Origin of the sequence: Streptomyces sp. GbtcB6, assembly GCF_019091475.1 — a bacterium.
In the GTDB taxonomy this organism is placed as follows: Bacteria; Actinomycetota; Actinomycetes; order Streptomycetales; family Streptomycetaceae; genus Streptomyces; species Streptomyces hyaluromycini.
The window spans coordinates 1-57,003 of the sequence record NZ_JAGXJL010000027.1; the positions used below are offsets into that span (position 1 = coordinate 1).

Consider the following 57,003-nt stretch of genomic DNA (forward strand, 5'->3'; position numbering starts at 1 on the left):
CGGGCGGGTGGTACCGAGGGTGGGCTGTCCACGGGTGAGCTGCTGCGGGTGCGGGCCGCGATGAAGCCGATCGCGACTGTGCCGCGTGCCCTGCAGACCGTCGATGTGACGACGGGTGAGGCCACCCAGGCGCATCATCAGCGCTCGGATGTCTCCGCGGTGCCGGCCGCCGGGATCGTCGCCGAGGCGATGGTGGCCCTGGTGCTGGCGGACGCGGTCGCGGAGAAGTTCGGCGGCGACTCGGTCCCCGAGACCCGCCGCAACGTCCGGTCGTACCTCGACCACCTGGCCATCCGGTGACCAGCGCACCGAGGGTGGTGCTGGTCGGGCCGATGGGCGTGGGCAAGTCCACGGTCGGGCAGCTGCTCGCGGAGCGGCTGGGGGTCGGCTACCGGGACACCGACGAGGACATCGTGGCCGCCGAGGGCCGCGCCATCGCGGACATCTTCTTGGCCGAGGGCGAGGCGGTGTTCCGGGCGGTCGAGAAGCGGGCGGTGCGGGCGGCGCTGGCCGAGCACGAGGGTGTCCTCGCGCTCGGCGGAGGCGCGATCCTGGACGCGGACACGCGTGGGCTGCTCGTGGGCCGGCGGGTGGTCTACCTCTCGATGGACGTCGAGGAGGCCGTCAAGCGCACCGGCCTGAACGCGGCCCGGCCGCTGCTCGCCATCAACCCGCGCAAGCAGTGGCGCGAGCTGATGGAAGCCAGGCGCCACCTGTACGAGGAGGTTGCCACGGTCGTCGTGGCGACCGACGGGCGTACGCCCGAAGAGGTCACCCAAGCAGCGCTGGACGCACTGGAGTTGAAGGAAGCATGAGCGAGGCAGTCACCCGGATCCAGGTCGGCGGCACGGCGGGCACCGAGCCGTACGAGGTCCTGGTGGGCCGTCAACTCCTCGGCGAACTGGGCGGATTGATCGGCGAGAAGGCCAAGCGGGTCGCCGTCGTGCACCCCGAGGCGCTCGCCGAGACCGGTGACGCGCTCCGCGCCGACCTGGCCGGGCAGGGCTACGAGGCCGTCGCCATCCAGGTGCCGAACGCGGAGGAGGCCAAGACCGCCGAGGTCGCCGCCTACTGCTGGAAGGCGCTGGGCCAGTCCGGGTTCACCCGCTCCGACGTCATCGTCGGCGTGGGCGGCGGCGCGACCACGGACCTGGCCGGTTTCGTGGCCGCGACCTGGCTGCGCGGAGTCCGCTGGATCGCCATCCCGACCACGGTGCTGGCGATGGTGGACGCGGCGGTCGGCGGCAAGACGGGCATCAACACGGCCGAGGGCAAGAACCTGGTGGGTGCCTTCCACCCGCCGGCCGGTGTCCTCTGCGACCTCGCCGCCCTGGACTCCCTCCCGGTCAACGACTACGTCTCCGGGCTCGCCGAGGTGATCAAGGCCGGTTTCATCGCCGACCCGGTGATCCTGGAGCTCATCGAGTCCGACCCTGAGGCCGCGCGCACCCCGGCGGGCCCGCACACGGCCGAGCTGATCGAGCGTTCCATCCGGGTCAAGGCGGAGGTCGTCTCCTCGGACCTGAAGGAGGCGGGTCTGCGGGAGATCCTGAACTACGGTCATACGCTCGGCCATGCCATCGAGAAGAACGAGCGCTACAAGTGGCGGCACGGCGCCGCGGTCGCCGTCGGCATGCACTTCGCCGCCGAGCTGGGCCGGCTGGCCGGCCGCCTGGACGACGCGACGGCAGACCGCCACCGTACGGTCCTGGAGTCCGTCGGCCTCCCGCTGCACTACCGCTACGACCAGTGGCCCAAGCTGGTCGAGACGATGAAGGTCGACAAGAAGTCCCGCGGCGACCTGCTCCGCTTCATCGTCCTGGACGGCCTCGCCAAGCCGACGGTCCTGGAGGGCCCCGACCCGGCCGTGCTGCTCGCCGCGTACGGCGAGGTCGGGCAGTAGGCCCGCCGCTTCCTTCCGCCCGATTCGCCTGGCGACGCGGGCACTTCGGACCGCCCCCGGCCGTTTCACCAAAGGACGACCGCGGGCGGTACCGTTCGGTAACGAGCGCAGCCGAACATGACGAGACGGAGTGGCACCGGATGCAGCACGCAGTGGGATCTCCGCTGCCTCCGCCCCATCAGCCGGGGCAGGGACCGACCGGCTGGCAGCCGGCCGCACAGCACCCGGGAGCGCCCCAGGGCTCCGTGCCCGTGCCGCCACCGCCGGCCGCGCCACCGCAGCCGTCGGCTCCTCCGATTCCCCCGCTTCCCTCGGCCCCGCCGCCGTCCGACAGCACGGGCCACGTCCCGCTGCCGCCGGGTGCTCCGGTGGGCATCCCGACCGCGCCCCCGGCCGCGACCACCGCGCCCGACCCGACCACCACCACTCTGGCCGTCCTCCTCATCGGCCCGGCCGGTGCGGGCAAGACCAGCGTGGCCAAGTACTGGGCCGACCACCGCCGAGTCCCCACCGCCCACATCAGCCTCGACGACGTCCGCGAGTGGGTCCGTTCGGGCTTCGCCGACCCCCAGTCCGGCTGGAACGACCACTCCGAGGCCCAGTACCGCCTCGCCCGCCGCACCTGCGGCTTCGCCGCGCGCAACTTCCTGGCCAACGGGATCTCGTGCATCCTCGACGACGCGGTCTTCCCGGACCGCCCGGTCGTCGGCCTCGGCGGCTGGAAGCGCCACGTCGGCCCCGGCCTGCTCCCCGTCGTCCTCCTCCCCGGCCTCGACATCGTCCTGGAGCGCAACGCGGAACGCACGGGCAACCGCCGCCTCACCGACGAGGAGGTGGCCCGCATCCACGGCCGCATGGCGGGCTGGTACGGCTCGGGCCTCCCCATCATCGACAACTCCCAACTGGACGTCCCGACCACGGCCCGAGTCCTGGACGACGTCCTGGCAAGAGCAATAGCAAGCCCCCCGAACTGGTAAAGACACGGGACTGCCACCCCCTCAGGCCCGCGGGACTGCACCGATATGCGGCTCCGCCGGGTGGCCGCGATCACCCACCGGCCCGCAGCCGTACGACGGCCTGTCTTTTCAGGGGCGCGGGGAACTGCGCGAAACACCCCCACCGGCCCGCAGCCGTACGACGGCCTGTCTTTTCAGGGCCGCGGGACTGTACCGATATGCGGCTCCGCCGGGTGGCCGCGATCACCCACCGGCCCGCAGCCGTACGACGGCCTGTCTTTTCAGGGCCGCGGGGAACTGCGCGAAACACCCCCACCGGCCCGCAGCCGTACGACGGCCTGTCTTTTCAGGGCCGCGGGGCTGTAGCGATATGCGGCTCCGCCGGGTGGCCGCGATCGTCCCCACCGGCCCGCAGCCGTACGACGGCCTGTCTTTTCAGGGGCGCGGGGAACTGCGCGAAACACCCCCACCGGCCCGCAGCCGAAGGACGACCGGTCTCTCCAGGGGCGCGGGGCTGCACCCGACAACGGCGTCCCGCCACCCCACTCGGCCCCCCTCAACCGGCACAAACCGCCCACCCCTCCTACGCTCGACTCATGTCAGACGTGTACGCGGCCCGCCGAACCAGGCTGAGGGAACGCTGCCACGCGGCCGGCAGCCAGTCCGCCGTCATCTCACACCCGGCCAACGTGAGATACCTCGCCGGCGCCGCACCCAACGGCTCCGTCCTGCTCCTCGGCAAACGCGAGGATCTCCTCGTCTGCCCCGGCCCGCTGGACGACCGCGCCACCGGGGCCCGCCCCGACGAGTCCCTGCGGCCGCACCTCCTGGAAGGCCCCGGCGGTGACCCCGCCGTGGCCGCCGCCGACCTCGCCGCCGCCCAGGACGCCGACGCCCTCGCGGTCGAGGAGCACCACCTCACCGTGGCCCGGCACCGCGCCCTCGCCTCCGTCGCCCCTCACCTCCGCCTGACGGACCTGGGCAGCGCCGTCGAGCAGCTCAGGGTCGTCAAGGACGAGGAGGAGATCTCCTGCCTCCGCATCGGCGCCGAGATCGCCGACCAGGCCCTCGGCGAGCTGCTGGAGTCGATCCTCGTCGGCCGTACCGAACGGCACCTCGCCCTGGAGCTGGAGCGGCGCCTGGTCGACCACGGCGCCGACGGCCCGGCCTTCCCCACCTCCGTGGCGACCGGCCCGAACTCAGGCCGCCGCGGCCACCGCCCCACCGACCGGCGGGTCGAGGAGGGCGACTTCCTCTCCGTCTGCCTCGGCGCGACCTACCGCGGCTACCGCTGCGAGATCGGCCGTACCTTCGTGATCGGCACCTCGCCCGCCGACTGGCAGATCGAGCTCTACGACCTCGTCTTCGCCGCCCAGCGGGCCGGCCGGGAGAGCCTCGTGCCCGGCGCCGCGTGCCGTGACGTCGACCGCGCCGCCCGCCAGGTTCTGGACTCCGCGGGCCACGCGGAGGACCTGCAGCCCCTCACCGGACACGGCGTCGGACTCGAAATCGACGAGGACCCGCAGCTCGCCCCTTCAGCCATGGGTAAACTGGACGCTTGCGTGCCGGTCACCGTCGAACCGGGGGTCCACCTCCCGGGCCGGGGCGGCGTCCGGATCGATGACACGCTCGTCGTGCGCCCCGAGGCGGACGGCGGACCCGAGCTACTCACCATCACGACCAAGGAGCTGCTCGCACTCTAGGCAAGGTGCGTGCCCCGGGGTCGTCCACGTCAGTCCAGGAGATTCCGCAACCGTGGCTTCCACGAACGACCTCAAGAACGGCCTGGTGCTCAAGCTCGAAGGCGGCCAGCTCTGGTCCGTCGTCGAGTTCCAGCACGTCAAGCCCGGCAAGGGCCCCGCTTTCGTGCGCACCAAGCTCAAGAACGTGCTGTCCGGCAAGGTGGTCGACAAGACCTTCAACGCCGGCGTCAAGGTCGAGACGGCCACTGTCGACAAGCGCGACATGCAGTTCTCGTACATGGACGGCGAGTACTTCGTCTTCATGGACATGGAGACGTACGACCAGCTGCACATCGACCCGAAGGCCGTCGGCGACGCCGCGAACTTCCTGATCGAGGGCTTCACGGCCGTCGTCGCCCAGCATGAGGGCGAGGTGCTCTTCGTCGAGCTCCCGGCCGCCGTCGAGCTGACCATCCAGGAGACCGAGCCGGGCGTCCAGGGCGACCGCTCCACCGGTGGCACCAAGCCGGCCACCCTGGAGACCGGTCACCAGATCCAGGTCCCGCTCTTCATCACCACCGGTGAGAAGATCAAGGTCGACACCCGCACGAGCGACTACCTCGGCCGGGTGAACAGCTAACCGTGGCTGCCCGCAACACGGCCCGCAAGCGTGCCTTCCAGATCCTCTTCGAGGGCGACCAGCGCGGGGCCGACGTCCTGACCGTCCTCGCGGACTGGATCCGGCTGTCCCGGGACGACACCCGGCAGCCGCCGGTGAGTGAGTACACCATGCAGCTGGTCGAGGGCTACGCCGAGCACGTCACGCGTATCGACGAGCTGATCGCCCAGTACGCGGTCGGCTGGACGCTGGACCGGATGCCGGTCGTCGACCGCAACATCCTGCGCCTGGGCGCGTACGAGCTGATCTGGGTCGACGAGACGCCGGACGCCGTCGTCCTCGACGAGATGGTGCAGCTCGCGAAGGAGTTCTCGACGGACGAGTCGCCCTCGTTCGTGAACGGGCTCCTGGGGCGTCTGAAGGAGCTGAAGCCGTCGCTGCGCCGCGAGGCGTGAGCCGACGAACGCCGGAGGGCCCGCAGCAGCTTGCTGCGGGCCCTCCGGCGTTCGTGTGCCCAATGGGGTGGGTGGTGCGGTTGTAGGGCGGCTGCGGGCCGTGTGTGGCCGTTCGCGCAGTTCCCCGCGCCCCCAGGTTGGCGCCGCCGCCGTTGCTCACTATGCGAGGGGCGATGACAGAAGACCGCCGGGGCGGCCCGGAACCGTCAAGTTCCAGCCACCCCGGCGGCACGTTTCTGCTCAGGCGCTGGGCGGCTCAGGCGTCTTCGTGGGTGGCTACCGCGCGGCGGGCGTCCGCGTCCAGGACGCCCCAGCTGATCAGCTGCTCGGTGAGGACCGAGGGGGACTGGTCGTAGATGACGGCCAGTGTGCGCAGGTCGTCCTGGCGGATGGACAGCACCTTGCCGTTGTAGTCACCGCGCTGGGACTGGATGGTCGCCGCGTAGCGCTGGAGCGGGCCCGCCTTCTCGGCCGGCACGGTGGCCAGCCGCTCCAGGTCGAGGACCAGCTTCGGCGGGGGCTCGGCGGCACCGCCCGGGGTCGTGCCCGGCAGCAGCTCCTGCACCGGAACCCCGTAGAAATCCGCCAACTCTGCAAGGCGCTGTACGGTCACGGCACGGTCGCCGCGCTCGTACGAACCGACCACCACGGCCTTCCAGCGCCCCTGGGACTTCTCCTCGACACCGTGGAGGGAAAGGCCCTGCTGGGTGCGGATGGCCCGGAGCTTGGCCCCGAGCTGTTTGGCGTATTCGCTGGACATATGGCTCCCCGGACACTGTGTCGACGCGGCCGGCCTTGGTCCTGCCGCGCGGCTGGTAACTCACTGTGAGGTTACGCAGCGTTACTCTGTTGCGTCAAGCCGAATGGTCCGCACCGACTCTTCCGTGGTAGCGATGACCGATTACGCCAGGGGGGTGATCAGGGGCCTCTTCGCCACCTGCTACCGTTGATGGCGCAAATCCGACGTCCTTTAAAGTCCGTCCCGTGAGGCGGAGAAGGGGGTCCGTTTCGTATGGACAACAAGCAGAACAAGCAGGAAAAGCCTGACACCGCGGTGCAGGCTTCCGATGCGCGGCCCGTTCTCGAGGGCCCGGACATCGCGCGGGTGCTGACCCGCATCGCCCACGAGATCGTCGAGCGCGCCAAGGGTGCCGACGACGTGGTGCTCCTCGGCATCCCGACCCGCGGCGTCTTCCTCGCCCAGCGGCTCGCCGCCAAGCTGGAGGAGATCACCGACCGCAAGATGCCCGTCGGTTCGCTCGACATCACCATGTACCGCGACGACCTGCGCATGCACCCGCCGCGTGCGCTGGCCCGCACCGAGATCCCCGGTGACGGCATCGACGGCAGGCTGGTGATCCTCGTCGACGACGTGCTCTTCTCCGGCCGCACCATCCGCGCCGCCCTCGACGCCCTGAACGACATCGGGCGCCCCCGTGCGGTCCAACTCGCGGTGCTGGTCGACCGCGGCCACCGCGAACTGCCCATCCGCGCCGACTACGTCGGCAAGAACCTCCCCACGTCGTTGCGGGAGACGGTCAAGGTCCTGCTCGCCGAGGAGGACGGTCGCGACACCGTGCTGCTCGGCGCGAAGCCGACCTCGTAGCAGGCCGAGGGGCTCGCACCGCTCCGGTGCGCCCATGCCTGCCCGCAATCTCCCGATATGTGAACTGCCTTACGGAGCCTGACAGATGCAGCGTCATCTCATCTCGGCCGCCGACCTCACCCGCGACGACGCCGTCCTGATCCTCGACACCGCCGAGGAGATGGCCCGGGTCGCCGACCGGCCGATCAAGAAGCTGCCGACCCTGCGCGGCCGCACCGTCGTCAACCTCTTCTTCGAGGACTCGACCCGGACCCGGATCTCCTTCGAGGCCGCCGAGAAGCGCCTCTCCGCCGATGTCATCAACTTCACCGCCAAGGGGTCCAGCGTCTCCAAGGGCGAGTCCCTGAAGGACACCGCCCAGACCCTGGAGGCGATGGGCGTCGACGCCGTCGTCATCCGGCACGGCGCCTCCGGAGCGCCCTACCGCCTCGCCAACTCCGGCTGGATCGACGCGGCCGTCATCAACGCCGGCGACGGCACCCACCAGCACCCCACCCAGGCCCTCCTGGACGCCTTCACCATGCGCCGCCGCCTGGTCGGCCGGGACGCCGGGATAGGGCAGGACCTGGCCGGCAAGCGCATCACCATCGTCGGCGACATCCTGCACAGCCGCGTCGCCCGCTCCAACGTCGACCTGCTGCACACCCTCGGCGCCGAGGTCACCCTGGTCGCCCCGCCCACCCTGGTGCCGGTCGGGGTCGAGCGGTGGCCCTGCGAGGTGTCGTACGACCTCGACGCCGTACTGCCCAAGTCCGACGCGGTGATGATGCTGCGCGTGCAGCGCGAGCGCATGAACGCGGCGTTCTTCCCGACCGAGCGCGAGTACTCGCGGCGCTACGGCCTCGACGGCGAGCGCATGGCCAAGATGCCCGAGCACGCCATCGTGATGCACCCCGGCCCGATGGTCCGCGGCATGGAGATCACCGCCGAGGTCGCCGACTCCGAGCGCTGCACCGTAGTCGAGCAGGTCGCAAACGGAGTCTCCATCCGGATGGCCGTTCTGTACCTCCTGCTCGGCGGCAACGAACCCGCCGTCAGCCACGCCCGCACCACCGAGGAGAAGTAACATCCATGAGCAAGATCCTGATCCGTGGTGCGAGGGTGCTCGGCGGTGAGCCGCAGGACGTACTGATCGACGGCGAGACCATCGAGGCGGTCGGCTCCGGTCTGTCCGCCGAAGGGGCTGAGGTCATCGAGGCCGGCGGCAAGGTGCTGCTGCCGGGCCTGGTCGACCTGCACACGCATCTGCGCGAGCCCGGCCGTGAGGACTCCGAGACCGTCCTCACCGGCACCCGCGCGGCCGCGAGCGGCGGCTACACGGCCGTCTTCGCCATGGCCAACACCTTCCCGGTCGCCGACACCGCCGGTGTCGTCGAGCAGGTCTACCGGCTCGGCCAGGAGCACGGCTACTGCGACGTCCAGCCCATCGGCGCGGTCACCGTCGGCCTGGAGGGCAGGAAGCTCGCCGAGCTCGGCGCCATGCACGAGTCGGCCGCCGGGGTCACCGTCTTCTCCGACGACGGCAAGTGCGTGGACGACGCCGTGATCATGCGCCGCGCGCTGGAGTACGTGAAGGCCTTCGGCGGGGTCGTCGCCCAGCACGCCCAGGAGCCCCGGCTGACCGAGGGCGCCCAGATGAACGAGGGCGTCGTCTCGGCGGAGCTGGGACTGGGCGGCTGGCCGGCGGTGGCCGAGGAATCGATCATCGCCCGGGACGTCCTGCTCGCCGAGCACGTCGGCTCCCGCGTCCACATCTGCCACCTCTCCACCGCCGGCTCCGTCGAGATCGTGCGCTGGGCCAAGTCCCGGGGCATCGACGTCACCGCCGAGGTCACCCCGCACCACCTGCTCCTCACCGACGAGCTGGTGCGGTCGTACAACCCGGTCTACAAGGTCAACCCGCCGCTGCGCACCGAGCGGGACGTGATGGCCCTGCGCGAGGCGCTGGCCGACGGCACGATCGACATCGTCGCCACCGACCACGCTCCGCACCCGCACGAGGACAAGGACTGCGAGTGGGCCGCGGCCGCCATGGGGATGGTGGGCCTGGAGACCGCGCTGTCGGTGGTCCAGGAGACCATGGTGGACACCGGCCTGCTGACCTGGGCCGGAGTCGCGGACCGGATGTCCGTCAAGCCCGCGCGGATCGGACAGGCCGCCGGTCACGGCCGTCCCGTCTCGGCAGGTGAGCCCGCCAACCTCGTCCTTGTCGACACGGAATACCGTGGCCGGGTGGACCCCGCGGGCTTCGCCTCGCGCAGCCGCAACACCCCGTACGAGGGACGCGAGCTGCCGGGCCGTGTCACCCACACGTGGCTGCGGGGCAAGGCGACGCTCGTGGACGGGAAGCTGACGTGACACCTCTGATCCTGCTGGCCGACGAGAAGAAGTCGGCCGCGGTCACCGACTGGTCCGCCCGCATCGGCTGGCTCGTCGGCCTCGCCCTGTTCGTCGCGCTCGTCTACTGGCTGATGCGCGAGGGCTGGAAGTGGCGCGGCACCCTCCAGAGCGACCTCCCCGAGCTCCCCACCGCGCCGGACGACCTCGGTGAAGCGAAACTGACGATGAGCGGCCGCTACCACGGCTCCACCACCGCCGGGCAGTGGCTGGACCGCATCGTGGCCCGCGGCCTCGGCTCCCGCAGCCGGGCCGAGCTCACCCTGACCGACGCGGGCCTGGACGTCGTACGCCCCGGCGCGACCGACTTCTTCATCCCCGCCGACGCGCTCCGGGAGGCCCTGCTCGGCAAGGGCATCGCGGGCAAGGTCCTCACCGAGGGCGGACTCCTCGTGGTGACCTGGGCGCACGGCGACAAGCTGATCGACTCCGGTTTCCGCTCCGACCACGCGGCCGAGCACACCGAGTGGGTCGACGCCATCAACTCCATGATCAAGACACCCAGCACGGAAGGCGCCGAACGATGACGACCTCCACCAGGGGAGCCGCCAGGGTTCCCGCCGTACTCGTCCTGGAGGACGGCCGGATCTTCCGCGGCCGCGCCTACGGGGCCGTGGGGGAGACCTTCGGCGAGGCCGTGTTCTCCACCGGTATGACCGGCTACCAGGAGACCCTGACCGACCCGTCGTACGACCGCCAGATCGTGGTCGCCACCGCCCCCCAGATCGGCAACACGGGGTGGAACGACGAGGACGACGAGTCCAGCCGCATCTGGGTCTCCGGCTACGTCGTGCGCGACCCCGCGCGCGTGCCCTCCAACTGGCGCGCCAAGCGTTCGCTGGACGCGGAACTGGTCGCGCAGGGCGTGGTCGGCATCTCCGGGATCGACACCCGCGCCCTCACCCGGCACCTGCGCGAACGCGGCTCGATGCGCGCCGGCGTCTTCTCCGGCGAGGCGATCACCACCGACGCCGAGCTCCTCGCGCGCGTGCAGGCCCAGCCGCACATGAAGGGCGCCTCGCTGTACGAGGAGGTCGCCACCAAGGAGGCGTACGTCGTCCCGGCGGTCGGGGAGAAGCGGTTCACCGTCGCCGCGATCGACCTCGGCATCAAGGGGATGACCCCGCAGCGCATGGCCGAGCGCGGCATCGAGGTGCACGTGCTGCCCGCGACCGCCACCGAGGACGACGTGTACGCCGTCTCCCCGGACGGCGTGTTCTTCTCCAACGGCCCCGGCGACCCGGCGACGGCCGACGGCCCGGTGGCCCTGATGACGTCCGTTCTGGCGCGGAAGACCCCGCTCTTCGGCATCTGCTTCGGCAACCAGATCCTCGGCCGCGCCCTCGGCTTCGGCACGTACAAGCTGAAGTACGGCCACCGGGGCATCAACCAGCCGGTGCAGGACCGTATGACCGGCAAGGTCGAGGTCACCGCGCACAACCACGGCTTCGCCGTGGACGCGCCGCTCGACAAGGTCAGCGAGACGAAGTTCGGCCGCGCCGAGGTCTCCCACGTCTGCCTGAACGACGACGTCGTGGAGGGGCTGCAGCTGCTCGACCAGCCCGCCTTCTCCGTCCAGTACCACCCCGAAGCGGCAGCCGGCCCGCACGACGCCGCCTACCTGTTCGACCGCTTCGTTTCCCTGATGGAGGGCCAGCGTGCCTAAGCGCACCGATATCCAGTCCGTCCTGGTCATCGGCTCCGGCCCGATCGTCATCGGCCAGGCCGCCGAGTTCGACTACTCCGGCACCCAGGCCTGCCGCGTGCTGCGCGCCGAGGGCCTCAGGGTCGTCCTGGTCAACTCCAACCCGGCGACGATCATGACCGACCCGGAGATCGCCGACGCCACGTACGTCGAGCCGATCACCCCGGAGTTCGTCGAGAAGATCATCGCCAAGGAGCGCCCCGACGCCCTGCTGCCCACCCTGGGCGGCCAGACGGCCCTGAACACCGCCATCTCGCTCGACAAGAACGGCGTCCTGGCCAAGTACGGCGTCGAGCTGATCGGCGCCAACGTCGAAGCCATCAACAAGGGCGAGGACCGCGACCTCTTCAAGGACGTCGTGGAGGAGGTCCGCCGCAAGATCGGGCACGGCGAGTCCGCGCGGTCGGTCATCTGCCACACCATGGACGAGGTCCTCGCGGGCGTCGAGGAGCTCGGCGGCGGCTACCCGGTCGTCGTCCGCCCCTCCTTCACCATGGGCGGCGCCGGCTCCGGCTTCGCCCACGACGAGGAGGAGCTGCGCCGCATCGCCGGCCAGGGCCTCACGCTCTCCCCGACCACCGAGGTGCTCCTGGAGGAGTCCATCCTCGGCTGGAAGGAGTACGAGCTGGAGCTGATGCGCGACAAGCACGACAACGTCGTGGTCGTCTGCTCCATCGAGAACTTCGACCCCATGGGCGTGCACACCGGCGACTCGATCACCGTCGCGCCCGCGATGACCCTCACCGACCGCGAGTACCAGATCCTGCGGGACATCGGCATCGCCGTGATCCGCGAGGTCGGCGTCGACACCGGCGGCTGCAACATCCAGTTCGCGGTCAACCCCGAGGACGGCCGGGTCATCGTCATCGAGATGAACCCGCGCGTGTCACGGTCCTCGGCGCTCGCCTCCAAGGCGACCGGCTTCCCGATCGCGAAGATCGCGGCGAAGCTGGCCGTCGGCTACACGCTGGACGAGATCCCCAACGACATCACGCAGGAGACCCCGGCCTCCTTCGAGCCCACGCTCGACTATGTCGTCGTCAAGGCCCCGCGCTTCGCGTTCGAGAAGTTCCCGCAGGCCGACTCCACGCTGACCACCACCATGAAGTCGGTCGGCGAGGCGATGGCCATCGGCCGCAACTTCCCCGAGGCCTTCCAGAAGGCGCTGCGCTCGCTGGAGAAGAAGGGCAGCCAGTTCACCTTCGTCGGCGAGCCCGGCGACAAGGAAGCGCTGCTGCGCGAGGCGGTACGGCCCACCGACGGCCGGATCAACACCGTCATGCAGGCCATCCGCGCGGGCGCCACGCCGGAGGAGGTCTTCGAGTACACGAAGATCGACCCGTGGTTCGTCGACCAGCTCTTCCTGATCAAGGAGATCGCCGACGAGCTTGCCGAGGCGCCGGAGCTGAGCGCCGAGCTGATCGCCGACGCCAAGCGGCACGGCTTCTCCGACCAGCAGATCGGCGAGATCCGCGGGCTGCGTGAGGACGTCGTCCGCGAGGTCCGGCACGCGCTGGGCGTGCGCCCGATCTACAAGACGGTCGACACCTGCGCCGCCGAGTTCGCCGCGAAGACGCCGTACTTCTACTCCTCCTACGACGAGGAGACCGAGGTCGCGCCGCGCGAGAAGCCGGCCGTCATCATCCTGGGCTCCGGTCCCAACCGCATCGGCCAGGGCATCGAGTTCGACTACTCGTGCGTGCACGCGTCCTTCGCGCTGAGCGACGCGGGCTACGAGACCGTGATGGTCAACTGCAACCCCGAGACCGTCTCCACCGACTACGACACCTCCGACCGCCTCTACTTCGAGCCGTTGACGCTGGAGGACGTGCTGGAGATCGTGCACGCCGAGCAGCAGGCCGGTCCGGTCGCCGGTGTGATAGTGCAGCTGGGCGGCCAGACCCCGCTGGGCCTGTCGCAGGCGCTGAAGGACAACGGCGTGCCGATCGTGGGCACCTCGCCCGAGGCGATCCACGCGGCCGAGGACCGGGGCGCCTTCGGGCGGGTCCTCGCCGAGGCGGGCCTGCCGGCCCCCAAGCACGGCACGGCGACCACCTTCGCCGAGGCCAAGGCCATCGCCGACGAGATCGGCTACCCGGTGCTGGTCCGGCCGTCGTACGTGCTCGGCGGCCGCGGCATGGAGATCGTCTACGACGAGACCCGCCTCGCCACCTACATCGCCGAGTCGACCGAGATCAGCCCCTCCCGGCCGGTGCTCGTCGACCGGTTCCTGGACGACGCGATCGAGATCGACGTCGACGCGCTGTACGACGGCGAGGAGCTTTACCTCGGCGGGGTCATGGAGCACATCGAGGAGGCCGGCATCCACTCCGGCGACTCTGCCTGCGCCCTGCCGCCGATCACGCTGGGCGGCTTCGACATCAAGCGGCTGCGGGCCTCGACCGAGGCCATCGCCAAGGGCGTCGGCGTCCGCGGCCTCATCAACATCCAGTTCGCGATGGCCGGCGACATCCTCTACGTGCTGGAGGCCAACCCGCGCGCGTCCCGAACGGTGCCCTTCACCTCGAAGGCGACCGCGGTGCCGCTGGCCAAGGCGGCCGCCCGGATCTCGCTGGGCGCGACCGTCGCCGAACTCCGTGCCGAGGGGCTGCTGCCCGCCCACGGCGACGGCGGCGAACTGCCCTTCGACGCGCCGATCTCCGTCAAGGAGGCGGTCATGCCGTGGTCGCGGTTCCGGGACATCCAGGGACGCGGTGTGGACACCGTCCTCGGCCCGGAGATGCGCTCCACGGGCGAGGTCATGGGCATCGACTCGGTCTTCGGCACGGCGTACGCCAAGTCGCAGGCCGGGGCGTACGGTCCGCTGCCCACCAAGGGCCGCGCGTTCATCTCCGTCGCCAACCGCGACAAGCGCTCCATGATCTTCCCGGCGCGCGAGCTGGTCGCCCACGGCTTCGAGCTGCTGGCCACCTCCGGCACGGCCGAGGTGCTCAAGCGCAACGGCATCAACGCGACCGTCGTGCGCAAGCAGTCGGAGGGGGTCGGCCCCAACGGCGAGAAGACGATCGTGCAGCTCGTCCACGACGGCGAGGTGGACCTCATCGTCAACACGCCGTACGGCACCGGGGGTCGCCTGGACGGGTACGAGATCCGGACGGCCGCGGTGGCGCGGTCGGTGCCGTGTCTGACGACCGTGCAGGCGCTGGCGGCGGCTGTGCAGGGCATCGATGCGCTGAACCATGGGGACGTGGGGGTGCGGTCGCTCCAGGAGCACGCGGAGAGGTTGACGGCCGCGAGGGACTGATAGGCCGTGGTTCGGCTGCGGGCCGGTTGTGGCTGGTCGCGCCCACGCGGCGGAGCCGCATATTGAGCACTGCCCCGCGCCCCTGACGGGGCGCGTTGCCCAGCTGTCTATGAAGGGGGGCACCGGTGACGGTGTCCCCCTCCGCATGAGGACTCCATGTACAAGATCTTCTTCAACCTCGTTTTCAAGCGGATGGACCCGGAACAGGCCCACCACCTGGCCTTCCGGTGGATCCGGCTCGCCGTTCGCATCCCCGTGCTGCGCACTTTCGTCGCCGCTGTCCTCGCTCCCCGCTACAAGGAGCTGCGCACCGAGGCCTTCGGGTTGCGGATGCACGGGCCGTTCGGGCTTGCCGCCGGGTTCGACAAGAACGCCGTCGCGATCGACGGGATGTCGATGCTCGGGTTCGACCATGTCGAGATCGGGACTGTGACGGGTGAGGCGCAGCCCGGCAATCCCAGGAAGCGGCTGTTCCGGCTCGTCGCGGACCGGGCGCTCATCAACCGCATGGGCTTCAACAACGACGGTTCGCTCGCCGTCGCCGCGCGGCTGGCGACCCGTGAGGCCGTCTTCAGGACCGTCGTGGGCGTGAACATCGGCAAGACCAAGGTCGTACCGGAGGCCGAGGCCGTCGGCGACTACGTGAAGTCGGCCGAGCGGCTCGCGCCGTACGCGGACTACCTGGTCGTGAACGTGTCGTCGCCGAACACGCCGGGCCTGCGCAGCCTCCAGGCGGTCGATCAGCTGCGGCCGCTCCTGACGGCCGTGCGCGAGGCCGCCGACCGCGTGGCGGCCAACCGGCGGGTGCCGCTGCTGGTGAAGATCGCGCCGGACCTCGCCGACGAGGACGTCGACGCCGTCGCCGACCTGGCCGTGGAGCTGGGTCTGGACGGGATCATCGCGACCAACACCACCATCGCGCGGGACGAGTTGGGGCTGCGCTCCGATCCCGGCCTGGTGAAGGAGACCGGTGGGCTCTCCGGGGCGCCGCTCAAGGCGCGCTCCCTGGAGGTGCTGCGGCGGCTGTACGCGCGCGTGGGCGACCGGATCACCCTGGTGGGCGTCGGCGGCGTCGAGAACGCCGAGGACGCCTGGCAGCGCATCCTGGCCGGTGCCACGCTGGTCCAGGGCTACAGCGCCTTCATCTACGAGGGGCCGTTCTACGCTCGCGACCTCCACAAGGGCCTCGCGGCGCGCCTGCGCACCAGCCCGTACGCCACCCTCGCCGACGCGGTCGGCGCCGATGTGAGGAAGACCGTATGAGCCCGTTGGAGCCCTTCGGCGCGCGGCTGCGCAGTGTGATGGACGAGCGCGGTCCGCTGTGCGTCGGTATCGATCCGCACGCCTCGCTGCTCGCCGAGTGGGGTCTGAACGACGACGTCGCGGGCCTGGAGCGGTTCAGCCGTACCGTCGTGGCGGCGGTGGCCGACCGGGTCGCGGTCATGAAGCCGCAGAGCGCGTTCTTCGAGCGGTTCGGCTCACGGGGGATCGCCGTGCTCGAGCGGGTGGTGCAGGAGGCGCGGGCGGCCGGGACCCTGGTCGTGATGGACGCCAAGCGCGGCGACATCGGCTCGACCATGGCCGGGTACGCGGAGGCCTATCTGCACAAGGACGCCCCGCTGTTCTCGGACGCGCTGACCGTCTCGCCGTACCTCGGCTACGGCTCGCTCAGCCCGGCCGTCGCGCTGGCCCGGGAGAGCGGGGCCGGCCTGTTCGTGCTGGCGCTCACCTCCAACCCGGAGGGCCCCGAGGTGCAGCACGCGGTGCGCGCCGACGGCCGTACGGTCGGCGCCACCATGCTGGCCCACCTGGCCGCCGAGAACGCGGGGGAGAAGCCGCTGGGGTCCTTCGGCGCCGTCGTCGGTGCCACGGTCGGCGACCTGTCGTCGTACGACCTCGACATCAACGGCCCGCTCCTCGCGCCGGGCGTCGGTGCGCAGGGCGCGACGGCCGCCGACCTTCCCACGGTCTTCGGGGCCGCGGTGCGCAACGTGGTTCCAAACGTGAGCCGAGGTGTTTTGCGTCACGGTCCCGATGTCGGGGCTCTGCGGGCGGCCGCGGAGCGGTTCGCGGGTGAGATCCGGGACGTCGTCGCAGGTCGGTGAGGACTCCGAGGAGTGCCGCGGCGGGCTCTTCGGCGACTGCCCGAACGTGAATACATCCTCAAATCCGGGGCAGTATGTCTGAAATGTCTGGCCTGGCGGAGGCTGACCAGGACTTTTCCGCTGTTCTCGCTGACTCCGGCGGACTTGCCCGCTAGTCTCCGAGCAGAGTCAACGGGCAAGCGTGTTGCTCGTAGCTCCCCAGGTGTGGGGCGACTAGGTTCCTCACCGGTCCGTATCCGACAGTTCGACATCCGAGGTGACGTAGGCGTGGCTCTTCCGCCCCTTACCCCTGAACAGCGCGCAGCCGCGCTCGAAAAGGCCGCCGCGGCTCGCCGGGAGCGGGCCGAGGTCAAGAATCGACTCAAGCACTCCGGCGCCTCTCTTCACGAGGTCATCAAGCAGGGCCAGGAAAACGACGTCATCGGCAAGATGAAGGTCTCCGCCCTGCTCGAGTCCCTGCCGGGCGTGGGCAAGGTCCGCGCCAAGCAGATCATGGAGCGACTCGGGATCTCCGAGAGCCGCCGGGTGCGTGGCCTCGGGTCCAACCAGATCGCCTCCCTGGAGCGCGAGTTCGGCAGCACCGGCTCCTGATCGCCGGGCCGTCCGGGGCAGCCGTCCCGGGCGGCCCGCGATTGCTGGAATAATCGCTGCATGGCTGCAACATTCCGGGGGACGACCCCCGAGCCCCCGGACGTACGTCCGCGGCTGACCGTGCTCTCCGGCCCCTCCGGGGTCGGAAAGAGCACGGTCGTCGCCCATATGCGCAAGGAACACCCCGAGGTCTGGCTCTCGGTGTCGGCGACCACCCGCAGGCCTCGCCCGGGCGAGAAGCACGGAGTCCACTACTTCTTCGTCTCCGACGAGGAGATGGACAAGCTGATCGCCAACGGCGAGCTCCTGGAGTGGGCCGAATTCGCCGGCAACCGCTACGGCACCCCGCGCGCCGCGGTGCTGGAGCACCTCGAAGCCGGTGTACCGGTCCTCCTGGAGATCGACCTCCAGGGCGCCCGGCAGGTCCGCGAGACCATGCCGGACGGCCGGCTGGTGTTCCTGGCCCCGCCCTCCTGGGAGGAGCTGGTGCGCAGGCTCACCGGACGCGGCACCGAGGCGCCCGAGGTGATCGAGCGCCGGCTGGACGCGGCCAAGATCGAACTCGCGGCCGAGCCGGAGTTCGACGAAACCCTGGTCAACACCTCCGTCGAGGACGTGGCGCGCGAGCTGCTAGCCTTGATGGACGTTGTGTGATCGTTGCTGATCATTCAGACTGAATCTTTCCCATCCATCGGAAGGCAGAGCGTGTCCTCTTCCATCACCGCGCCCGAGGGCATCATCAACCCTCCGATCGACGAGCTCCTCGAGGCCACCGACTCGAAGTACAGCCTCGTGATCTACGCGGCCAAGCGTGCCCGCCAGATCAACGCGTACTACTCGCAGCTCGGCGAGGGCCTCCTCGAGTACGTCGGTCCGCTCGTCGACACCCACGTCCACGAGAAGCCGCTCTCCATCGCCCTGCGCGAGATCAACGCGGGTCTGCTGACCTCCGAGGCCATTGAGGGCCCGGCGCAGTAGTACTTTCATATTGCAGTTGACTTATCCACAGGCCCGGCAACCGACTGCCGGGCCTGTGGTGTGTGATGGCGTCATGGATTCGACGAGTGGAGGCCCGGTGGACAAGCCGAAGGTCGTGCTGGGGGTCAGCGGCGGCATCGCCGCCTACAAGGCCTGTGAGCTGCTGAGAAGGTTCACCGAGTCGGGCCACGACGTGCGGGTCGTGCCCACCGCCTCCGCGCTGCACTTCGTCGGCGCCGCCACCTGGTCCGCCCTCTCCGGCAACCCCGTCTCCACCGAGGTCTGGGACCGCGTCGAAGAGGTCCCGCACGTCCGCATCGGCCAGCACGCCGACCTGGTCGTCGTCGCCCCCGCCACCGCCGACATGCTCGCCAAGGCCGCTCACGGCCTCGCCGACGACCTGCTCACCAACACCCTCCTCACGGCCCGCTGCCCGGTGGTCTTCGCCCCCGCGATGCACACCGAGATGTGGGAGCACCCGGCCACCCAGGAGAACGTGGCCACGCTGCGCCGCCGCGGCGCCGTCGTCATCGAACCGGCGGTCGGCCGCCTCACCGGCGTCGACACCGGCAAGGGCCGGCTGCCCGACCCGGCGGAGATCTTCGAGGTCTGCCGTCGCGTCCTCGCGCGAGGGGTGCGGGAGCCCGACCTGGCCGGCCGGCACGTCGTCGTCTCCGCCGGCGGCACCCGCGAGCCTCTCGACCCCGTCCGCTTCCTCGGCAACCGCTCCTCCGGCAAGCAGGGCTACGCCCTCGCCCGCACGGCCGCCGCCCGGGGCGCCCGGGTGACGCTGGTCGCCGCGAACACCACAGGCCTGCCGGACCCGGCCGGCGTGGACGTCGTCCCGGTCGGTACGGCCGTACAGCTGCGCGAGGCGGTGCTGAAGGCGGCCGCCGACGCCGACGCCGTGGTGATGGCCGCCGCCGTCGCCGACTTCCGTCCCGCGGTCTACGCGGCCGGGAAGATCAAGAAGAAGGACGGCCAGGACCCCGAACCGATCGTCCTCGTGCGAAATCCGGACATCCTCGCGGAGATCTCGGCCGACCGGGCGCGGTCCGGACAGGTGATCGTCGGCTTCGCCGCCGAGACCGACGACGTCCTCGCCAACGGCCGGACCAAACTGGCACGCAAGGGCTGCGACCTGCTCGTGGTGAACGAGGTGGGCGAGCGCAAGACCTTCGGCTCCGAGGAGAACGAGGCCGTGGTGCTGGGCGCCGACGGCAGTGAGACGCCTGTGCCGCACGGGCCGAAGGAGGCTCTCGCCGACACCGTGTGGGATCTGGTGGCGGTCCGTTTGGGTTAACTTATTTCAGCCATATGTCAACTTTCTCGGGTGTGACATTACGGTGCGGTGACTCTGGTCAAGGCCGCCGACCATTGGGCAGAATGCCCGTGCCGCAGGTCACAGCACTCCCGAGTGTCGAGACAGATGGGCCGGCGGCCGAGTGCGACCGATAAACTGTTCTCGGACGACGCCCGGGTGCAGCCCCCGCGTTGTCCGCCAATGATCAGCCAGCAGCCGCTGCAACCCCAGGGAGCGTTGTGTCCCGTCGCCTGTTCACCTCGGAGTCCGTGACCGAGGGTCACCCCGACAAGATCGCTGACCAGATCAGCGACACCATTCTCGACGCGCTTCTGCGTGAGGACCCGACCTCCCGGGTCGCCGTCGAGACGCTGATCACCACCGGCCTCGTGCACGTGGCCGGCGAGGTCACGACCAAGACGTACGCGGACATCGCGACGCTGGTCCGCAACAAGATCCTCGAGATCGGCTACGACTCCTCGAAGAAGGGCTTCGACGGAGCATCCTGTGGCGTCTCGGTCTCGATCGGCGCGCAGTCCCCGGACATCGCCCAGGGCGTGGACACGGCGTACGAGAACCGGGTCGAGGGCGACGAGGACGAGCTGGACAAGCAGGGCGCCGGTGACCAGGGCCTGATGTTCGGCTACGCGACGGACGAGACGCCGACGCTGATGCCGCTCCCGATCTTCCTGGCGCACCGCCTCTCCAAGCGCCTCTCCGAGGTCCGCAAGAACGGCACCATCCCGTACCTGCGCCCGGACGGCAAGACGCAGGTCACCATCGAGTACGACGGCGACAAGGCCGTCCGCCTCGACACGGTCGTCGTCTCCAGCCAGCACGCCTCGGACATCGACCTGGAGTCGCTGCTCGCGCCCGACATCCGCGAGTTCGTCGTGGAGCCGGAGCTGAAGGCCCTGCTGGACGAGGGCATCAAGCTCGACACCGAGGGCTACCGCCTGCTGGTCAACCCGACCGGCCGCTTCGAGATCGGCGGCCCGATGGGCGACGCCGGCCTGACCGGCCGCAAGATCATCATCGACACCTACGGCGGCATGGCCCGTCACGGTGGCGGTGCCTTCTCCGGCAAGGACCCGTCCAAGGTCGACCGCTCGGCCGCGTACGCCATGCGCTGGGTCGCCAAGAACGTGGTCGCCGCAGGTCTGGCGTCGCGCTGCGAGGTCCAGGTCGCGTACGCGATCGGCAAGGCCGAGCCCGTCGGTCTCTTCGTCGAGACCTTCGGCACCGCCAAGGTCGACACCGAGAAGATCGAGAAGGCGATCGACGAGGTCTTCGACCTGCGCCCGGCCGCCATCATCCGCGACCTCGACCTGCTCCGCCCGATCTACTCCCAGACCGCCGCGTACGGCCACTTCGGCCGCGAGCTCCCCGACTTCACCTGGGAGCGCACGGACCGCGTGGACGCCCTGCGCAAGGCCGCGGGTCTGTAACCCCGGAGCCGCCTCGGCGAAGGCCCGGTTTCCCTTCGGGGGAGCCGGGCCTTCGCCGTGTCCCGGGGCCGCGGGAAGCGGCCGGGCGCCGAGAGTGATCTCCGGCGGCTCCGGTTGTCAGTGGCGTTTGGTAAGAATGCAAGGGTGAGCAGCGAGAACGGGCAGGGGGGCGAGGGCGCCGGAGGGGCGCCGCCGGAGCAGCTCGCGCTCATTCGGGAGAGCGTGCGGGGGGCCAAGGTGCCCCGGGCCAAGCCGCGGACCTGGCGGGGGGCCGCGCTGGCCGAGCGGTTGCCGGTCGCGCGGGTGCTCGTGGACAAGGGCGTGCTCCATCTCGACCGGTACTTCGACTACGCCGTCCCCGCCGAGCTGGACGCCGACGCGCAGCCGGGGGTGCGGGTGCGGGTGCGGTTCGGGGCCGGACGGCACCGGGTGCGGGACGGGCGCCGGGAGGGCGGGGGGCTCATCGACGGGTTCCTGGTGGAGCGGCTCGCCGAGTCCGACTACTCGGGGCCGCTGGCCGCCCTGGCCCAGGTGGTGTCGCCCGAGCCGGTGCTGAGTGCGGAGCTGCTGCGGCTCGCACGGGCGGTCGCCGACCGGTACGCGGGGAGCCTCGCGGATGTGCTGCAGCTGGCCGTGCCGCCGCGCAGCGTACGGGCCGAGCAGCGGCCGTCCCCCGAGCCGCTGCCGCCCCCGCCGGTGCCCGGCGCCGGATCCTGGACGCGGTACGAGCACGGGTCCGCTTTCGTCGAGTCGCTGGCCTCCGGCGGCGCGCCGCGTGCGGTGTGGAACGCCCTGCCGGGGCCCGGGTGGAGCGAGGAGATCGCCCGGGCCGTCGGCGCCGTACTCGCCTCGGGACGCGGCGCGCTCGTCGTCGTACCGGACGGACGGGCCGCCGCGCGGGTCGATGCCGCGCTGACCGATGTGCTGGGCGAAGGGCGGCATGCGCTGCTCACGGCCGACGCCGGGCCCGAGAAGCGGTACGCGCAGTGGCTCGCCGTCAGCCGCGGCTCGGTGCGGGCGGTGGTGGGGACGCGGGCGGCCATGTTCGCGCCGGTCCGGGATCTCGGGCTCGTCGCGATCTGGGACGACGGGGACGACAGCCACAGCGAACAGCACGCCCCGCAGCCGCATGCGCGGGATGTGCTGCTGTTGCGTGCGGCGCTGGACAAGTGCGGGTTTCTGCTGGGCAGTTGGAGCTGCACGGTGGAGGCCGCACAGCTCGTGGAGAACGGCTGGGCGCGGCCCCTGGTGGCGGGACGGGAGCAGGTACGGCGGGCGGCGCCACTGGTACGGACGGTCGGTGACGGGGACCTCGCCCGGGACGAGGCCGCCCGGGCCGCGCGGCTGCCGACGCTCGCCTGGCAGGCCGTCCGGGACGGACTGCGGCACGGGCCGGTGCTGGTGCAGGTGCCCCGGCGGGGGTATGTGCCGCGGATGGCCTGCGCCCAGTGCCGGGAACCGGCTCGCTGCCGGCACTGCGCCGGCCCGTTGGAGGCGCGCGACGCCGGGGCGCTGGCATGCGGGTGGTGCGGGCGTGGGGAGGGCGACTGGCACTGCCCCGAGTGCGGCGGCTTCCGCCTGCGGGCCCAGGTGGTCGGGGCCCGGCGGACCGCCGAGGAACTGGGGAGGGCCTTTCCCGCCGTACCCGTACGGACCTCGGGGCGCGAGCAGGTGCTGGACACCGTGCCGGGGACACCCGCACTGGTCGTGAGCACCCCGGGCGCCGAGCCGGTCGCCGAGGGCGGCTACGCGGCGGCCCTGCTGCTGGACGGCTGGGCCATGCTGGGGCGGCCGGATCTGCGGGCCGGTGAGGACGCGCTGCGCCGGTGGATCGCGGCCGGGGCGCTGGTGCGGCCGCAGGGGGACGGCGGGACCGTGGTCGTCGTCGCGGAGCCGACGCTGCGGCCCGTGCAGGCGCTGGTGCGGTGGGATCCCGTCGGGCACGCGGTACGGGAGCTGGCCGAGCGGGCGGAGCTGGGGTTTCCGCCGGTGTCGCGGATGGCGGCGGTCTCGGGGACGGCGGAGGCGCTCGCCGAGTTCCTCGGTACGGTCGAACTTCCGCCGGACGCCGAGGTGTTGGGGCCGGTGCCGGTGCCCGTGGTGCGGGCCGGGGCGCCTCGGAGGGCGGGAGCGCCGCCGCCGGGGGAGCACTGGGAGCGGGCGCTGGTACGGGTGCCGCCGGGGAGTGGGGCGGCGCTCGCCTCCGCGCTGAAGTCGGCTCAGGCGGCGCGGATGGCGCGGGGGAGTGGGAGCGGGAGCGGGGCTGGGGGTGGGGAGGCGGTTCGGGTGCGGATCGATCCGCCGGACATCGGGTGACCGGCAGACGGCTGCCCTCCCGGATGCTTGCCGGGAGGGCAGAGGTGGGCGGGTCTGCCCTTCAGGTCAGCCGTGGTGTCGGTCGGCCGCTGTGTGCGTCAGCCGCTGTGTGCGTCAGCCGTTGCGCGGGCCGGGGAAGGCTGTCGGCCTGGCCTCGTCCCGGAGGGCGGGGCTGCCGGCGGTCGGCTGGGTCGGCATGGAGCGGGCGGCCGGGACCGTCGGCACCGTGGGCAGGCCGCCGCCCACGCTGAGCGTGCGGGTGCCCGACGGTTCCGTGGACCGGTCGGGCTCGGCCGTGACCGTGGCCGTCGTCGTCTGGGCCGCGGCGCGACGGGCGCCGTAACGGCGGTGCACCGCCTGCTTGGTGACTCCGAGCGCGGAGCCCACCGCGTCCCACGAGAAGCCGAGTGAACGGTCGAAGTCCACGGCTGCCGTGACCAGGGTCTCGACACTGTCCCGGAGTTCCTGGGCGAGACGGACCGTCGGGGCGGGGGCGCGTCCGTAGACGACGAAGCCCGTGGACGGGCCGGAGCGGCGCGGGCGGTAGACGTTGCCCAACTGGGCGGTGAGCGTGCGTAGTGCGTCCACCTGTCGGCGGACCCGCTCGATGTCCCGCACCAGCAAGTGCAGGCTGGCCCGGGCCTGGGCGTCGTGGGTTGCGTGGTCGGCCATGAACAAGCCTCTCGAACCGGCGTTGAAAGGAATGGGCCGCGCATGCGGCCCGTTGTGGTCAACTCTCTCTTGACCAACGCGTGGGCGCTCCGCTGGTCACGGTGTGGGGGCGTATGGGCATATGCGTACGCCGTGCGGCGGGGTTTGCACCACCCGGGAGCTCTCCCACCCGCGCACCGCCCGTCCCAGTCGGCAGAGAGGTCGAGCGACCTGCGGGGGTACTCGCCGTCGGCGGCTGGCCGTTCGCCGTGGGCACTTGGCTTTACTGCCGCCTGCCGCCTGCCGCCTGCCGCCTGCCGCCTGCCGCCTGCCGCCTGCCGTCTGCCGTCTGCCGTCTGCCGTCTGCCGTCTGCCGTCTGCCGTCTGCCGTCTGCCGTCTGCCGTCTGCCGCCTGCCGCCTGCCGCCGCCGTTCGTGGACTGCGGTCTGCGGGGACGTGGTCTGCTGTGCTGCGGGGCTGTGGTGTGTGGGTGGTGGTTGATTGTTGCGGCATAGACTTGCGTGTTGGCCGTGTTGATGTCGTTCGAGAGGGTCGCAGTCGCCCATGAAGCTTGTCTTCGCCGGTACTCCCGAAGTCGCCGTTCCTGCTCTGGACGCTCTCATCTCCTCCGGACGGCACGAGGTGGCCGCCGTGGTCACGCGCCCCGATGCGCCGGCCGGGCGGGGGCGCAGGCTGGTCGCTTCGCCTGTGGCCGAGCGGGCGATGGAGGCCGGGATCGAGGTGCTGCGGCCGCTCAAGCCGCGCGATCCGGAGTTTCTGGAGCGGCTGAGGGAGATCGGGCCGGACTGCTGTCCGGTGGTCGCGTATGGCGCGCTGCTGCCGCGGGTTGCGCTGGACGTGCCTGCCCAAGGGTGGGTCAACCTGCACTTCTCGCTGCTTCCCGCCTGGCGCGGGGCGGCGCCGGTGCAGCACTCCATCATGGCGGGGGACGAGATCACGGGCGCTTCCACGTTCCTCATCGAGGAGGGGCTCGACTCCGGGCCCGTCTACGGGACCGTCACCGAGGAGATCCGGCCCACCGACACCAGCGGTGACCTGCTGACCCGGCTCGCCTTCGCCGGGGCCGGCCTGCTCGCCGCGACCATGGACGGCATCGAGGACGGCAGGCTCAAGGCCGTACCGCAGCCCGGCGAGGGCATCACCCTCGCGCCGAAGATCACCGTCGAGGACGCGAAGGTCGACTGGGCGGCGCCGGCGCTGAGGGTCGACCGGGTGGTGCGGGGCTGTACCCCGGCCCCCGGCGCCTGGACCACCTTCCGCGGTGAGCGGCTCAAGCTCATCCACGTCACGCCGGTGCCCGAGCGGACCGATCTCGCCCCGGCCCAGATCGCCGTGGGGAAGAACAGCGTGCACGCGGGGACGGGGTCGTACGCCGTGGAGCTGCTCTGGGTGCAGGCTCAGGGCAAGAAGCCGATGCGGGCCGCGGACTGGGCGCGCGGTGTGCGCATCGGCACCGGGGAGTCCCTCGGAGCCTGAGCGCCCTCTCCCAGCAGCGGCTTTCCGGCGTACGCGGCGTACGCTGGGATTCGCCTCATCCTCATACCCGGAGCACCTTTTTCGTGAGCGAGCAGTCCCGGCGGCCGCGCAGGCCCGCCAAGCCATACCGTCGTCCCCAGCGGGACCCCGTCCGCATCCTCGCCTTCGAGGCGCTGCGCGCCGTGGACGAGCGGGACGCGTACGCCAACCTCGTGCTGCCGCCGTTGCTGCGCAAGGCCCGGGAGAAGGGCGACTTCGACGGGCGGGACGCCGCGCTCGCGACCGAGCTGGTGTACGGGACGCTGCGCCGGCAGGGAACGTACGACGCGATCATCGCCGAGTGTGTCGACCGGCCGCTGCGCGAGGTGGACCCGCCGGTGCTGGACGTGCTCAGTCTGGGGGTGCATCAGCTGCTCGGCACGCGGATTCCCAGCCACGCGGCCGTCTCCGCCTCCGTCGAACTGGCCCGGGTGGTGCTGGGCGACGGGCGGGCCAAGTTCGTCAACGCCGTGCTCCGCAAGGTCACGCAGAACGATCTCGACGGCTGGATCGCGAAGGTCGCGCCGCCCTACGACGAGGACCCCGAGGACCACCTGGCCGTGGTGCACTCGCACCCGCGGTGGGTCGTCTCCGCGCTCTGGGACTCCCTGGGCGGCGGCCGTGCGGGGATCGAGGAGCTGCTGGCCGCCGACAACGAGCGGCCCGAGGTGACGCTGGTCGCCCGGCCCGGGCGGTCCACCGCCGAGGAACTCCTCGGGGAGGAGGCCGCCGTACGGGGGCGCTGGTCGCCGTACGCTGTGCGGCTCACCGAGGGCGGGGAGCCCGGCGCCATCACGGCCGTCCAGGAGGGCCGGGCCGGTGTGCAGGACGAGGGCAGTCAGCTGGTCGCCCTCGCGCTCGCGGGCGCGCCGGTCGAGGGCCCGGACGAGAAGTGGCTGGACGGCTGTGCCGGACCCGGCGGCAAGGCAGCGCTGCTCGCCGCGCTGGCCGCCGAGCGGGGGGCTGTGCTGCTCGCCTCCGAGAAGCAGCCGCACCGGGCCGGGCTGGTCGAGAAGGCGCTGCACGGCAACCCGGGGCCGTACCAGGTCATCGCCGCCGACGGCACCCGGCCGCCGTGGCGCCCCGGCACCTTCGACCGGGTCCTGATGGACGTTCCCTGCACGGGGCTGGGCGCGCTGCGCCGGCGCCCCGAGGCACGGTGGCGCCGCCGTCCGGAGGACCTCGACAACTTCGCTCCGCTGCAGCGTGCGCTGCTGCGTACCGCGATCGACTCGGTGCGGGTGGGCGGGGTGGTCGGTTACGCGACCTGTTCCCCGCATCTGGCGGAGACGCGGGCGGTGGTCCAGGACGTGCTGAAGCAGCGTCCGGAGACCGAGCTGATGGATGCGCGTCCCCTGCTGCCGGGGGTGCCGGAGCTCGGGGAAGGGCCGGATGTACAGCTGTGGCCGCATGTGCACGGCACGGACGCGATGTACCTGGCGCTGATCCGGAAGACTGGCTGAGGTGGGGGGCGGGGACGCTTACCGGCGCTGGCAGGGTGCCGCTGCGCCGACCCGTGCCGCCCTGCGGCACGCCTGCCCGCAGCCTGAGTAGCTGACATGCAGGACGCGGCTGGACAGCGCCCCGTAAGGGGCGCGGGGACCTGCGCGAGCAACCCCCACCCACCCGCGCTGGACCCACAACCGAAACCACCCCCGAACCCCGCTCGGCCCTACCCGTCAGGGCATGGCACGCTTGGGGCATGGCCGTGCAGATCAACCCCAGCATCCTGTCCGCCGACTTCGCCCGCCTCGCGGACGAGGCGAAGGCGGTCGAAGGCGCCGACTGGCTCCACGTCGACGTCATGGACAACCACTTCGTCCCGAACCTCACGCTCGGCGTGCCGGTCGTAGAGTCCCTGGCCCGTGCTACGGACACCCCGCTGGACTGCCACCTGATGATCGAGGCCCCTGATCGGTGGGCGCCGCAGTACGTCGAGGCGGGGGCCTCCTCCGTCACCTTCCACGTGGAGGCGGCCGCCGCGCCCGTGCGGCTCGCGCGGGAGATCCGGGCGAAGGGCGCACGCGCCTCCATGGCGCTCAAGCCCGCCACGCCCATCGAGCCGTACGAGGACCTGCTCCCCGAGCTGGACATGCTGCTGATCATGACGGTGGAGCCCGGTTTCGGAGGTCAGGCGTTCCTCGACATCATGCTGCCGAAGATCCGCCGCACCCGCGAGTTGATCAGCAAGCACGGACTGGAGTTGTGGCTGCAGGTCGACGGTGGAGTTTCCGCGGCGACGATCGAGCGGTGCGCGGACGCCGGAGCCGACGTTTTTGTGGCAGGTTCAGCGGTGTACGGGGCAAACGACCCGGCAGCGGCGGTACGTGCACTACGCACCCAGGCGGCGACGGCCACCGCCCAGGCGTCGTGGGCGTGCGACCACTGAGGTACGGGAACGTGAACGGCTCCGATCAGGGCTGATCAAGTGCGCCGGATCTGCAAGGATGAACGGCGTATCCAGAGTGTGAACAGCAGTGAGGAGATGGCCGTGTCGGGTATGTCGGCGGGCCGGTCAGCCATGCGGATGGGACCCGCAGAGCTGGTGCAGGCGGCGGCCATGGCCCGCCGCTTCTACCTGGAAGGCAAGTCCAAGATCCAGATCGCTGAGGAGTTCGGCGTCAGCCGCTTCAAAGTGGCCCGGGTACTGGAGACTGCCCTCGAAAGGGATCTCGTACGCATCGAGATCCGCGTACCGGCCGAACTGGACGCCGAGCGCTCGGACGCGCTCCGCGCCCGCTACGGCCTGCGGCATGCCGTGGTGGTCGAGTCCCCGGCCGAGGCGGAGGAGACCCCGGACCCCGAGAACCTCGGCGAGGTCGCCGCGGACCTGCTCGGGGAACTCGTCAACGAGGGCGATGTGCTCGGCCTCGCCTGGGGCCGGTCCACCATCCACATGGCGGCCGCGCTCGACCGGCTGCCGCCCTGCACGGTGGTGCAGCTGACGGGCGTGTACGACGCCGGGACCTCCGAGCGCGGCTCGGTGGAGGCCGTCCGGCGCGCCGCCCAGGTGTCGGGCGGCGACGCCCACCCCATCTACGCGCCGATGCTGCTGCCCGACGCGGCCACCGCGGTCGCGCTGCGCAACCAGACCGGGATCGCCCGCGCCTTCGAGTACTTCGACAAGGTCACGGTCGCCTGTGTCTCCATCGGCTCCTGGGAGCGCGGCATCTCCACGGTGCACGACATGCTCAGCGACGAGGAGCGCGCGCACTACGCCACGCTGGGCGTCGCCGCCGAGATGGCCGCGCACCTCTTCGACGCCGAAGGCCGCCGGGTCGGACGGGACCTGGGGGAACGGTGCATCACGGTCAAGGCCGACCAGCTGCGCCGTATCCCCGAGGTCGTCGCGATCGCGGGCGGGCAGCGCAAGGCGGCCGCGATCGACGCGGTGCTGCGGTCGGGGCTGGTCACCAGCCTCGTCACGGACACCTCGGCCGCCGACTACCTGATGACGGCCGGCACCACCCCCAAGCCCGCGCTGAGCCGCGCGGACCCGGACGGTCCCTGACCGGGATCATGGCGTCGCCGCGGCAGCCGGGCTGACAACGCTGCCGCGGCGGGTGGGCCGCCACCCCCGAGCCTCCTCGGTGTCCGTCCCGTCATCGCTCCGATGCCCGTGTACGGTGCGGGAGTTGGTGACGAGCCGGATCGGGGGACCGGCCATGTGGCCCTCAGGAACGGGCCGGCAGTGCCGCGTCGATGAGGACGGCGGCCGCCTCCCGGGCGACCGCGCCCACCGACGGGTCGCGGTCCATCCGCGCGGACACCACGCCCCCGTCGTACAGCAGGTGCAGCCGGCGGGCGAGGGCCTCGGGATCCGCGGCGCCGGCGTCCCGGGCGAGGCCGGTGAACAGGGCCCGGACCCAGGTGCGGGAGACGTCGGAGGCCTCCTCGATGGTGCTGCCGTGCTTGGCCTCGGCGCTGGCCGCCATGAAGGCGCACCCGTGGTAGTCCGGCTCGGTGAACAGGTCGGCCTGCGCGTCGAAGACGGCCAGCAGCCGGTTCCGTGGGGTGTCGGCGCCCTCGACAGCGCGCAGCAGCCGCTCGGTCAGCCTGGTGTGCCGGGAGTCCAGGTAGGCGCGGATGAGCTGTTCCTTGCCGCCGAAGGTGTTGTACAGCGAGGCCTTGGCGACCCCGGCGTGCTCGATGATCCGGTCGATCCCGACCGTCTGCACGCCCTCCGCGTAGAACAGCTCGTTCGCCGCCGACAGCAGCCGCTCCCGTGCGGTAGGGGCCTTGGCGGCAGTCAGCGTCTTCGTCATGCCACTCACCTTCCCGTCACTTCCAGTCTATGGCTGACCAGACCGGTCTACTCAGTCATCGTGCCTGCGTGAGGCCCTCGGGCTGCTCCGCCCGGACCGGCACCGCCTGCGGGCCGCCGGACGCCACCTTCACCCCGGGCCCGCTCTGCGGCCTGCCGTGCCGCAGCAGCAGGGCGGACAGGGCCAGCAGTGCCAGGGCGATGACCACCGCGCCGTACTCCTCGGAGGTCGGCACCAGCCCGCCCCCGTGCACCACCAGCGCGCCGGCGGCGACCGAGGGGACGCCCATGCCGAGGTAGGCGACGACGAACAGCAGCGACAGCACGCCCGAGCTCTCGTGGGGCTCGGCCAGCGGCAGCACGGTGCGGATGCCGCCCTGGAAACCGCTGCCGAAGCCGAGGCCGGCGACGGCCGTGCCGACGAAGAACAGCCCCGGGGCGCTCAGATCCACGGCGACCAGGGTCAGGGCGACCCCGGCGACGAGCGCGCCGATGCCGGTGTACATCACGGTCGTGGACTGCGCCTTGCGCAGCGCGAGGACCGAGGCGGCCGCGACGAACGCGAGGACGAAGAGGCCGAGGCCGCCCCAGACGGCGGAGGTGGAGCCGACCAGGGTGCGGACCAGGGCGGGGCCGAGGGAGCCGTAGAACCCGGCGAGGGCCCAGACGGCGAAGATGACGGGTGCCGCCGCGAGGACCGCGCCGCGGACCGTGCGCGGCAGCCTGATCTCGGGCACCAGGCTGGCCAGGGCGCCCGGCTGCCTGGTGACGGTCTCGTCGATCAGGGCGACGGCGACGGCCTGGGCGGCGAACACGGCCAGCAGGCCGAGGTAGATCGCGTGGGTCGGGGCGGGCAGGTACTGCACGACGAAGCCGCTGACCAGAGAGCCCGTCGCGGTGCCGAGGCCGGGGGCGAAGGCGTTCGCCAGGGTGCCGCGGGAGCGGTTGATGTCCATCATCGCGGCGCCTACCGCGCCGAGGGCGGCACCGGTGGACAGGCCCTGGACGACGCGGGCGACGAGCAGTTCCCCGACGCCTCCGGCGGTGGTGAACAGCAGCATCGCGGCGGCCTGGGCGGCGATCGCGGCGATCAGGACCGGGCGGCGGCCGACGTGGTCGGACAGCCTGCCGAGGACCAGCAGACCGGAGAGGACGGCGATCGCGTAGACACCGAAGACGACCGTGGTGGTGATCGGGGTGAACCCCCATTCGGCCTGGTAGGTCGCGTAGAGCGGGGTGGGCGCGCTGGAGGCGGCGAGGAAGGAGACGACGACGGAGGCGAGCAGGTAGAACGCGGCGCGCGGCGGGATCGGCTTGCGCGTTGCCCTGGGGCGCTCGGCGCGCTCGTGCGGTGCGACGTGGTTCATCGGAGGTCCTTGGTGGGTAGACCGGTCTGTCTAACTGGCCTGTTCAACCGCATAGACAGGTCTGTCTATTCCGTCGGGCGAGAGATTCTTCGGAAAATTCTCCGTGCCGGAACCGCGCTCAGGCGGCGTCGCCGGTCGCACGGAACGCGCGGCGGTACGCGGTGGGTGTGGTGCCGACGGCGTCCCGGAAGCGGGCGCGGAGGCTGGTGCTGCTGCCCAGGCCGCTCCGGGCGGCGACCAGCTTCCGGGCGATCTCGTTGGCGACGGCTGCGCCGAGGTCCTTGCGGACCAGGTGGAGGCGCAGGTCGATGCCGGCGGTCACTCCGGCGGAGGTGAGGAGGCGGCCGTCGTCGATGCGGAGGACGTTGCGGTCGACGCGCAGGCGGGGGCGTTCGAGGTCGTCGGCGCCGGCCCAGCGCGTGGTCACCATACGGCCGTCGAGGAGCCCTGCGGGCGGTCCGGCGGGCGTGGTCCTCACCTGTTCATGTGATGCCGGGACGGCAGGCGCCCGTGCTGTGATCTGGAACCGGCGGTGCGTGGGCCGCACGCAAGGCGGGAGGGCAAGGAGGCGCGGCCCGAGGTGTGGACTTTCCGGCAATCCCAACGCCGTCGCATGGAGCGTCTTCATCGGCTGGACGCCGTCAACCCCGAGTATGTGTACGACAGTACGACAGGCCGTGTGCCGATCGCATCGGGAGGACGCGTTGACCACTGAACCTCAGCCCGTGCCGGGAGCCGAACCGCAGCCGGTGCTCGGCCCGTTGACCACCGCCGCGATCTTCCTGGTGCTCACCGTCCGCCCCGGCGGCGAGGACACGGCACGGGAGGTGCTGGGCGATCTCCGCGCGCTGGAGCGCAGCTTCGGGTTCGGTACCCCGGAAGCCGCGCTGAGCTGTGTGGCGGGGGTCGGCTCCGCGGCCTGGGACCGCCTGTTCGACCACCCCCGCCCGGCGGGCCTGCATCCCTTCCGGCCGCTGGAAGGACCCCGGCACACCGCGGTCGCCACCCCCGGCGACCTCCTCCTGCACATCCGGGCCACCCGGTTCGACCTGTGCTTCGGGCTCGCCGCCGAGATCATGCGCCGGCTGCGCGACGCGGTGACCGTCGAGGACGAGGTGCCGGGCTTCAAGTACCTCGACGCCCGCGACCTGCTGGGCTTCGTCGACGGCACCGAGAACCCGGTCGGCGCCGCCGCCCGCCGGGCCGTCCTGATCGGCGCGGAGGATCCCGGCCACGCCGGCGGCAGCTATGTGGTCGTACAGAAGTACGTCCACGACCTCGACGCCTGGAACGCGCTGCCCGCCGAGACACAGGAGCGGATCATCGGGCGTACGAAGGCCACCAACCTCGAACTCGAGGAGCCGGCCTCCCACGTGGAGCTGAACACGATCACCGGACCGGACGGCGAGGAACAGCAGATCCTGCGGGACAACATGCCGTTCGGCAGCCCCGGCGGCGGTGAGTTCGGCACCTACTTCATCGGGTACGCCCGGACGCCGGACGTCATCGAGCACATGCTGCGCAACATGTTCCTCGGCACCGCCGACGCCACCCACGACCGGATCCTCGACTTCTCCACCGCGATCACCGGCACGCTCTTCTTCGTGCCGTCCGACGACTTCCTGGACGACCTGCCCGCGCTCCCCGGAGCCGGCGAGAAAGGACAATGAGAGAGATGTCCGCGCATGTGATCGTGCTGCCGGGTGGCGGCTACGTGCAGCACGCCCAGCACGAGGCCGAGCCCGTCGCAGAGTGGCTCACCGGGCTGGGGCTGGGCCTGGCGGCGAGTGTCTTCCGGTATCCCCTCGACGTCCGGCATCCGGTACCCCTCGAAGCGCTGCGCGCCGAGATCCGGCGCCTGCGCGCCGAAGGGGCCGACCGGATCGGGCTCATGGGGTTCTCGGCGGGCGGGCATCTCGCGGGTCTGGCGGCCCTGGCCGCGGACCACGACGCACGGACGTCGGTGCAGTTCGCCGTGCTGGGGTACGCCATCACCTCGATGGAGACCGAGACCTACCGGCCCTCGCGGATCGTCCTGCTGGGCGAGGACGCCTCGCCGGAGCTGCGCCGGGCCACCTCGCTCGACGCGCTGGTGACCCCGGCGGCGCCGCCGTTCTTCCTCTGGCACACGGCGGAGGACCCGTACGTCTGGCCGGAGCACACCTACCGCCTGGCCACGGCCCTGGCCGCCAACGACGTGCCGCACACCGTGCACGTCTATCCCCACGGCCCGCACAGCCTTGGCCTCGCCCACGGCGCGGGCGAGGCCTCGACCTGGACCCGCTCGGCGGCGGCCTGGCTGGCCGAACAGACCGGCTCCGCAACCCCACCTGGACGCCACTGAGATGACGACGAGTCCGCATCTGGTCACACTCGACCTCGCCGGGGTCACCGACAAGGCCGGCCTCATGGAGCGCGTCGCCTCCGCCCTGGCTCTGCCCGGCTGGTTCGGGCGCAACTGGGACGCCCTCACCGACAGCCTCCGCGACCCCTCGGTGTGGCCTCCGGAGGCCGTCGGCCACGGGCTCCTGGTCGTCGTCACCGGGTGGCAGGAATACGCACGGACCCGGCCGGACGAGTGGGAGACCGCCCGGCGGGTGTTCACCGACGCGTCCGCCGACGAACCCGCGCTGACCATCGCCCTCGCCCTCGGCTGACCTCGACCCGTAGGTTCCTCCAAACGAGCTCTGACCTGCCTGGACCTTCGTCCCGGGCATGACGTACCGGTCCGCATGGGAGAATGAAGTACGTGCTTTTCCCTCTGGCCGGCCGGTCCGGGGGTCACCTCTGATCGACTGGGATGTGCGGCACGTGCGTTTCCTCAATGACATCCAGCCCCCGTACGACCTGACGTACGACGACGTCTTCATGGTGCCGAGCCGCTCCGCGGTCGGCTCGCGTCAGGGCGTGGACCTCAACTCGCCGGACGGCACGGGCACCACCATCCCGCTGGTCGTCGCCAACATGACCGCGATCGCGGGCCGGCGGATGGCCGAGACGGTGGCCCGGCGCGGCGGACTCGTCGTGATCCCGCAGGACATCCCGATCGACGTGGTCACCGATGTCATCACCTGGGTGAAGAGCCGCCACCTGGTGCTGGACACCCCGATCGTGCTGGCCCCCCACCAGACCGTCGCCGACGCGCTGGCCCTGCTGCCCAAGCGGGCGCACAACGCCGGTGTCGTCGTCGACGAGGACGGCCGCCCCGTGGGCGTCGTCACCGACCGGGACCTCACCGGCGTCGACCGCTTCACCCAGCTCGTCGAGGTCATGTCCCGTGACCTGCTGCTGCTCGACGCGGACATCGACCCCCGCGAGGCCTTCAACAAGCTGGACGGCGCCAACCGCCGCTACGCCCCGGCGGTCGACCGGGACGGCAAGCTGGCCGGCATCCTGACCCGCAAGGGCGCCCTGCGCGCCACCCTGTACACCCCGGCGACCGACGCGCACGGCAGGCTGCGGATCGCCGCCGCCGTCGGCATCAACGGGGACTTCGCGGACAAGGCCAAGCAGCTGCTCGACGCGGGCGTCGACACGCTCGTCATCGACACCGCGCACGGCCACCAGGAGTCGATGCTCAGCGCGATCAAGCTGGTCCGCGGCCTGGACCCGCACGTCCCGATCGCGGCCGGCAACATCGTCTCCGCCGAGGGCGTCAAGGACCTCGTCGACGCCGGCGCGGACATCATCAAGGTCGGCGTGGGCCCCGGTGCCATGTGCACCACCCGCATGATGACCGGCGTCGGCCGGCCGCAGTTCTCGGCGGTCCTGGAGTGCGCAGCCGAGGCGCGGAAGTACGGCAAGCACGTCTGGGCCGACGGTGGTGTCCGGCACCCCCGTGACGTCGCCATGGCGCTCGCCGCCGGTGCGTCCAACGTGATGGTCGGCTCCTGGTTCGCGGGCACCTACGAGTCCCCGGGCGACCTTCAGCAGGACGCCGACGGACGGCTGTACAAGGAGTCGTTCGGCATGGCCTCCGCGCGGGCGGTGCGCAACCGCACGTCGGACGAGTCGGCCTACGACCGGGCCCGCAAGGCGCTCTTCGAGGAGGGCATCTCGACGTCCCGGATGTTCCTGGACCCGGCCCGGCCGGGCGTGGAGGACCTGATCGACTCGATCATCGCGGGGGTGCGGTCGTCGTGCACCTACGCCGGTGCCGGGTCGCTGGAGGAGTTCGCGGAGAAGGCGATCGTGGGGATCCAGAGCGCGGCGGGGTATGCGGAGGGCAAGCCGCTGCACGCCAGCTGGAGCTAGACGCTTCGCTGGAGGCGCCGTCGGCGGCGTGCAACAAAAGCGCGCACCCGTGCTCTACTTCGTGTACGGCTACCGCCGGTCCCGTCCTGCACCACCTGAGAGCTGAACGACCCCTTGCTGAACGATCTCGACGAACGCATCGTGCACGCCCTCGCCGAGGACGCCCGCCGCTCCTACGCGGACATCGGGCAGCTGGTCGGCCTGTCCGCGCCTGCCGTCAAACGGCGCGTGGACCGGCTGCGCGCCACCGGGGCGATCACCGGATTCACCGTACGGGTCGACCCGGCGGCCCTCGGCTGGGAGACCGAGGGGTTCGTCGAGATCTACTGCCGGCGCAACACGTCCCCGGAGACCATCCAGCGGGGCCTGGAGCGCTATCAGGAGGTGGTGGCCGCGTCGACGGTCACCGGTGAGGCCGACGCGGTCGTGCAGGTCTTCGCGTCCGACATGCGGCACTTCGAGAGGGTGCTGGAGCGGATCGCGGGGGAGCCGTTCGTGGAGCGGACCAAGTCGGTGCTGGTGCTGTCCCCGCTGCTGCGGCGCTTCTCGTCGGGCGCGCCGGGCTGAGCCGGACGCACCGCTTCGGTGCCTGCGGTGGGGCTGCCGGGGCGTTCGCGGGGTCTGATGTACTGGGGTGATGCCCCTGCCTCAGATGGACCCGTTGGATCTGCGCGTCATCGCGGCCCTCCAGGTGAACGGCCGGGCCTCGTGGCGATCGGTGGCGCAGGCCCTCGGCGAGGGCGAGCGGACGGTGGCCCGGCGCGGAACGCGCCTGCTGGAGAGCGGGCTGGTCCGGGTGGTCGGGCTGGAGAACTTCGCCGAGACGGTCGTGGTGCGGCTGCGCTGCCGGCCCGGCCGGGCGGCGGAGGCGGGCCGGGCCCTCGCGGCCCGTGAGGACGCGGTGTTCAGCTGCCGGGTGACCGGCACGGACGACGTGGTGGCGGAGCTGCAGTGCCCCGCGGCCCGGCTTGCGGAGCTGACCGGCGAGGAACTGCCCGCACTGCCCGGCGCCGCGGCGATCGCCACGGACCCGGTGCTGCACTACTACCGCACCGCGCGGGAGTGGCGCCCGGGGCTGCTGACGCCCGCGGAGGCGGCGGTCCTGGAGCCGGCGGCGGTGCCGGTGCAGGGGCCGACCCCGGCGCCCGTGGACCGTACGCCGGACGAGCGGGCGATCCTGCGGGCGCTGGCCCGGGACGGGCGCCTGACCCTGGAGGAGCTGGCCGCGCTGGCGGGCGTGTCCAAGGCGACGGCCGGGCGGCGGCTCGAGGCGCTGCAGAGCAGTGCGCGGCTCGCGATCCGGGCCGTGGTCGAACCGGCCGCCCTGGGCTTTCCGGTCGAGGGCCTGCTGTGGGTGCGGGTGCGGCCTGCGGCGATGGAGGAGACGGCGCGGCGGCTGCTGAGTCTGCCGGCGGTGCGCTATCTGGCCGCGCTGGCGGGCGACTTCCCGCTGCTGGTGAACACCGCGCACAGGTCGCGGGAGGAGCTGCAGCGGTTCCTCGTCGACTCCGGGTGGGCTCGCGAGGTGGACCAGGTGCGGACGACGCTGGTGGTGGAGTCGCTGCGCAGGGGCGGGGCCGACGGGACCGATCACAACAGCGCTTCATCGTTGCGCTTTGGCTCACATGAGCCGGATCCGGTGTCTCTTTGACTCACTCGCTGCGTCCGGATGTCGAGATTTCTCACGCGCTTCTTGACGGTGTTTTCTCGCCGCGCCTAGCATCCCGTGCCGTGGAGAAGAATTCCGTGCTGACCGCCCGCCGCGAGGTCGACCTGTGTCGCGTCGCGAGCGCCTGCTGTTGTCACGTGCGCTGACGCGCCCTGCCGGACACTTCCCCGGATCCGCGCGGGCCTGACCCGGCCCCGGTCCGGTCCGCCTCCGCACCACCGCTCCCACCCCGTCCCGCGTTCGCGCGCCCCTGCGTGCACCCCGCGTCCGCCCGGTCCCGCCCAAGGCTCCCGCGTGCCCGGACGCCGGCCCGCACCTCCCGCTGTGCGCCACTCCCGCTGTGCGCCACACCCTTCACGGAAGACAGCCATGTCCGTCGACGCCTCGTCAGAATCCACGACCCCCCGTCATCCCGAGGACCCGGTCCACCCGGGCCTGGCCGCCGGAGCGGTCTCCGCCCTCGACGTGTTCGGCCAGTCGCTGGCCGCCACCGGCCCCAGCATCGCCATCGGCGGCACCATCCCCGCCGTCTATCTCACGGCGGGCAACGGCTCGCTGTGGTCGACGGCCGTGGGAACCGTCATCGCCCTGCTGGTCGCCTGGGTGGTCGCGCAGTTCGCGCGCCGGGCCGCCAGCGCCGGTTCCCTCTACAGCTACGTCTCGCTGGGCCTCGGCCGCGGGCCCGCCTTCGTCACCGGCTGGGGCCTGGTCGTCGGCTACGTCGGTATCGCCGCCGCCTGCCTGGTCGGTGCCGCGGTCTACCTCGGGGCGCTGCTGGAGTCCGCCGGACTCCCGGCGACCGGCACCGCCGCACAGCTCGTGCTGCTGGTCCTGGCCACGGCCGCGGCCTCGGTCCTGCCGGTGCGGGGCGTCCGTCTGTCGACCCGCTTCGGCATCGTCGTCGAGGCCGTCTCGCTGCTGGTGATCCTGGTGGCGCTGGGTGCCGCCGTGGTCCACTTCGGACTCCGTTTCGACACCGGCCAGTTCACCGCGAAGGGCGTCGACCTGAACACGGTGATGCTGGGTGCGGTGCTCGCCGTGGCGGTGTTCGTCGGCTTCGAGTCGGCGGGATCGCTCGGCGCCGAGTCCCGCGACCCGTTCCGCGCCATCCCGCGCGCCGTCATCGGGACCGTCCTCGGCGCCGGCGTGCTCTACCTGGTCAGCACCTACGTCCAGGTGCTCGGCTACGGCTCGGCCGCCGACCTCGCCACCTCCGCCGCCCCGCTCAACGAACTCACCCGGGCCTCCGGAGTGGGCTGGCTGTCCCCGCTGCTCAACGCGGGCATCGTCGTCTCCGCCGTGGCCTGCGGCTCGGCCGGCGTCAACGCCGCCGCACGCAGCCTGTACAACCTCAGCCGGGAGGGCGTGCTGCCCGCCCTGCTGGGCCGGACCCACCCGGTGCACCGCACCCCGCACCTGGCCGTCTACCTGCTCGGCGCCGCCTCCGGGCTGCTGCCGCTGGTGCTGATCGCCACCGGCAGCGGCGAACTGGAGGTCTACGCCTGGACCGCGGCCTTCGGCACCTTCGGCTATCTGCTCGCCTACCTCCTGGTCGCCCTCGCCCTGCCACTGCACCTGCGCCGCCGCCGCGAGCCGGTCGCCGCGGTGGCCGTGGTCAGCGTCCTCGCCGTGCTGGCGATCGGCTATGTCACCTACAAGAACCTGGTGCCCGTGCCCGCCTGGCCGGTCGACGTGCTGCCGTACGCCTTCGCCGGGATCGTCCTGGCCGGCCTCGGCTGGTACCTGGCCCTGCTGCGCCGCGACCCGGACCGGGCCCGCGCCCTGGGCAGCCGTACCATCAGCGCCCATCCGAGCGACACGGCCGAGGAGCAGCCCGCATGACACAGCAGCAGCCCGACGACTCCCTGGCCGCGGCGCTCGCCGACGGCTCCCTGCGCGAGATCGAGGTCGCCTGGTCCGACCCCTACGGCCGGGTACAGGGCAAGCGGATACCCGCGGCCCGCTACCCGGAGGCGGCTGCCGGCCGCGGCGTCGCCTTCTGCGACGCCTCGCTCGCCTGGAACGCCCTCGGCGAGGTGCAGACCGCCGCCGGACTCGGCGCCCCCGAACACGGCTACCCGGACGCCTACGCCGTACCGGACCCGGCCACCTACCGGGCGCTGCCCTGGCGGCCGGGGGCGGGGCAGGTGCTGTCCGACGTGTACGGCCACGACGGCGTGCCCTCGCCTGCCTCGCCCCGCGCGGTGCTGCGCCGGGTCCTGGACCACCTGGCCGGCCTCGGGCACAGCGTCCGTGCCGCCCTGGAGCTGGAGTTCTATCTGCTGCGCCCGGACGGCAGCCCGCTCCCGCAGGGCCTGCACGCCTACTCGCTGGAGCTGGCGAACGAACTCGACCCGCTGCTCGGCCGGTTCACCGACGAGCTGACCGCGTTCGTGCCCGTCGAGAGCGTGCTCACCGAGTACGGACCCGGCCAGGTGGAGCTGAACCTCGCCCACCAGGACGCGCTGACGGCGGCCGACGACGCCTTCCGGCTGCGCTACGCGGTACGTGAACTGGCCCGCCGTGAGGGCCTGTTGGCGACCTTCATGGCCAAACCGCTGAACGGGCAGTCGGGCAGCTCGGCCCACATCCATCTGTCGCTGTGGCAGAACGGCGAGCCCGCCTTCGCGCCCGAGGCGGGAGCGGCGAGCAAGACCGCGCGTGCCGCCGTGGCGGGACTGGTACGGCACCTGCCCGGGCTGACCCTCTTCGGCGCGCCCACCGTCAACTCCTACAAGCGCTTCGAGCCCGGCGGCTTCGCCCCGCACCGGGCCGACTGGGGCGGCGACGACCGTACCGTCGCCGTCCGCTCGCTGGTGGACACCCCGCGCTCCAGCCGGATCGAGCTGCGCACCCCCGGAGCGGACGCCAACCCGTACCTGGCGCTGGCCGCCGCGCTCGCCGCCGTCGCCGCGGGCCTGGAGGACGGCCTGGACCTGCCGCCCGCGGACCGGGCCCCGGAGCCGCTGCCCGCCACCCTCGCGGAGGCGGCGGCCGCGGCCCGTGCCGACCGGCGCCTGGCCGCGCTGCTCGGCGAGGACGTCGTACACGACCACGCCGTGCTCGCCGACTCCGAGTGGCACGACTACACCACCCAGGTGACCGCCTGGGAGACCGACCGCTATCTGAGGAACCTGTGAGCACCACCGAAGACTCCAAGCGCGGCCCGCACCGCGCCACCCCGCCCGAACTGCTCGAAGAGGCCGCCCGGTTCCCCGCCCTGCGGGCCGTCTTCGAGCGGCGCGCCCGGCGCTTCCCGCTCGGCGGCACCCTCACCGGCCCGCTCGCCTTCGACTCCGGCCGGGAGCCGCTGGCGCTGAGCGCCGACGAGGAGGCGGTGCTGGTCGCCGCCGCGTCCGGGATCACCGGGGTGGTCCGCGAGGAGTGGGCGTTCCTGGACGAGGAGGGCCGCACCACCGGCGGCGACAAGCTCGCCAGCTTCACCGGCCGCACCTACCCGAGCCCGCTGGCCAACCACTCCACCGAGGTGTTCTGGACCAACGACGAGGGCACCTATCTGATCCCCCAGCGCGACCGCCGCCCGGACGCCTACCTGCAGAACCGGACCACCGACGAGCACCGCGCCTGGCTCGGCAACGCCGTGCGGCTGACCGAGGGCCGGCTGGACATCCCGCGCCGCCGCCCCAACCTGTTCGCCTTCAACCGGCAGAACATCAACCTGCCCGGCACCACCCTGTTCATCCCGATCGCCGACCTGACCCGGCAGTGCATCTCCGCGCTGCTGCTCTACTTCGACCGCCCGCACGGCTACTACCTGGTCGACCAGCGGCTCGGCAACGAACCCCTGCGCCCCTTCGTCGAGTCGGGCCTGCTGGACGACAGCCACCCGGTCGACCTCGCCGACTTCGAGCGCTGGCAGATGGTCGACGCGAACGGCGTCGAGTCCGGCCTGGTCGTCGCCAACCTGATGACGGCCACCCAGGCGCTGGGCCTCGGCGGCCACCCGTTCAACGGCGGCAAGGGCCGGGTCACCATGGGCGGCGAACGGCACTGGCACGCCATCGGCGGCGAGGGCCCGGCCGGCGGCCTGGGCTTCCGCTTCCACCGGGTGCCGGACTGGGCGCCGGTCGGCGCGGGCGAGGAGATCCCGGTCGGCCTCGACGGCCTGTTCGAGGGCGCCGTACCGCCGTACCACGCCACCGTCGAGGACGCCGTCGACTTCGTGGTGGACCTGCGCTGGGGCCCGACGGGCACCTTCACCGGCGGCGGACCCACCCCCTGGACCGACCCGGGCCTGGTCGCCCGGATCCCGCGCCCCTCCGAGGAGGCGATCGCGGCCGTCAAGACCTGGGTCCGCTACGTCTGGGACCACTACGGCCGCTTCCCCGCCACCATCGACCCGTTCCTGACCACCGTCTGGTACCAGGCCCACCACCTGGACACCGCCTTCTACGACGCCTACTACCCCGGCGAGGCCCTGCCCGCCCATGTCCGCGACCACCTGGACAGGTGGCACCGCTGATGCCCGAGCAGACCGTGCGCACCATCGACCTGACCGACAACGACCGCTACGCCGAGGCCGTCCCCTACGCCGACTTCGACCGGCTGCGCCGCGAGGACCCGGTGCACTGGCACCCCGAGCCGGGCGGCCCCGGATTCTGGGCGGTCGTCAGATACGACGACGTGGTGGCCGTCTCCCGGGACACCGCCACCTTCTCCTCCGAGACCGGTGCCACCGCCCTGGAGGACCTGGACCCGGACGCCCTGGCGGCCCGCAAGTCCATGCTCGACATGGACCCGCCCCGGCACACCCGGCTGCGCCGCACCCTCGTCGGCGACTTCACCCGCCGCCAGGCGCTGCGCCACGAGGAGAACATCCGGGAGGTCGTACGGCCCCTGGTACGGGCGGCACTCGACCGGGGCCGGTTCGACGCGGTCGAGCACCTGGCCACCGCCGTGCCGATCCGGGTGCTCTGCCGGATGCTGGGCGTGCCCGCCGCGGACGAGCCGCTGATGGTCGAGCTGAGCGACCGGCTGATCGCCAACACCGACCCGGACCTGAGCGAGGTGCAGCCGGACAGCCCCGAGTCCGAGCGGTACCGGCTGCTGCCGTTCCGCAGCCCCGCGGCCCTGGAGATGCACGCCTACGCGAACGCGCTGCGCGCCGAGCGCACCGTCCGTCCGCCGGACGACGTGGTGACCCGGCTCGCCCAGGCGCGGATCGACGAACTGCCTTTGAGCGAGCAGGAGTTCCAGGCGATGTTCCTGCTGCTCCTGGTGGCGGGCAACGAGACCACCCGCTCGGCGCTGTCCCTCGGCATCCAGGCCTTCCTGGACCACCCCGGCCAGTGGGAACTGCTGCTGGCCGGCGCCGACCTGGACGCGGCGGTGGAGGAGGTGCTGCGCTGGACCACCCCGCTGCACCACTTCCGCCGTACCGCCACCCGTGACACCGAGCTGCGCGGCCGCCGGATCCGGGCGGGGGAGAAGGTCGTGGTCTGGTACACCTCGGCCAACCGGGACGAGGAGGTCTTCGCCGACCCCTACCGCTTCGACGTCACACGTGACCCCAACCCGCACATCGCGTTCGGCCGGGGCGGCCCGCACCGCTGCCTGGGCGAGCACCTGGCCCGGGTGGAGATCCGGGTGGTGCTCCAGGAACTCCTCGCCCACGGGGTGACCCTGTACGCCGACGGGCCCGCCCGCCGGGTGCGCTCCAACTTCACCAACGGCCTCAAGTCGCTTCCGGTACGGGTGCACCGGCACGGGTGAGACGGCGCCGCTCCTACTCCGCGGTCTTCCTGGCCAGGGCGTTGTTCCCGATGGAGTTGTGCACGCTGAAGCTCACCGCGTCCGAGCGGTAGCGGTCGTCCGACCACTCCACCGGCCGCCCTTCCCGCGTCGTCGTCACGCGCCGCACCCGCAGCAGCGGACTCGTGCGGCGGATACCGAGCAGCTCCGCGTCCTGCGCCCCCGCCGCCACCGCGTCGATCACATGCTCGCCGTACGCGAAGACCAACCCGGTCTCCTCGTACAGCCGTTGGGTGACGGACGGGCACTCGGGCTCTATCGCCTCGACCGCCGGCGAGATCCAGTCCGCGTACACCGTCCGCTCCAGCAACACCGGCTCGCCGTCCAGGCCGCGCACCCGCAGCACATGCAACACCGGGGTTCCGGCGGGGAGCTGGAGCCGGACCGCGTCCTCCTGGGCGGCCGGCCGGTAATCCTGGGACACCACACGTCCCGTCGCCTCGCGGCCCATCGCCTTCGCCCACTGCGCGAAGCTGCGCAGCTCCGCGAAGCTCTGGCTGCGGCGGCTGGCCAGCACCACCCGGCGGGCACCCTGGCGGGAGCCGATCAGCCCCTCGGCGGTGAGTGCGGCGACCGCCTGGCGGACCGTCCCGCGGGAGACGGCGTACTCCGCGGCGAGCTCCGTCTCCGAGGGCAGCCGGCTGCCGACGGTGTACTCCTCGCGGTCGATGGCGCGCCGCAGCTCGTCGGCGATCTCCTCGTGTCGCGCCGTCATGCTTCCCCTCTGGATAGACCGCTGTGCACAGCGTGACCAGCCTAATCGACGTTCCTGGGTGATTCGTGTCAGCCCGGGACCGGCCAGGAATGTGCAGGGAATTGGGGTCCAGGATTTTTCCGGAGTTCACAGTCCCGACACCCACGCCGGGCGTACTGTGAGCCAACTTGTTCAGACAAGTTCGCCCGGCGCCGGCCACAGCGCCACCCACCCTCGTGTGTACTCCTGGAGAGACCGTGACCGTGTCCCTGCCGAGAACCGCCCTCCTCGGCGGCTCCCTCGCCGCCGTAGCCGCGCTTGCCCTCAGCGCCTGCGGCGCCGCCCCCGACAACACGTCGTCCACCACCTCCGACGGCAAGAACGCCGCCACCGCCACCTCCGCCGCCGACCTCGGCGGCATGGACAAGCTGGTCGCCGCCGCCAAGAAGGAGGGCACGCTGCACATCATCGCGGTGCCCCGCGACTGGGCGAACTACGGAGCCATCATCGACGGCTTCAAGAAGAAGTACGGCATCAAGATCGAGGACGAGAGCCCCGACGGCTCCAGCCAGGACGAGATCACCGCCGTGACCTCCAGGAAGGGCCAGGACCGCGCGCCGGACGTGCTGGACCTCGGCTCGTCGTTCGCGCTCAGCGCCGCCCAGCAGGGGCTGCTCGCGCCGTACAAGGTCGCCTCGTACGACGACATCGCCACCGCGCAGAAGGACCCGCAGGCCCGCTGGTACAACGACTACGGCGGCTACATCTCCATCGGCTGCGACGCCAAGCGCGTCAAGACCTGCCCGACCACCTTCGCCGACCTGCTCAAGCCGCAGTACAAGGGCCAGGTCGCCCTCAACGGTAACCCGACCAAGTCCGGTTCGGCGTTCGGCGGTGTCTACGCGGCGGCGCTCGCCAACAAGGGCTCCTTCGACGACATCCAGCCCGGCCTCGACTTCTTCGCCAAGCTGAAGAAGAACGGCAACTACACGCCCGTCGAGTCCACCCCGGCCACCGTCGAGAAGGGCGAGACGCCCATCTCCATCGACTGGGACTACCTGAACGCCGGTTACGCCGACGAGTTCAAGTCCAAGGGCGTCGACTGGAAGGTCACCATCCCGAGCGACGGCCAGTACGCCCAGTACTACTCCCAGGCCATCAACAAGGACGCCCCGCACCCGGCGGCCGCCCGCCTGTGGCAGGAGTACCTGTACAGCACCGAGGGCCAGAACCTGTGGCTCAAGGGGTACGCGCGTCCGGTCCTGATGTCCTCCATGGAGACGGCCGGGACGCTGGACAAGACCGCCGCCGCCAAGCTGCCCGCGGTCACCGGCACGCCGTCCTTCCCGACCGAGGCCCAGCAGGACAAGGCCAAGACGGTCCTCGCGACGGGCTGGTCGAAGGCCGTCTCCGGATGACGGCCACGCTCACGCGGGCCGACGTGGCGTCCGCCGCTTCCCAGAAGCGGCGGCGCCGCGCCCCCGGCTGGCTCGCCGTCGTCCCGCTCCTCGCCTTCACGGCCATCGCCTTCGGGCTGCCGGCCATCGCCATGCTGAACGGCGCCTTCACCGTCAAGGACCCGGCGAGCGGGGTGTCCTCGTACACCGGGCGGAACCTCAGCGACTCCCTCCAGGGGCCGTACCTCACCGCCCTCGTGGGCAGCGTCAAGCTGTCCGCGCTCTCCGCCCTCATCGCCGCCGCCCTCGGGCTGCCGCTCGCGCAGGCCGTCGTCAGCTCGCGCTCCCGGGCGCTGCGCGAGGCCGTGCTCACCGCCTCCGGAGTACTCGCCAACTTCGGCGGCGTGCCGCTGGCGTTCGCGTTCGTCGCGACCCTCGGCAACGCCGGTGTGCTGACCACGCACCTGCACCTCACGGACCACGGCTGGAACCTCTACAGCTTCTGGGGCCTGGTCCTCGTCTACCTGTACTTCCTGATCCCGCTGATGGTCCTCACCATCACCCCGGCGCTGGACGGACTGCGCGCCCAGTGGCGGGAGGCCGCGCTCAACAACGGCGCGAACGGCGTGCAGTACTGGCGGTTCGTGGCCCTGCCAGTGCTCGCGCCCTCGCTGCTCGGCGGGCTCGTGCTGCTCTTCGGCAGCGCCTTCGCCGCCTACGCCACCGCCGCCGCGATGGTCGGCAGCGCGGTCCCGCTGGTCACCCTCCAGATCGCCGACGCCATCTCCGGCAACGTCCTGGTCGGCCAGGAGAACGTGGCCCTCGCCCTGAGCCTGGACATGGTGCTGGTGGCGGGCGTGGTGATGGCCGTGTACCTGCCCCTGCAACGACGGAGCGCCCGATGGCTCGACGCCTGACCCCGTGGCGCTGGGCCGTCCTCGGCCTGGCCGCCCTCTACTTCCTGGTCCCGCTGGGCGCCTCCGTCGTCTTCACGGTCGACGTGCCCGGCCAGGGCGTCACCTTCGACGCCTACTCCCAGATCCTGTCCGCCGACGGCTTCCTCTCCAGCCTGGTCCTCTCGCTGGAACTGGCGGTCGCCACCATCGCCGTCGTGCTGCTGCTGATGGTGCCCGCCGTGGTCGCCCTGCGGCTCAGCGCCCCCAAGCTGCGCCCGGTGGTCGAGATCGTCTGCTCGCTGCCGCTGGTGGTGCCGCCGATCGCGTTCGTCGCCGGCATCGCGACCGTGCTCAAGTGGGGGCCGGACTACCTCTCCCGGACCCCGCTGTTCGAGACGTTCGTCGCCATCCAGAACCCGACCTTCCCGTTCGTGCTGGTCCTCGCGTACGTCGTGATGGCACTGCCCTTCGTCTACCGGGCGCTGGACGCCGGGCTGCGCGCGATCGACGTGCGCACCCTGGTCGAGGCCGCCCGCAGCTGCGGCGCCAACTGGCCGCAGGCCCTTGTGCGGGCCGTACTGCCCAATCTGCGCGGGGCGCTGCTCAACGCGGCCTTCCTCACCCTGGCCCTGGTGCTCGGTGAGTTCACGGTCGCCCGGCTGCTCGGCTACCAGCCGTTCGCCGTGTGGATCTACAACGTCGGCGGCTCGCAGGCCCAGATGTCCGTCGCCGTCTCCGTGCTCAGTCTCCTGGTGACCTGGGCCCTGCTCCTCGCGCTCGCCGGTGCCGGCGGCCGTGACCGAACCGCTTCCTCCCGGGGATGACACACCATGACCACCGCCACCCTTGAGAAGGCCGCGACCGTCGAATTCCGGTCGCTGCGGCGCGAGTTCGGCGCCACCGTCGCCCTCGACGGACTCGACCTGACCGTACAGCCGGGCGAGTTCCTGGCCCTGCTCGGCCCGTCCGGCTGCGGCAAGACCACCGCGCTGCGCATGCTCGCCGGCTTCGAACACCCCGACTCCGGCGCCGTCCTGGTGGACGGCGAGGACGTCACCCGGGTCCCGGCGCACCGCCGTGACGCCGGGATGGTCTTCCAGTCGTACAGCCTCTTCCCGCATCTGAACGCCGTGGACAACGTGGCCTTCGGGCTGCGCATGCGCAAGGTGCGCACGAGTGAACGGCGCGCTCGCGCCTCCGAGTTGCTGGAGCTTGTCGGGCTCGGCGACAAGGGGGAGCGGTTCCCGCACCAGCTCTCGGGCGGCCAGCAGCAGCGCATCGCGCTCGCCCGCGCCCTCGCCCTGCGCCCCCGCGTGCTGCTGCTCGACGAGCCGCTGTCCGCGCTTGACGCCAAGGTCCGGCTCAGCCTCCGCGAGGAGATCCGCCGGCTCCAGCAGGAACTCGGCATCACCACCCTGTTCGTGACACACGACCAGGAAGAGGCACTGTCCATCGCCGACCGGGTCGCCGTGATGCGCGCCGGGCGGCTCGAACAGTGCGCCGAGCCCGCCGAGTTGTACGGCCGTCCGGCCACCGCCTTCGTCGCCGAGTTCGTCGGCACGATGAGCCGGATCCCGGGGACGGTCAAGGAGGACACCGTCGAGGTGCTCGGGCAGCGGCTGCCGGTCGACGGGCAGGCGCCGGGCGCCGGCGAGGTCGACGTCCTGGTGCGGCCCGAGGCGGTCCAGGTACGCGCGGACGGCGCCGGTACGGCCACCGTCGTCGCCACCGCCTTCCTGGGCGCGGTCGTCCGGGTCACCGTACGGCTCGCCGACGGCACCGAGGCCAAGGCCGACCTGCCCGCCCACGAGGCCGCCGAGCTGGGTGCCGGATCCGCGGTGACCGTGTCCCTGCCCGAGCGGCCGGTGCTCGTGGCGGAGCGCGCCCAGAAGTAACGCATCCACGAGCACCAGTCAGCCACCAGTCAGCCATCAGTGAGGAATGACAACAACGTGACCCCCCACCCACGACTCCCGCTCCAGGCCGTCCTGTTCGACATGGACGGAACGCTCGTCGACACCGAGCGACTGTGGTGGGAGGCGGTGGAACAGGTCGCCGGGCGGCCGCTCACCGAGGCCGACGAACCCGAGGTGCTCGGCCGGCCGGTGGAGCACACCGCCGGCTGGCTCGCCGCGGCCACCGGCCGCCCGGCCGCGGCTCTGGCGGCCGGGCTGCACCGGGAGTTCGCGGACCGCGTCCGCACCGGCATCGTGCCCCGCCCGGGCGCCCTCGACCTGCTGGACGCGCTGGCCGCGGCCGGCGTCCCCACCGCCCTGGTCACCGCGTCCCCACGCGCGGTCGCCGACCTCGTCCTCGACGCCCTCGGCGCCGGCCGGTTCGCCGTCTCCGTCACCGCCGACGACACCGGACGCACCAAGCCCGCCCCCGACCCCTACCTGGCCGCCTGCCGCGCCCTCGGCGTCGACCCGGCGGCCTGCGTCGCCGTCGAGGACACCGAGACCGGGGTCGCCTCGGCCGAGGCCGCCGGCTGTGCCGTCCTGGCCGTGCCCTCGCTCGCCCCGATCGGCGGCGCGCCCGGCCGGACCGTCCGTGACACGCTGGTCGGGGTCACCCCGAAGGAGCTGAGCGAGATGGCCGCACCGGAACTCCGGGTGATGTCCTGGAACCTGTGGCTCGGCGGCAGCCTGATCGACGACCACCGGGCCAAGCAGGTCAAGGCGATCATGGACGCGGGCGCGGACGTCGTCGGCCTCCAGGAGACCGCCGGGACCAGCGCCCGGGAACTCGCAGAGGCCCTCGGCTGGTACCACCACACGGCGGGCGAGAACCTCGGGATCATCAGCCGCTTCCCGGTCACCGCCCGCCTCGGCGACCCCGACGTCGGCTTCTACGGAGCGGCCGGCGTGCGGATCGCCGTCCGCCCCGGTCGCGAGGTCGAGATCTGGACCGCGCATCTGCACTACACGCCGTACGGGCCCTACGAGTTCCACTTCGACGGGTTCGGCGCCGACGAGCTGATCGCCCACGAGGAGCTGCGGCTCGGGCAGATGGGGGAGGCCCTGCGGCGGATCGGGGACGGAGACGTGCCCGTGGTGCTGGTCGGGGACTTCAACTGCCCGTCCCACCTGGACTGGGCGGAGGTCGGGTGGCCGGTGACCAAGGCCGCCGAGGACGCCGGGTTCCGCGACTCCTACCGGGAGGCGCACCCGGACCCGGTCGCCGCTCCCGGCCACACCTGGTCGCCGATCCACCCCGTCCACGAGGACGGCGGCGGGCGGCCCGAACCGCAGGACCGGATCGACTACGTGCTGCACAGGGGGCTGCGCGTGCTCGACTCCCGGACCTGGGTCACCGGCACCCCGGCGCCCTGGCCCGAGGTGGCGGGCAACGACTGGCCCTCCGATCACGCGGCCGTCGTCACCACGTTCGCCGTCGAGCCGTAACCAGGGGTTACCCGGGGCAACCATTGCGGTCGGGGTGGCGATCCCGTAGTTTGTGCGGGCTTCCCTTACTGACTGGTAACACCGGTAGGTAACCCATGCGCTGGCCTGTCGGTCGCCCCACCACCGTCCGTGCGCGGATCGTGGCGCTCGCGCTCGCCCCGGCCGTCGCGCTGACGGCCCTGTGGAGCTTCGCCATGGTGTCCGTCACCGCCGAGCTACGCGCGCTGATCCGGCTCCAGGGGGTCCCCCCCCCCCCCCCCCCCCCCGCCCCCCCCGCGGGCGGCCAGCCCAGGAGCGCGGGGGGCGTGCCGGCGCCCTACGGGGGCCGCCGCCCGGCCCGGGCGGCCGCCGCCGGCCTGCTCGCCCAGCAGCGGCGCACCGACCGGGCCGTGGACGCCATGCGCGACGCGATCCGGGACGGCGACCGCGGGCGCCTCAGCGACCGGCAGCGCGGGGCGCTCGACGCGATGGTGACCGCCACCGGCGGGCTGGAGAGCCTGCGCGGGCAGGTGCTGTCCCGGAAGATCTCCTGGGACGGCGCCGTCGCCGGCTACAGCGCCCTGGTGGAGCCCGGCTTCGACGTCGAGTCCACCCTCACCGCACTCCAGGCCGGACAGCTGGCCCGGGAGTCACAGGTCGTCATCGAGCTGGTGCGGGTACGGGAGTTCGTCTCGCGCGAGGACGCGCTGGTCGCCGGGGCACGGGCCGCCGGACGGCTCACCGACGCGCAGTACGGCACCCTCACCGCGACCGTCGAGGACCGGCGGGTCTTCGAGCGGACCTACGTCCCGGACCTGCCGTCGGACTCACGGGCGCTGTTCGAGAAGTTCCAGCGCGGCGCGCTGCACCGCTCGCTGGTGCGCGGCGAGGACGCGCTGCTGCGGGCGGGCGCGGACCGGGCCGGTGCGGCCGTCGCCGCGGACACCTGGCGGTCCACCACCGACCGGGCCGTCAAGCAGTACATGCTGCTGTGCACGCGGTCGGCCGAGAACTCCGCCGCCCGCGGACGCGCCTTCGCCTACCGGGAGCTGACCAAGGCGGCCGTCGTCGGTGCGGCCGGCCTTGCGGCGGTTGGCCTTTCGCTGTGGTTCGCGGTGAGCGGGGCGCGCCGCATCTCGCGCCGCCTGGAGACCCTTCGGGACGCGGCCGATCTGCTGACCGCACGCCAACTGCCCGCCCTGGTGGAGCGGCTGAGCGCCGGCGAGGACGTGGACGCGGTCGCCGAGGCGCCGCCGCTGGCCGCCGGGGAGGCCGGCGACGACGAGATCGGGGATGTCGGCCGGTCGTTCAACCGGGCCCGGCTGGCCGCCGTCGAGGCCGCGGTCCGGCAGGCCACGCTGCGGCGGGGCCTGTTCGCGGTCCTCCTCAACATCGCCCGCCGCAACCAGGCCCTCGTCCACCGCCAGCTGAAACTCGTCGACACGCTGGAACGGCGCACCGACGACCCGGCCGTCCTGGGCGAGCTGTTCCGCATCGACCACCTCACCACCCGGATGCGCCGGCACGCGGAGAGCCTGATCATCCTCTCCGGCGCGGCCCCCGGACGGCGCTGGCGGCGGCCCGTGCCGGTGGCCGACGTGGTGTCGTCGGCGGTCGGCGAGATCGAGGACTACCCGCGGGTCGTGGTGCCGCCGATGCCCGAGGTGGGCGTGGCCGCGGACGCCGTCGCCGATGTCGTGCACCTGCTCGCCGAGCTGCTGGAGAACGCCACCGTGTTCTCGCCGCCGCACACCCAGGTCACCCTGCGCACCGGCCGGGTCGGCCACGGCTTCACCGTGGAGATCGACGACCGGGGCCTCGGCCTCGACGCCGACCAGCTCACCGCGGCCCGCCGCACCCTCACCGACCCCGACGCCTTCGACCCGACCCGCCACGACCGGCTCGGCCTCTACGTCGTGGGCCGCCTGGCCGCCCGGCACGGCATCGAGGTGACCCTGCGGGAGTCGCCGTACGGCGGCACGACCGCGGTGGTGCTGCTGCCGGGGGCGGTGCTGGCGGAGCCGGAGAACGGCAGCGGGGGAGCCGAGCGAGGGCGGCAGCCGTCCGCGGAGGAACGCCGGCGCCCACCGGCACCCGGGGGAGGCCGATCGGCATCGGCGGTCGGCGTTCTGCCGGCGTCCGGCGGTACGGCGACCGCCGGGGAGGCCGCGACGCACGGCGTGCGCGGCCCCGTCCGCGAGGCGGAGCCACTGCCGGCCCGGACGGACACCCCGTCTCCCGCAGCGCCTGCGGTCCGGACGGAGGGCCCGTCTCCCGCAGCGCCTGCGGTCCGGACGGAGGGCCCGTCTCCCGCAGCGCCTCCGGCCCTGCCCACCCGCACCCGTCAGACCTCCATCGCCCCCCAACTGCGCGCCGGCCCGCGGGCCCCGGCCCGGCCGGTCGAGCGTGATCTGGACGCCGACGAGATGCGGGCGGTCTTCGGCGCCTTCCAGCGCGGCCTGGACCGGGGCCGCAGGGGAGTGCCGACCGGCCCCGAGGAGCCGAACCACACCGAGGAAGGGACGCGCGCAGCCGATGACCAGTAACGACCACCCCCAGCCCCCCGACCCAACCCCGGCCTCTGCCTCGGCGACTGCCCCGGCCTCCGACGCGGTCCCGGCCTCTGCCTCGGCCCCCGGCCCACAACCCTCCGTCGGTCCAGGGCCCGTCGCCCAGCCCGGAAGTGACCTCGGCTGGCTTCTCGATGATCTCGTCGCCCGGACCGACCATGTCCGGCAGGCCGTGCTGCTCACCGCCGACGGGCTGCCGCTCAGCCACTCCGAGGGGATGCGGCGGCGGGACATCGAGCACCTCGCGGCCGTCTGCTCCGGCTTCCACAGCCTGGCCCGCTCGGCGGGGGACCGGTTCGGCGCCGGGGAGGTGCGGCAGACCATGGTGATGCTCGACGACGCCTATCTCTTCGTCACCCCGGCCGGACACGGCAGCCGGCTCGCCGTCCTCAGCGACGTCCGCACCGACGTCGGCCAGCTGGCCCACGAGATGGCCCTGCTCGTCCGTCGCCTCGGCGGCCACCTGGACGCCGCCGCGCGCTCGGCTCCCTGACGACCGCGGTGAGCGACGAGCACTGGTACGAGGACGAGACCGGCTCGCTGGTCCGCCCCTACACCGTGACCCGGGGCCGTACCGAACCCTCCGGTCGGCACACCATCGATCTGATGTCCCAGGTCACGGCTGTGGACATGGGCGCGGACGCGGACCGCCCGTACGTCGACCATGCCCGCACCGCCCTGCTCGCCCTGGTGCGACGCGGCGCCCGGCCGGTCGTGGAGCTCGCTGCGGACGCCGACCTGCCGCTCACCGTCGTACGCGTGCTGCTCGGCGATCTCGCCGAGGCCGGCCTGGTGCGGATCGACGCGCCGCGCCGGGTGGAGCCGGCCGGCCCCGCCGCCGACCCCGAACTGCTGAAGGAGATCGTGGAGCGGCTGCGGGAGCTCTGAGCTCCGGCCTCGCGCAACGAATCGCCGCCGGGCCCCCGCCGCACGCAACGAACCGCTCACCGGCACGCAACGGCTCCTTCTTGTCCGGCCCGGCCCGCCGACCGTACGGTCTAACTGGCCCCCAGACCCCTTCGCACCCGGTGAGGACCCGCATGCGCACCGCCCTGCTCCAGAGCTCCGGCCGCCCCGGCTCGACCGTCGAGAACCTCAAGGTGCTCGACGAGACCGCCGGCCGGGCCGCCGCCGCGGGCGCCGCGCTGCTGGTCGCCCCGGAGATGTTCCTGACCGGCTACGCGATCGGCGACGACATCGCCCGCCTCGCCGAGCCCGCCGACGGCGACAGCGCCGACGCGATCGCCGAGCTGGCCCACCGGCACGGCCTGGCGATCACCTACGGGTACCCGGAGCGCGACGGCGACGCCGTCCACAACTCCGCCCAGCTGATCTCCGCCGACGGCACCCGGCTCGCGAACTACCGCAAGTCCCACCTCTTCGGCGGCTTCGAGCGGGACCACTTCACCCCGGGCGACCAGCCGGTCGTCCAGGCGGAGCTGAACGGACTCACCGTCGGGATCATGATCTGCTACGACGTGGAGTTCCCGGAGCTCGTCCGCGCCCACGCCCTGGCCGGCACCGACCTGCTCCTCGTCCCGACGGCGAACATGCACCCGTTCGAGCTCGTCGCCGAGTCCCTGGTCCCGGTGCGGGCCTGGGAGAACCAGATGTACGTGGCCTACGCCAACCGCGTCGGCCAGGAAGGCGAGTTCGAGTTCTTCGGGCTGTCCGCGCTGGCCGGACCCGACGGGGTCGCCCGCGCCCGGGCCGGCCGCGGTGAGGAACTCGTCCTCGCCGACGTCGACCCCGCCCTCCTCGCCGCCTCCCGCGAGGCGAACCCGTATCTGAAGGACCGCCGCCCCGGCCTCTACGGGTCCCTGGCCTGACCTCCCCCCGGCTCTTCTTTCCCCGCTCTTCTTTCAGCTTTTCGCAAGGAGTCCGTACCCCATGACGTCCACGGTGCCCAACGCCGTCGAGCACGCCGACGAACAGCAGCCGCCGATCACCATGTTCGGCCCGGACTTCCCGTACGCCTACGACGACTTCCTCGCCCACCCGGCGGGCCTCGGCCAGATCCCGGCGACCGGGCACGGCACCGAGGTCGCGGTCATCGGCGGCGGTCTGTCCGGCATCGTGGCCGCGTACGAGCTGATGAAGATGGGCCTGAAGCCGGTCGTCTACGAGGCCGACGAGATCGGCGGACGGCTGCGGACCGTCGGCTTCGAGGGCTGTGACCCCTCGCTGACCGCCGAGATGGGCGCGATGCGCTTCCCGCCCTCCTCCACCGCCCTCCAGCACTACATCGACCTGGTGGACCTGGAGACCCGGCCCTTCCCCAACCCCCTTGCGGAGGCGACCCCTTCGACCGTCGTCGACCTCAAGGGCGAGTCGCACTACGCCGAGACGGCCGACGATCTCCCGCAGGTCTACCGGGATGTCGCCGCCGCCTGGAACAAGTGCCTGGCAGAGGGCGCCGACTTCTCCGACATGAACCGCGCGATGCGCGAGCGGGATGTGCCGCGCATCCGCGAGATCTGGGCGAAGCTCGTCGAGAAGCTCGACAACCAGACCTTCTACGGCTTCCTCTGCGACTCCGAGGCCTTCAAGTCCTTCCGGCACCGCGAGATCTTCGGCCAGGTCGGCTTCGGGACCGGCGGCTGGGACACCGACTTCCCCAACTCCATCCTGGAGATCCTGCGGGTCGTCTACACCGAGGCCGACGACCACCACCGCGGCATCGTCGGCGGCTCCCAGCAACTGCCGCTGCGGCTCTGGGAACGCGAGCCCGAGAAGATCGTGCACTGGGCGTACGGGACGTCGCTCGCGAAACTGCACGAGAACGGCGCGCCCCGCCCCGCCGTGACCCGGCTGCACCGCACCACCGGCAACCGGATCACGGTGACGGACGCGAACGGCGACATCCGCACCTACCAGGCGGCGATCTTCACCGCCCAGTCCTGGATGCTGCTCTCCAAGATCGCCTGCGACGACTCGCTCTTCCCGATCGACCACTGGACCGCGATCGAGCGCACCCACTACATGGAGTCCTCGAAGCTGTTCGTGCCCGTCGACCGGCCCTTCTGGCTCGACAAGGCCGTCGACGACAGGGGAAATCCGACGGGCCGGGACGTCATGTCGATGACGCTCACCGACCGCATGACGCGCGGGACCTACCTCCTCGACGACGGCCCGGACAAGCCCGCCGTCATCTGCCTCTCCTACACCTGGTGCGACGACAGTCTGAAGTGGCTGCCGCTGTCCGCGCACGAGCGGATGGAGGTCATGCTGAAGTCGCTCGGCGAGATCTACCCGAACGTCGACATCAGGAAGCACGTCATCGGCAACCCGGTGACCGTCTCCTGGGAGAACGAGCCCTACTTCATGGGCGCGTTCAAGGCCAACCTGCCCGGCCACTACCGCTACCAGCGGCGCCTGTTCACGCACTTCATGCAGGACCGGCTGCCCGCGGACAAGCGGGGCATCTTCCTCGCCGGCGACGACATCTCCTGGACGGCGGGCTGGGCCGAGGGTGCCGTCCAGACCGCGCTGAACGCGGTCTGGGGCGTCATGCACCACTTCGGCGGCGAGACCGACGCGGCGAACCCCGGCCCCGGTGACGTCTACGACGAGATCGCGCCGGTCGAGCTCCCCGAGGACTGAGCGAGCCCTTCAGAAGCCGGCCGCCCGGGCCGCCGAGTACACCTCGGCGGCCACGTCCTTCAGCTCCTGTGCGTCCCGCGCGGCCCACGAGACGTCGACCAGGAACTCGTCGAGACCGATCTCGGAGTACTCCATCAGATCGGCGACGATCTGCTCGACATCGCCCTGGAAGGGCCGGCGGTCCGGCCCCTCGAACCGCTTGGCGGTGTAGTCGGGGTTCACGCGCACCACCGTCCGCAGCGGCCGGGTGCGGCCCCGCTCGGCGGCGAGTTCCTGCAACCGGCGCAGGCTCGCGGCCACCTGATCGGGGCCGTCGGCGTACGGCAGCCAGCCGTCGGCGTGGTCGACGAGCCGGCGCATCGCCCGCGGGGTGTTGGCGGGCACCAGGATCGGGATCGGCCGGGCCGGCTTCGGACCGACGACGGCCGAGGCGATCTTCGTGATCCGGCCCTCGTAGACCACCGGGTCCGGGCCCCACACCGCCCGGCACACCTCGATCACCTCGTCCATGACCTTGCCGCGCTCCTCGAACGGGCGGACTCCCTGGGCCGCGTACTCGTCCAGGGACCAGCCGCTGCCGAGGCCCGCGACCACCCGGCCGCCGCTCGCCGCGTCCAGCGTGGCCAGGGACTTGGCCAGCTGGAAGGGGATGTGCAGCGGGGCCACCAGCACCGCGGTGCCCAGCTCGGCCCGCTCGGTGGCCGCCGCCGCGAGGGCCAGCGTGACCAGCGGCTCGGCCACGCCCCGGTAGGCGTCGGGCCAGGGCAGGCCCGGGACGCCGTACAGCGGCTGGGTCTGGGGTTCCGGGAACAGGGCCCGTTCGTACACCCAGAGACTGTCGTATCCGATGTCCTCGGCGGCCCGTGCCACGTCGGGCACGTCCTTGCCGAGGTCGTACTGCCGATTCTGCGGAAGTCCGATTCCGAGCCGGGTCGTCATGGCATGCGCTCCTTGGTAATTGATTGCGCAATCAAGTTAACGTTATCTCGGTGGAGCGGGAAACGGCTCCGCAGAGGTTGGCCTGATCGGATCCGTCAGTCGCGCAGCGGTGTGAGCAGCATGCGGCCCGCCAGACCCACGGCCGCGTCCAGCCGCTCGGTGAACTCCTCGACCAGGTCCTCGAACCTGCGCAGTGCCCACAGCGCCCGAGCCGCCGACCAGGTCGCGTCCCGGGCCCGCTCCAGGCTCCAGGAACCGAGCAGATGGGTCAGCGGATCGGCGATCTGGAGCACGTCGGGCCCCGGCATCAGATCCTCGCGGATGCGCTCCTCCAGCGAGACGAGCAGGTCGCCCACGCGGTCGAACTCGTCCTCCAGGTCGGCCGGTTCGCAGCCGAGCGTGCGGCAGGCGTCGACCACTGCCAGCGCCAGGTCGTGCCCGATGTGCGCGTTGATGCCGGCCAGCGCGAACTGCAGCGGGCGTACCCCGGGATGCCGGCGGAACTGGAACAACGGCCGCCAGCAGGCCGGGGGTCGGCGGCCCGCCGCCTCCGTGGCCACGGCGGCCAGGTAGCGCTCGGCGAACCGCACGTCGAGGGTGGCCGCGGCCCCGGGGTCCGTGAACCGGCCCGCGTCCAGGCGCCGTTCGACCTCCTCCGTGACGGCGAGGTACACCCGGT

General features: G+C 72.0%; 53 protein-coding genes and 1 pseudogene (1 of these 54 only partly in view). 46 read left to right on the top strand and 8 right to left on the bottom strand.

Annotated features, from left to right (window positions below; all coding sequences use genetic code 11):
• From KVT45_RS35320 to nusB, 7 genes are all read left to right on the top strand, one after another.
• A partial coding sequence (locus KVT45_RS35320) for a chorismate synthase (RefSeq protein WP_217553250.1) occupies positions 1 to 300 on the top strand: 300 nt, incomplete at its 5' end.
• A gap of 32 nt (positions 301 to 332) precedes the next feature.
• Complete coding sequence (locus KVT45_RS35325) at positions 333 to 815, top strand: shikimate kinase (protein WP_217553357.1); 483 nt, start codon at positions 333 to 335, stop codon at positions 813 to 815.
• A complete protein-coding gene (gene aroB, locus KVT45_RS35330) occupies positions 812 to 1,903 on the top strand; it encodes a 3-dehydroquinate synthase (RefSeq protein ID WP_217553251.1) in 1,092 nt (363 codons plus the stop codon). Before KVT45_RS35325 ends, aroB begins: the two co-directional genes overlap by 4 nt.
• 140 nt (positions 1,904 to 2,043) lie before the next feature.
• Positions 2,044 to 2,880, top strand: coding sequence for a Pro-rich N-terminal domain-containing protein (locus KVT45_RS35335; RefSeq protein WP_254647816.1), 837 nt, complete (start codon positions 2,044 to 2,046; stop codon positions 2,878 to 2,880).
• A gap of 575 nt (positions 2,881 to 3,455) precedes the next feature.
• On the top strand, positions 3,456 to 4,562 hold the full coding sequence (locus KVT45_RS35340; protein ID WP_217553252.1) for an aminopeptidase P family protein: 1,107 nt from the start codon (positions 3,456 to 3,458) through the stop codon (positions 4,560 to 4,562).
• Positions 4,563 to 4,614: 52 nt separating this feature from the next.
• The gene (gene efp / locus KVT45_RS35345; protein WP_217553253.1) at positions 4,615 to 5,181 is read left to right on the top strand and encodes an elongation factor P; all 567 of its coding nucleotides are present in this window, start codon (positions 4,615 to 4,617) and stop codon (positions 5,179 to 5,181) included.
• A 2-nt stretch (positions 5,182 to 5,183) separates the two neighbouring features.
• Positions 5,184 to 5,615: a transcription antitermination factor NusB gene (nusB, locus tag KVT45_RS35350; protein WP_089103252.1), complete on the top strand. Its 432-nt coding sequence runs from the start codon at positions 5,184 to 5,186 to the stop codon at positions 5,613 to 5,615.
• A gap of 256 nt (positions 5,616 to 5,871) precedes the next feature.
• Here nusB and bldD read toward each other — a convergent pair whose 3' ends face one another.
• Entirely contained in the window at positions 5,872 to 6,375 is a 504-nt protein-coding gene (gene bldD, locus KVT45_RS35355) for a transcriptional regulator BldD (RefSeq protein ID WP_020938842.1), read from the bottom strand.
• A 252-nt stretch (positions 6,376 to 6,627) separates the two neighbouring features.
• Between bldD and pyrR the strand changes: the two genes are divergently transcribed.
• From pyrR to KVT45_RS35425, 14 genes are all read left to right on the top strand, one after another.
• Complete coding sequence (pyrR, locus tag KVT45_RS35360; protein ID WP_089103253.1) at positions 6,628 to 7,221, top strand: bifunctional pyr operon transcriptional regulator/uracil phosphoribosyltransferase PyrR; 594 nt, start codon at positions 6,628 to 6,630, stop codon at positions 7,219 to 7,221.
• An 85-nt stretch (positions 7,222 to 7,306) separates the two neighbouring features.
• Positions 7,307 to 8,287: an aspartate carbamoyltransferase catalytic subunit gene (locus KVT45_RS35365; RefSeq protein WP_217553254.1), complete on the top strand. Its 981-nt coding sequence runs from the start codon at positions 7,307 to 7,309 to the stop codon at positions 8,285 to 8,287.
• Positions 8,288 to 8,292: 5 nt separating this feature from the next.
• Positions 8,293 to 9,579 (top strand): dihydroorotase, encoded by a 1,287-nt coding sequence (locus tag KVT45_RS35370; protein ID WP_217553255.1) that lies wholly within the window; start codon positions 8,293 to 8,295, stop codon positions 9,577 to 9,579.
• Complete coding sequence (locus KVT45_RS35375) at positions 9,576 to 10,145, top strand: hypothetical protein (RefSeq protein ID WP_217553256.1); 570 nt, start codon at positions 9,576 to 9,578, stop codon at positions 10,143 to 10,145. Before KVT45_RS35370 ends, KVT45_RS35375 begins: the two co-directional genes overlap by 4 nt.
• Positions 10,142 to 11,284 carry a glutamine-hydrolyzing carbamoyl-phosphate synthase small subunit gene (carA, locus tag KVT45_RS35380; protein ID WP_217553257.1) on the top strand — a complete coding sequence of 381 codons (1,143 nt, stop codon included), beginning with the start codon at positions 10,142 to 10,144 and terminating at the stop codon, positions 11,282 to 11,284. Before KVT45_RS35375 ends, carA begins: the two co-directional genes overlap by 4 nt.
• Positions 11,277 to 14,588 (top strand): carbamoyl-phosphate synthase large subunit, encoded by a 3,312-nt coding sequence (carB, locus tag KVT45_RS35385; RefSeq protein ID WP_217553258.1) that lies wholly within the window; start codon positions 11,277 to 11,279, stop codon positions 14,586 to 14,588. The genes carA and carB overlap by 8 nt, the downstream gene beginning before the upstream one ends.
• Before the next feature lie 156 nt (positions 14,589 to 14,744).
• Positions 14,745 to 15,851, top strand: coding sequence for a quinone-dependent dihydroorotate dehydrogenase (locus KVT45_RS35390; RefSeq protein ID WP_217553259.1), 1,107 nt, complete (start codon positions 14,745 to 14,747; stop codon positions 15,849 to 15,851).
• The gene (gene pyrF / locus KVT45_RS35395; protein WP_217553260.1) at positions 15,848 to 16,693 is read left to right on the top strand and encodes an orotidine-5'-phosphate decarboxylase; all 846 of its coding nucleotides are present in this window, start codon (positions 15,848 to 15,850) and stop codon (positions 16,691 to 16,693) included. Before KVT45_RS35390 ends, pyrF begins: the two co-directional genes overlap by 4 nt.
• A 267-nt stretch (positions 16,694 to 16,960) precedes the next feature.
• Complete coding sequence (locus tag KVT45_RS35400; RefSeq protein ID WP_003977346.1) at positions 16,961 to 17,284, top strand: integration host factor; 324 nt, start codon at positions 16,961 to 16,963, stop codon at positions 17,282 to 17,284.
• 60 nt (positions 17,285 to 17,344) lie between these two features.
• Positions 17,345 to 17,938 carry a guanylate kinase gene (gene gmk / locus KVT45_RS35405; RefSeq protein ID WP_217553261.1) on the top strand — a complete coding sequence of 198 codons (594 nt, stop codon included), beginning with the start codon at positions 17,345 to 17,347 and terminating at the stop codon, positions 17,936 to 17,938.
• A gap of 51 nt (positions 17,939 to 17,989) precedes the next feature.
• Complete coding sequence (gene rpoZ / locus KVT45_RS35410) at positions 17,990 to 18,262, top strand: DNA-directed RNA polymerase subunit omega (RefSeq protein ID WP_005319902.1); 273 nt, start codon at positions 17,990 to 17,992, stop codon at positions 18,260 to 18,262.
• Positions 18,263 to 18,359: 97 nt separating this feature from the next.
• Complete coding sequence (gene coaBC, locus KVT45_RS35415) at positions 18,360 to 19,565, top strand: bifunctional phosphopantothenoylcysteine decarboxylase/phosphopantothenate--cysteine ligase CoaBC (protein ID WP_217553262.1); 1,206 nt, start codon at positions 18,360 to 18,362, stop codon at positions 19,563 to 19,565.
• Positions 19,566 to 19,804: 239 nt separating this feature from the next.
• A complete protein-coding gene (metK, locus tag KVT45_RS35420; RefSeq protein WP_217553263.1) occupies positions 19,805 to 21,013 on the top strand; it encodes a methionine adenosyltransferase in 1,209 nt (402 codons plus the stop codon).
• A 144-nt stretch (positions 21,014 to 21,157) separates the two neighbouring features.
• Entirely contained in the window at positions 21,158 to 23,329 is a 2,172-nt protein-coding gene (locus KVT45_RS35425) for a primosomal protein N' (protein WP_217553264.1), read from the top strand.
• 114 nt (positions 23,330 to 23,443) lie between these two features.
• Here the strand turns inward: KVT45_RS35425 and KVT45_RS35430 are convergent, their stop codons facing one another.
• Positions 23,444 to 24,001: a hypothetical protein gene (locus tag KVT45_RS35430; protein ID WP_217553265.1), complete on the bottom strand. Its 558-nt coding sequence runs from the start codon at positions 23,999 to 24,001 to the stop codon at positions 23,444 to 23,446.
• 543 nt (positions 24,002 to 24,544) lie between these two features.
• On the opposite strand from KVT45_RS35430, the gene fmt reads away from it, so the two are divergent.
• The 4 genes from fmt (at position 24,545) to KVT45_RS35450 (ending at position 29,027) form a co-directional block, all read left to right on the top strand.
• Positions 24,545 to 25,477, top strand: coding sequence for a methionyl-tRNA formyltransferase (fmt, locus tag KVT45_RS35435; RefSeq protein WP_217553266.1), 933 nt, complete (start codon positions 24,545 to 24,547; stop codon positions 25,475 to 25,477).
• Between the two features lie 83 nt (positions 25,478 to 25,560).
• Entirely contained in the window at positions 25,561 to 26,979 is a 1,419-nt protein-coding gene (locus KVT45_RS35440) for an RsmB/NOP family class I SAM-dependent RNA methyltransferase (RefSeq protein ID WP_217553267.1), read from the top strand.
• Between the two features lie 239 nt (positions 26,980 to 27,218).
• Positions 27,219 to 27,905 carry a ribulose-phosphate 3-epimerase gene (rpe, locus tag KVT45_RS35445; protein WP_217553268.1) on the top strand — a complete coding sequence of 229 codons (687 nt, stop codon included), beginning with the start codon at positions 27,219 to 27,221 and terminating at the stop codon, positions 27,903 to 27,905.
• Between the two features lie 78 nt (positions 27,906 to 27,983).
• Positions 27,984 to 29,027 (top strand): sugar-binding transcriptional regulator, encoded by a 1,044-nt coding sequence (locus KVT45_RS35450; protein ID WP_217553269.1) that lies wholly within the window; start codon positions 27,984 to 27,986, stop codon positions 29,025 to 29,027.
• A gap of 163 nt (positions 29,028 to 29,190) precedes the next feature.
• On the opposite strand, the gene KVT45_RS35455 is transcribed toward KVT45_RS35450, so the two are convergent.
• From KVT45_RS35455 to KVT45_RS56735, 3 genes and pseudogenes are all read right to left on the bottom strand, one after another.
• Complete coding sequence (locus KVT45_RS35455; protein ID WP_217553270.1) at positions 29,191 to 29,781, bottom strand: TetR/AcrR family transcriptional regulator; 591 nt, start codon at positions 29,779 to 29,781, stop codon at positions 29,191 to 29,193.
• A 55-nt stretch (positions 29,782 to 29,836) separates the two neighbouring features.
• Positions 29,837 to 31,147: an MFS transporter gene (locus KVT45_RS35460; protein ID WP_217553271.1), complete on the bottom strand. Its 1,311-nt coding sequence runs from the start codon at positions 31,145 to 31,147 to the stop codon at positions 29,837 to 29,839.
• 235 nt (positions 31,148 to 31,382) lie between these two features.
• Positions 31,383 to 31,598, bottom strand: a pseudogene (locus KVT45_RS56735) (AraC family transcriptional regulator); the annotation flags it as partial.
• A gap of 253 nt (positions 31,599 to 31,851) precedes the next feature.
• Between KVT45_RS56735 and KVT45_RS35470 the strand changes: the two are divergent.
• The 11 genes from KVT45_RS35470 to KVT45_RS35515 all read left to right on the top strand — a co-directional run bounded on the left by KVT45_RS35470 (position 31,852) and on the right by KVT45_RS35515 (position 42,803).
• Positions 31,852 to 32,817, top strand: coding sequence for a Dyp-type peroxidase (locus tag KVT45_RS35470; protein ID WP_254647821.1), 966 nt, complete (start codon positions 31,852 to 31,854; stop codon positions 32,815 to 32,817).
• Between the two features lie 5 nt (positions 32,818 to 32,822).
• A complete protein-coding gene (locus KVT45_RS35475) occupies positions 32,823 to 33,491 on the top strand; it encodes an alpha/beta hydrolase (RefSeq protein ID WP_254647822.1) in 669 nt (222 codons plus the stop codon).
• Position 33,492: 1 nt separating this feature from the next.
• On the top strand, positions 33,493 to 33,804 hold the full coding sequence (locus KVT45_RS35480; protein WP_217553274.1) for a barstar family protein: 312 nt from the start codon (positions 33,493 to 33,495) through the stop codon (positions 33,802 to 33,804).
• Between the two features lie 154 nt (positions 33,805 to 33,958).
• The gene (locus KVT45_RS35485) at positions 33,959 to 35,401 is read left to right on the top strand and encodes a GuaB1 family IMP dehydrogenase-related protein (RefSeq protein WP_217553275.1); all 1,443 of its coding nucleotides are present in this window, start codon (positions 33,959 to 33,961) and stop codon (positions 35,399 to 35,401) included.
• Positions 35,402 to 35,515: 114 nt separating this feature from the next.
• Positions 35,516 to 35,968, top strand: a complete 453-nt coding sequence (locus KVT45_RS35490) for an Lrp/AsnC family transcriptional regulator (RefSeq protein WP_046726552.1) — start codon at positions 35,516 to 35,518, stop codon at positions 35,966 to 35,968.
• Between the two features lie 70 nt (positions 35,969 to 36,038).
• The gene (locus tag KVT45_RS35495) at positions 36,039 to 37,052 is read left to right on the top strand and encodes an Lrp/AsnC family transcriptional regulator (protein ID WP_217553276.1); all 1,014 of its coding nucleotides are present in this window, start codon (positions 36,039 to 36,041) and stop codon (positions 37,050 to 37,052) included.
• A 95-nt stretch (positions 37,053 to 37,147) separates the two neighbouring features.
• The gene (locus KVT45_RS58505) at positions 37,148 to 37,216 is read left to right on the top strand and encodes a putative leader peptide (RefSeq protein ID WP_350792195.1); all 69 of its coding nucleotides are present in this window, start codon (positions 37,148 to 37,150) and stop codon (positions 37,214 to 37,216) included.
• A gap of 223 nt (positions 37,217 to 37,439) precedes the next feature.
• Positions 37,440 to 38,912 (top strand): APC family permease, encoded by a 1,473-nt coding sequence (locus KVT45_RS35500; RefSeq protein WP_217553277.1) that lies wholly within the window; start codon positions 37,440 to 37,442, stop codon positions 38,910 to 38,912.
• Positions 38,909 to 40,210 carry a glutamine synthetase family protein gene (locus tag KVT45_RS35505; protein WP_217553278.1) on the top strand — a complete coding sequence of 434 codons (1,302 nt, stop codon included), beginning with the start codon at positions 38,909 to 38,911 and terminating at the stop codon, positions 40,208 to 40,210. The genes KVT45_RS35500 and KVT45_RS35505 overlap by 4 nt, the downstream gene beginning before the upstream one ends.
• On the top strand, positions 40,207 to 41,553 hold the full coding sequence (locus KVT45_RS35510) for a hypothetical protein (RefSeq protein WP_217553279.1): 1,347 nt from the start codon (positions 40,207 to 40,209) through the stop codon (positions 41,551 to 41,553). Before KVT45_RS35505 ends, KVT45_RS35510 begins: the two co-directional genes overlap by 4 nt.
• Positions 41,553 to 42,803 carry a cytochrome P450 gene (locus tag KVT45_RS35515; protein WP_217553280.1) on the top strand — a complete coding sequence of 417 codons (1,251 nt, stop codon included), beginning with the start codon at positions 41,553 to 41,555 and terminating at the stop codon, positions 42,801 to 42,803. The genes KVT45_RS35510 and KVT45_RS35515 overlap by 1 nt, the downstream gene beginning before the upstream one ends.
• Before the next feature lie 13 nt (positions 42,804 to 42,816).
• On the opposite strand, the gene KVT45_RS35520 is transcribed toward KVT45_RS35515, so the two are convergent.
• Positions 42,817 to 43,557, bottom strand: a complete 741-nt coding sequence (locus KVT45_RS35520) for a GntR family transcriptional regulator (RefSeq protein ID WP_217553281.1) — start codon at positions 43,555 to 43,557, stop codon at positions 42,817 to 42,819.
• Between the two features lie 236 nt (positions 43,558 to 43,793).
• Here KVT45_RS35520 and KVT45_RS35525 point away from each other — a divergent pair, with 236 nt between their 5' ends.
• The 10 genes from KVT45_RS35525 (at position 43,794) to KVT45_RS35570 (ending at position 55,385) form a co-directional block, all read left to right on the top strand.
• Positions 43,794 to 44,954, top strand: a complete 1,161-nt coding sequence (locus tag KVT45_RS35525) for an ABC transporter substrate-binding protein (protein WP_217553282.1) — start codon at positions 43,794 to 43,796, stop codon at positions 44,952 to 44,954.
• Entirely contained in the window at positions 44,951 to 45,850 is a 900-nt protein-coding gene (locus KVT45_RS35530) for an ABC transporter permease subunit (RefSeq protein ID WP_217553283.1), read from the top strand. The genes KVT45_RS35525 and KVT45_RS35530 overlap by 4 nt, the downstream gene beginning before the upstream one ends.
• Complete coding sequence (locus KVT45_RS35535) at positions 45,835 to 46,653, top strand: ABC transporter permease (RefSeq protein ID WP_217553284.1); 819 nt, start codon at positions 45,835 to 45,837, stop codon at positions 46,651 to 46,653. Before KVT45_RS35530 ends, KVT45_RS35535 begins: the two co-directional genes overlap by 16 nt.
• Positions 46,654 to 46,659: 6 nt before the next feature.
• The gene (locus KVT45_RS35540) at positions 46,660 to 47,724 is read left to right on the top strand and encodes an ABC transporter ATP-binding protein (RefSeq protein WP_217553285.1); all 1,065 of its coding nucleotides are present in this window, start codon (positions 46,660 to 46,662) and stop codon (positions 47,722 to 47,724) included.
• Positions 47,725 to 47,781: 57 nt separating this feature from the next.
• The gene (locus tag KVT45_RS35545; RefSeq protein WP_217553286.1) at positions 47,782 to 49,233 is read left to right on the top strand and encodes an HAD-IA family hydrolase; all 1,452 of its coding nucleotides are present in this window, start codon (positions 47,782 to 47,784) and stop codon (positions 49,231 to 49,233) included.
• A 305-nt stretch (positions 49,234 to 49,538) separates the two neighbouring features.
• Complete coding sequence (locus KVT45_RS35550) at positions 49,539 to 51,758, top strand: nitrate- and nitrite sensing domain-containing protein (RefSeq protein WP_308310961.1); 2,220 nt, start codon at positions 49,539 to 49,541, stop codon at positions 51,756 to 51,758.
• A complete protein-coding gene (locus KVT45_RS35555; protein ID WP_217553288.1) occupies positions 51,748 to 52,275 on the top strand; it encodes a roadblock/LC7 domain-containing protein in 528 nt (175 codons plus the stop codon). Before KVT45_RS35550 ends, KVT45_RS35555 begins: the two co-directional genes overlap by 11 nt.
• 8 nt (positions 52,276 to 52,283) lie before the next feature.
• Entirely contained in the window at positions 52,284 to 52,670 is a 387-nt protein-coding gene (locus KVT45_RS35560) for a DUF742 domain-containing protein (RefSeq protein ID WP_217553289.1), read from the top strand.
• Positions 52,671 to 52,822: 152 nt separating this feature from the next.
• On the top strand, positions 52,823 to 53,611 hold the full coding sequence (locus KVT45_RS35565) for a carbon-nitrogen hydrolase family protein (RefSeq protein WP_217553290.1): 789 nt from the start codon (positions 52,823 to 52,825) through the stop codon (positions 53,609 to 53,611).
• A 61-nt stretch (positions 53,612 to 53,672) separates the two neighbouring features.
• Complete coding sequence (locus tag KVT45_RS35570; RefSeq protein WP_217553291.1) at positions 53,673 to 55,385, top strand: NAD(P)/FAD-dependent oxidoreductase; 1,713 nt, start codon at positions 53,673 to 53,675, stop codon at positions 55,383 to 55,385.
• 9 nt (positions 55,386 to 55,394) lie between these two features.
• Here KVT45_RS35570 and KVT45_RS35575 read toward each other — a convergent pair whose 3' ends face one another.
• Positions 55,395 to 56,324: an LLM class F420-dependent oxidoreductase gene (locus tag KVT45_RS35575; RefSeq protein WP_217553292.1), complete on the bottom strand. Its 930-nt coding sequence runs from the start codon at positions 56,322 to 56,324 to the stop codon at positions 55,395 to 55,397.
• A 95-nt stretch (positions 56,325 to 56,419) separates the two neighbouring features.
• A protein-coding gene (locus KVT45_RS35580) for a DUF5995 family protein (RefSeq protein WP_217553293.1) crosses the window boundary here: on the bottom strand, positions 56,420 to 57,003 show its 3' portion. The gene runs 103 nt beyond the window's last position; only the last 584 of its 687 coding nucleotides appear in the window; its start codon lies off the right edge, out of view; its stop codon occupies positions 56,420 to 56,422.

Excerpts from the sequence above, each read along its gene's own strand:
- KVT45_RS35325 (WP_217553357.1), top strand. The coding sequence starts at position 333 with ATGGGCGTGGGCAAGTCCACGGTCGGGCAGCTGCTCGCGGAGCGGCTG.
- aroB (WP_217553251.1), top strand. The coding sequence starts at position 812 with ATGAGCGAGGCAGTCACCCGGATCCAGGTCGGCGGCACGGCGGGCACC.
- KVT45_RS35335 (WP_254647816.1), top strand. The coding sequence starts at position 2,044 with ATGCAGCACGCAGTGGGATCTCCGCTGCCTCCGCCCCATCAGCCGGGG.
- KVT45_RS35340 (WP_217553252.1), top strand. The coding sequence starts at position 3,456 with ATGTCAGACGTGTACGCGGCCCGCCGAACCAGGCTGAGGGAACGCTGC.
- bldD (WP_020938842.1), bottom strand. The coding sequence starts at position 6,375 with ATGTCCAGCGAATACGCCAAACAGCTCGGGGCCAAGCTCCGGGCCATC.
- pyrR (WP_089103253.1), top strand. The coding sequence starts at position 6,628 with ATGGACAACAAGCAGAACAAGCAGGAAAAGCCTGACACCGCGGTGCAG.
- KVT45_RS35365 (WP_217553254.1), top strand. The coding sequence starts at position 7,307 with ATGCAGCGTCATCTCATCTCGGCCGCCGACCTCACCCGCGACGACGCC.
- KVT45_RS35370 (WP_217553255.1), top strand. The coding sequence starts at position 8,293 with ATGAGCAAGATCCTGATCCGTGGTGCGAGGGTGCTCGGCGGTGAGCCG.
- carA (WP_217553257.1), top strand. The coding sequence starts at position 10,142 with ATGACGACCTCCACCAGGGGAGCCGCCAGGGTTCCCGCCGTACTCGTC.
- KVT45_RS35390 (WP_217553259.1), top strand. The coding sequence starts at position 14,745 with ATGTACAAGATCTTCTTCAACCTCGTTTTCAAGCGGATGGACCCGGAA.
- pyrF (WP_217553260.1), top strand. The coding sequence starts at position 15,848 with ATGAGCCCGTTGGAGCCCTTCGGCGCGCGGCTGCGCAGTGTGATGGAC.
- gmk (WP_217553261.1), top strand. The coding sequence starts at position 17,345 with ATGGCTGCAACATTCCGGGGGACGACCCCCGAGCCCCCGGACGTACGT.
- KVT45_RS35430 (WP_217553265.1), bottom strand. The coding sequence starts at position 24,001 with ATGGCCGACCACGCAACCCACGACGCCCAGGCCCGGGCCAGCCTGCAC.
- fmt (WP_217553266.1), top strand. The coding sequence starts at position 24,545 with ATGAAGCTTGTCTTCGCCGGTACTCCCGAAGTCGCCGTTCCTGCTCTG.
- rpe (WP_217553268.1), top strand. The coding sequence starts at position 27,219 with ATGGCCGTGCAGATCAACCCCAGCATCCTGTCCGCCGACTTCGCCCGC.
- KVT45_RS35455 (WP_217553270.1), bottom strand. The coding sequence starts at position 29,781 with ATGACGAAGACGCTGACTGCCGCCAAGGCCCCTACCGCACGGGAGCGG.
- KVT45_RS35460 (WP_217553271.1), bottom strand. The coding sequence starts at position 31,147 with ATGAACCACGTCGCACCGCACGAGCGCGCCGAGCGCCCCAGGGCAACG.
- KVT45_RS35475 (WP_254647822.1), top strand. The coding sequence starts at position 32,823 with ATGTCCGCGCATGTGATCGTGCTGCCGGGTGGCGGCTACGTGCAGCAC.
- KVT45_RS35480 (WP_217553274.1), top strand. The coding sequence starts at position 33,493 with ATGACGACGAGTCCGCATCTGGTCACACTCGACCTCGCCGGGGTCACC.
- KVT45_RS35495 (WP_217553276.1), top strand. The coding sequence starts at position 36,039 with ATGCCCCTGCCTCAGATGGACCCGTTGGATCTGCGCGTCATCGCGGCC.
- KVT45_RS35500 (WP_217553277.1), top strand. The coding sequence starts at position 37,440 with ATGTCCGTCGACGCCTCGTCAGAATCCACGACCCCCCGTCATCCCGAG.
- KVT45_RS35505 (WP_217553278.1), top strand. The coding sequence starts at position 38,909 with ATGACACAGCAGCAGCCCGACGACTCCCTGGCCGCGGCGCTCGCCGAC.
- KVT45_RS35515 (WP_217553280.1), top strand. The coding sequence starts at position 41,553 with ATGCCCGAGCAGACCGTGCGCACCATCGACCTGACCGACAACGACCGC.
- KVT45_RS35520 (WP_217553281.1), bottom strand. The coding sequence starts at position 43,557 with ATGACGGCGCGACACGAGGAGATCGCCGACGAGCTGCGGCGCGCCATC.
- KVT45_RS35530 (WP_217553283.1), top strand. The coding sequence starts at position 44,951 with ATGACGGCCACGCTCACGCGGGCCGACGTGGCGTCCGCCGCTTCCCAG.
- KVT45_RS35535 (WP_217553284.1), top strand. The coding sequence starts at position 45,835 with ATGGCTCGACGCCTGACCCCGTGGCGCTGGGCCGTCCTCGGCCTGGCC.
- KVT45_RS35540 (WP_217553285.1), top strand. The coding sequence starts at position 46,660 with ATGACCACCGCCACCCTTGAGAAGGCCGCGACCGTCGAATTCCGGTCG.
- KVT45_RS35555 (WP_217553288.1), top strand. The coding sequence starts at position 51,748 with ATGACCAGTAACGACCACCCCCAGCCCCCCGACCCAACCCCGGCCTCT.
- KVT45_RS35565 (WP_217553290.1), top strand. The coding sequence starts at position 52,823 with ATGCGCACCGCCCTGCTCCAGAGCTCCGGCCGCCCCGGCTCGACCGTC.
- KVT45_RS35570 (WP_217553291.1), top strand. The coding sequence starts at position 53,673 with ATGACGTCCACGGTGCCCAACGCCGTCGAGCACGCCGACGAACAGCAG.
- KVT45_RS35575 (WP_217553292.1), bottom strand. The coding sequence starts at position 56,324 with ATGACGACCCGGCTCGGAATCGGACTTCCGCAGAATCGGCAGTACGAC.